This is a genomic window from Asticcacaulis sp. AC460 (genome assembly GCF_000495795.1).
Taxonomy (GTDB): domain Bacteria; phylum Pseudomonadota; class Alphaproteobacteria; order Caulobacterales; family Caulobacteraceae; genus Asticcacaulis.
On sequence record NZ_AWGD01000016.1, the window covers coordinates 1 to 56,507 of the forward strand.

General features: G+C 60.5%; 54 protein-coding genes and 1 pseudogene. 17 read left to right on the top strand and 38 right to left on the bottom strand.

Annotated elements, in window-relative coordinates; translation table 11 throughout:
- From ABAC460_RS48940 to ABAC460_RS33595, 19 genes and pseudogenes are all read right to left on the bottom strand, one after another.
- Positions 1-695 (bottom strand): translation initiation factor IF-2 associated domain-containing protein (locus tag ABAC460_RS48940; protein WP_200863670.1); only part of this gene is annotated, 695 nt, incomplete at its 3' end.
- Positions 696-826: 131 nt separating this feature from the next.
- Positions 827-1,540 (bottom strand): RNA-binding protein, encoded by a 714-nt coding sequence (locus ABAC460_RS33510; protein WP_023453036.1) that lies wholly within the window; start codon positions 1,538-1,540, stop codon positions 827-829.
- Complete coding sequence (gene nusA / locus ABAC460_RS33515) at positions 1,518-3,200, bottom strand: transcription termination factor NusA (RefSeq protein WP_023453037.1); 1,683 nt, start codon at positions 3,198-3,200, stop codon at positions 1,518-1,520. The genes ABAC460_RS33510 and nusA overlap by 23 nt, the downstream gene beginning before the upstream one ends.
- Positions 3,201-3,215: 15 nt before the next feature.
- Positions 3,216-3,836, bottom strand: a pseudogene (gene rimP, locus ABAC460_RS33520) (ribosome maturation factor RimP); the annotation flags it as partial.
- A 176-nt stretch (positions 3,837-4,012) separates the two neighbouring features.
- Positions 4,013-4,624: a hypothetical protein gene (locus ABAC460_RS33525; RefSeq protein WP_023453039.1), complete on the bottom strand. Its 612-nt coding sequence runs from the start codon at positions 4,622-4,624 to the stop codon at positions 4,013-4,015.
- 250 nt (positions 4,625-4,874) lie between these two features.
- Positions 4,875-5,252 carry a GxxExxY protein gene (locus tag ABAC460_RS33530; RefSeq protein WP_023453040.1) on the bottom strand — a complete coding sequence of 126 codons (378 nt, stop codon included), beginning with the start codon at positions 5,250-5,252 and terminating at the stop codon, positions 4,875-4,877.
- Between the two features lie 88 nt (positions 5,253-5,340).
- The gene (gene trmB / locus ABAC460_RS33535; RefSeq protein ID WP_023453041.1) at positions 5,341-6,021 is read right to left on the bottom strand and encodes a tRNA (guanosine(46)-N7)-methyltransferase TrmB; all 681 of its coding nucleotides are present in this window, start codon (positions 6,019-6,021) and stop codon (positions 5,341-5,343) included.
- Between the two features lie 9 nt (positions 6,022-6,030).
- A complete protein-coding gene (gene metK / locus ABAC460_RS33540) occupies positions 6,031-7,203 on the bottom strand; it encodes a methionine adenosyltransferase (protein ID WP_023453042.1) in 1,173 nt (390 codons plus the stop codon).
- Positions 7,204-7,354: 151 nt separating this feature from the next.
- Positions 7,355-7,774, bottom strand: coding sequence for a helix-turn-helix domain-containing protein (locus tag ABAC460_RS33545; protein ID WP_023453043.1), 420 nt, complete (start codon positions 7,772-7,774; stop codon positions 7,355-7,357).
- 119 nt (positions 7,775-7,893) lie between these two features.
- Entirely contained in the window at positions 7,894-9,540 is a 1,647-nt protein-coding gene (lnt, locus tag ABAC460_RS33550; protein WP_023453044.1) for an apolipoprotein N-acyltransferase, read from the bottom strand.
- Entirely contained in the window at positions 9,533-10,408 is an 876-nt protein-coding gene (locus ABAC460_RS33555) for a hemolysin family protein (protein WP_031236655.1), read from the bottom strand. Before ABAC460_RS33555 ends, lnt begins: the two co-directional genes overlap by 8 nt.
- Positions 10,401-10,883: an rRNA maturation RNase YbeY gene (ybeY, locus tag ABAC460_RS33560; protein ID WP_023453046.1), complete on the bottom strand. Its 483-nt coding sequence runs from the start codon at positions 10,881-10,883 to the stop codon at positions 10,401-10,403. Before ybeY ends, ABAC460_RS33555 begins: the two co-directional genes overlap by 8 nt.
- A 1-nt stretch (position 10,884) precedes the next feature.
- Complete coding sequence (locus ABAC460_RS33565) at positions 10,885-11,859, bottom strand: PhoH family protein (RefSeq protein WP_023453047.1); 975 nt, start codon at positions 11,857-11,859, stop codon at positions 10,885-10,887.
- Positions 11,856-13,214, bottom strand: coding sequence for a tRNA (N6-isopentenyl adenosine(37)-C2)-methylthiotransferase MiaB (gene miaB, locus ABAC460_RS33570; protein WP_023453048.1), 1,359 nt, complete (start codon positions 13,212-13,214; stop codon positions 11,856-11,858). Before miaB ends, ABAC460_RS33565 begins: the two co-directional genes overlap by 4 nt.
- Positions 13,215-13,407: 193 nt before the next feature.
- Complete coding sequence (locus ABAC460_RS33575; RefSeq protein WP_023453049.1) at positions 13,408-13,821, bottom strand: Fur family transcriptional regulator; 414 nt, start codon at positions 13,819-13,821, stop codon at positions 13,408-13,410.
- 70 nt (positions 13,822-13,891) lie between these two features.
- Positions 13,892-14,338, bottom strand: coding sequence for a ribosomal protein S18-alanine N-acetyltransferase (rimI, locus tag ABAC460_RS33580; RefSeq protein WP_023453050.1), 447 nt, complete (start codon positions 14,336-14,338; stop codon positions 13,892-13,894).
- Positions 14,335-15,021, bottom strand: coding sequence for a tRNA (adenosine(37)-N6)-threonylcarbamoyltransferase complex dimerization subunit type 1 TsaB (gene tsaB / locus ABAC460_RS33585; protein ID WP_369794092.1), 687 nt, complete (start codon positions 15,019-15,021; stop codon positions 14,335-14,337). The genes rimI and tsaB overlap by 4 nt, the downstream gene beginning before the upstream one ends.
- Entirely contained in the window at positions 14,967-15,533 is a 567-nt protein-coding gene (locus ABAC460_RS33590; RefSeq protein WP_023453052.1) for a NifU family protein, read from the bottom strand. The genes tsaB and ABAC460_RS33590 overlap by 55 nt, the downstream gene beginning before the upstream one ends.
- Positions 15,534-16,037: 504 nt before the next feature.
- Positions 16,038-20,957 carry an NAD-glutamate dehydrogenase gene (locus tag ABAC460_RS33595; protein WP_023453053.1) on the bottom strand — a complete coding sequence of 1,640 codons (4,920 nt, stop codon included), beginning with the start codon at positions 20,955-20,957 and terminating at the stop codon, positions 16,038-16,040.
- Between the two features lie 445 nt (positions 20,958-21,402).
- On the opposite strand from ABAC460_RS33595, the gene ABAC460_RS33600 reads away from it, so the two are divergent.
- Positions 21,403-21,816: an MAPEG family protein gene (locus tag ABAC460_RS33600; protein ID WP_031236657.1), complete on the top strand. Its 414-nt coding sequence runs from the start codon at positions 21,403-21,405 to the stop codon at positions 21,814-21,816.
- A 99-nt stretch (positions 21,817-21,915) separates the two neighbouring features.
- Here ABAC460_RS33600 and ABAC460_RS33605 read toward each other — a convergent pair whose 3' ends face one another.
- From ABAC460_RS33605 to ABAC460_RS33615, 3 genes are all read right to left on the bottom strand, one after another.
- Positions 21,916-22,293, bottom strand: a complete 378-nt coding sequence (locus ABAC460_RS33605) for a GxxExxY protein (RefSeq protein WP_023453055.1) — start codon at positions 22,291-22,293, stop codon at positions 21,916-21,918.
- An 82-nt stretch (positions 22,294-22,375) separates the two neighbouring features.
- Complete coding sequence (locus tag ABAC460_RS33610) at positions 22,376-23,536, bottom strand: MltA domain-containing protein (RefSeq protein ID WP_023453056.1); 1,161 nt, start codon at positions 23,534-23,536, stop codon at positions 22,376-22,378.
- Positions 23,537-23,588: 52 nt separating this feature from the next.
- Positions 23,589-24,233 (bottom strand): Tim44/TimA family putative adaptor protein, encoded by a 645-nt coding sequence (locus ABAC460_RS33615; protein WP_031236659.1) that lies wholly within the window; start codon positions 24,231-24,233, stop codon positions 23,589-23,591.
- 178 nt (positions 24,234-24,411) lie between these two features.
- On the opposite strand from ABAC460_RS33615, the gene secB reads away from it, so the two are divergent.
- Entirely contained in the window at positions 24,412-24,891 is a 480-nt protein-coding gene (gene secB, locus ABAC460_RS33620; protein ID WP_023453058.1) for a protein-export chaperone SecB, read from the top strand.
- 142 nt (positions 24,892-25,033) lie between these two features.
- On the opposite strand, the gene dnaQ is transcribed toward secB, so the two are convergent.
- The 5 genes from dnaQ to ABAC460_RS33645 all read right to left on the bottom strand — a co-directional run bounded on the left by dnaQ (position 25,034) and on the right by ABAC460_RS33645 (position 28,887).
- Positions 25,034-25,723 carry a DNA polymerase III subunit epsilon gene (dnaQ, locus tag ABAC460_RS33625; protein ID WP_023453059.1) on the bottom strand — a complete coding sequence of 230 codons (690 nt, stop codon included), beginning with the start codon at positions 25,721-25,723 and terminating at the stop codon, positions 25,034-25,036.
- A gap of 31 nt (positions 25,724-25,754) precedes the next feature.
- Positions 25,755-26,333: a dephospho-CoA kinase gene (coaE, locus tag ABAC460_RS33630; RefSeq protein WP_023453060.1), complete on the bottom strand. Its 579-nt coding sequence runs from the start codon at positions 26,331-26,333 to the stop codon at positions 25,755-25,757.
- Entirely contained in the window at positions 26,330-27,184 is an 855-nt protein-coding gene (locus ABAC460_RS33635; protein ID WP_023453061.1) for a shikimate dehydrogenase family protein, read from the bottom strand. The genes coaE and ABAC460_RS33635 overlap by 4 nt, the downstream gene beginning before the upstream one ends.
- On the bottom strand, positions 27,181-27,777 hold the full coding sequence (locus tag ABAC460_RS33640; RefSeq protein ID WP_023453062.1) for a Maf family protein: 597 nt from the start codon (positions 27,775-27,777) through the stop codon (positions 27,181-27,183). Before ABAC460_RS33640 ends, ABAC460_RS33635 begins: the two co-directional genes overlap by 4 nt.
- A gap of 258 nt (positions 27,778-28,035) precedes the next feature.
- Positions 28,036-28,887: a pyruvate, water dikinase regulatory protein gene (locus ABAC460_RS33645; RefSeq protein ID WP_023453063.1), complete on the bottom strand. Its 852-nt coding sequence runs from the start codon at positions 28,885-28,887 to the stop codon at positions 28,036-28,038.
- A gap of 527 nt (positions 28,888-29,414) precedes the next feature.
- Here ABAC460_RS33645 and hemE point away from each other — a divergent pair.
- From hemE to ABAC460_RS33695, 10 genes are all read left to right on the top strand, one after another.
- A complete protein-coding gene (gene hemE, locus ABAC460_RS33650) occupies positions 29,415-30,443 on the top strand; it encodes a uroporphyrinogen decarboxylase (protein WP_023453064.1) in 1,029 nt (342 codons plus the stop codon).
- Positions 30,443-31,471 carry a ferrochelatase gene (gene hemH / locus ABAC460_RS33655; RefSeq protein ID WP_023453065.1) on the top strand — a complete coding sequence of 343 codons (1,029 nt, stop codon included), beginning with the start codon at positions 30,443-30,445 and terminating at the stop codon, positions 31,469-31,471. Before hemE ends, hemH begins: the two co-directional genes overlap by 1 nt.
- Positions 31,468-31,917, top strand: a complete 450-nt coding sequence (locus ABAC460_RS33660) for a CopD family protein (RefSeq protein WP_023453066.1) — start codon at positions 31,468-31,470, stop codon at positions 31,915-31,917. The genes hemH and ABAC460_RS33660 overlap by 4 nt, the downstream gene beginning before the upstream one ends.
- Positions 31,918-32,241: 324 nt before the next feature.
- Positions 32,242-33,624, top strand: a complete 1,383-nt coding sequence (gene rho, locus ABAC460_RS33665) for a transcription termination factor Rho (RefSeq protein ID WP_023453067.1) — start codon at positions 32,242-32,244, stop codon at positions 33,622-33,624.
- A gap of 153 nt (positions 33,625-33,777) precedes the next feature.
- A complete protein-coding gene (locus tag ABAC460_RS33670; protein ID WP_023453068.1) occupies positions 33,778-34,038 on the top strand; it encodes a DUF6489 family protein in 261 nt (86 codons plus the stop codon).
- 3 nt (positions 34,039-34,041) lie between these two features.
- Complete coding sequence (gene mnmE / locus ABAC460_RS33675) at positions 34,042-35,382, top strand: tRNA uridine-5-carboxymethylaminomethyl(34) synthesis GTPase MnmE (RefSeq protein ID WP_052012735.1); 1,341 nt, start codon at positions 34,042-34,044, stop codon at positions 35,380-35,382.
- Between the two features lie 83 nt (positions 35,383-35,465).
- Positions 35,466-37,334 (top strand): tRNA uridine-5-carboxymethylaminomethyl(34) synthesis enzyme MnmG, encoded by a 1,869-nt coding sequence (mnmG, locus tag ABAC460_RS33680; RefSeq protein ID WP_023453070.1) that lies wholly within the window; start codon positions 35,466-35,468, stop codon positions 37,332-37,334.
- An 8-nt stretch (positions 37,335-37,342) separates the two neighbouring features.
- Positions 37,343-37,972, top strand: coding sequence for a 16S rRNA (guanine(527)-N(7))-methyltransferase RsmG (gene rsmG / locus ABAC460_RS33685; protein ID WP_052012738.1), 630 nt, complete (start codon positions 37,343-37,345; stop codon positions 37,970-37,972).
- A gap of 7 nt (positions 37,973-37,979) precedes the next feature.
- The gene (locus tag ABAC460_RS33690) at positions 37,980-38,768 is read left to right on the top strand and encodes a ParA family protein (protein ID WP_031236662.1); all 789 of its coding nucleotides are present in this window, start codon (positions 37,980-37,982) and stop codon (positions 38,766-38,768) included.
- Between the two features lie 22 nt (positions 38,769-38,790).
- Positions 38,791-39,675: a ParB/RepB/Spo0J family partition protein gene (locus ABAC460_RS33695; RefSeq protein WP_031236663.1), complete on the top strand. Its 885-nt coding sequence runs from the start codon at positions 38,791-38,793 to the stop codon at positions 39,673-39,675.
- Positions 39,676-39,856: 181 nt separating this feature from the next.
- Here the strand turns inward: ABAC460_RS33695 and holA are convergent, their stop codons facing one another.
- The 4 genes from holA to ABAC460_RS33715 form a co-directional block, all read right to left on the bottom strand.
- Positions 39,857-40,906, bottom strand: coding sequence for a DNA polymerase III subunit delta (gene holA / locus ABAC460_RS33700; protein ID WP_023453074.1), 1,050 nt, complete (start codon positions 40,904-40,906; stop codon positions 39,857-39,859).
- 157 nt (positions 40,907-41,063) lie between these two features.
- Positions 41,064-41,561 carry a hypothetical protein gene (locus ABAC460_RS33705; protein ID WP_023453075.1) on the bottom strand — a complete coding sequence of 166 codons (498 nt, stop codon included), beginning with the start codon at positions 41,559-41,561 and terminating at the stop codon, positions 41,064-41,066.
- Position 41,562: 1 nt separating this feature from the next.
- Positions 41,563-44,133 (bottom strand): leucine--tRNA ligase, encoded by a 2,571-nt coding sequence (gene leuS / locus ABAC460_RS33710; RefSeq protein ID WP_023453076.1) that lies wholly within the window; start codon positions 44,131-44,133, stop codon positions 41,563-41,565.
- Between the two features lie 303 nt (positions 44,134-44,436).
- Positions 44,437-44,943 carry a DUF3576 domain-containing protein gene (locus ABAC460_RS33715; RefSeq protein ID WP_031236664.1) on the bottom strand — a complete coding sequence of 169 codons (507 nt, stop codon included), beginning with the start codon at positions 44,941-44,943 and terminating at the stop codon, positions 44,437-44,439.
- A gap of 481 nt (positions 44,944-45,424) precedes the next feature.
- Between ABAC460_RS33715 and ABAC460_RS33720 the strand changes: the two genes are divergently transcribed.
- Positions 45,425-45,841, top strand: a complete 417-nt coding sequence (locus ABAC460_RS33720) for an NtrZ family periplasmic regulatory protein (protein ID WP_023453078.1) — start codon at positions 45,425-45,427, stop codon at positions 45,839-45,841.
- Between the two features lie 35 nt (positions 45,842-45,876).
- Here the strand turns inward: ABAC460_RS33720 and ABAC460_RS33725 are convergent, their stop codons facing one another.
- Positions 45,877-46,524, bottom strand: a complete 648-nt coding sequence (locus ABAC460_RS33725; RefSeq protein WP_023453079.1) for a thiamine phosphate synthase — start codon at positions 46,522-46,524, stop codon at positions 45,877-45,879.
- Here ABAC460_RS33725 and ABAC460_RS33730 point away from each other — a divergent pair.
- Positions 46,518-47,198 (top strand): YggS family pyridoxal phosphate-dependent enzyme, encoded by a 681-nt coding sequence (locus tag ABAC460_RS33730; protein WP_023453080.1) that lies wholly within the window; start codon positions 46,518-46,520, stop codon positions 47,196-47,198. The genes ABAC460_RS33725 and ABAC460_RS33730 overlap by 7 nt on opposite strands.
- Positions 47,199-47,628: 430 nt before the next feature.
- On the opposite strand, the gene ABAC460_RS33735 is transcribed toward ABAC460_RS33730, so the two are convergent.
- The 3 genes from ABAC460_RS33735 to ABAC460_RS33745 all read right to left on the bottom strand — a co-directional run bounded on the left by ABAC460_RS33735 (position 47,629) and on the right by ABAC460_RS33745 (position 49,223).
- Positions 47,629-48,024 carry a DUF1398 family protein gene (locus ABAC460_RS33735; RefSeq protein WP_023453081.1) on the bottom strand — a complete coding sequence of 132 codons (396 nt, stop codon included), beginning with the start codon at positions 48,022-48,024 and terminating at the stop codon, positions 47,629-47,631.
- 3 nt (positions 48,025-48,027) lie between these two features.
- The gene (locus tag ABAC460_RS33740; RefSeq protein WP_023453082.1) at positions 48,028-48,489 is read right to left on the bottom strand and encodes a MarR family winged helix-turn-helix transcriptional regulator; all 462 of its coding nucleotides are present in this window, start codon (positions 48,487-48,489) and stop codon (positions 48,028-48,030) included.
- A 209-nt stretch (positions 48,490-48,698) separates the two neighbouring features.
- Positions 48,699-49,223, bottom strand: coding sequence for a L,D-transpeptidase family protein (locus tag ABAC460_RS33745; RefSeq protein ID WP_031236666.1), 525 nt, complete (start codon positions 49,221-49,223; stop codon positions 48,699-48,701).
- A 48-nt stretch (positions 49,224-49,271) separates the two neighbouring features.
- Here ABAC460_RS33745 and ABAC460_RS33750 point away from each other — a divergent pair, with 48 nt between their 5' ends.
- Complete coding sequence (locus ABAC460_RS33750; RefSeq protein ID WP_006271203.1) at positions 49,272-49,958, top strand: response regulator transcription factor; 687 nt, start codon at positions 49,272-49,274, stop codon at positions 49,956-49,958.
- Positions 49,959-50,204: 246 nt separating this feature from the next.
- The gene (locus ABAC460_RS33755) at positions 50,205-50,726 is read left to right on the top strand and encodes a lipocalin family protein (RefSeq protein ID WP_235075791.1); all 522 of its coding nucleotides are present in this window, start codon (positions 50,205-50,207) and stop codon (positions 50,724-50,726) included.
- Here the strand turns inward: ABAC460_RS33755 and xth are convergent.
- A complete protein-coding gene (xth, locus tag ABAC460_RS33760; protein WP_023453085.1) occupies positions 50,723-51,520 on the bottom strand; it encodes an exodeoxyribonuclease III in 798 nt (265 codons plus the stop codon). The genes ABAC460_RS33755 and xth overlap by 4 nt on opposite strands.
- Positions 51,521-51,722: 202 nt before the next feature.
- The gene (locus ABAC460_RS33765; RefSeq protein ID WP_023453086.1) at positions 51,723-52,394 is read right to left on the bottom strand and encodes a LolA family protein; all 672 of its coding nucleotides are present in this window, start codon (positions 52,392-52,394) and stop codon (positions 51,723-51,725) included.
- A gap of 447 nt (positions 52,395-52,841) precedes the next feature.
- On the opposite strand from ABAC460_RS33765, the gene ABAC460_RS33770 reads away from it, so the two are divergent.
- Positions 52,842-54,203 carry a cytochrome P450 gene (locus ABAC460_RS33770; RefSeq protein ID WP_023453087.1) on the top strand — a complete coding sequence of 454 codons (1,362 nt, stop codon included), beginning with the start codon at positions 52,842-52,844 and terminating at the stop codon, positions 54,201-54,203.
- Here ABAC460_RS33770 and ABAC460_RS33775 read toward each other — a convergent pair.
- Entirely contained in the window at positions 54,191-56,410 is a 2,220-nt protein-coding gene (locus ABAC460_RS33775) for a glycoside hydrolase (protein ID WP_023453088.1), read from the bottom strand. The genes ABAC460_RS33770 and ABAC460_RS33775 overlap by 13 nt on opposite strands.
- Between the last annotated feature and the right edge of the window lie 97 nt (positions 56,411-56,507).

Genomic DNA, 56,507 nt, shown 5'->3' on the forward strand with positions numbered 1-56,507 from the left:
TCACCCTGGGGTCGGTCACCCTGAGGGCGATCACCACGCGGCGCGTCATGACGTGGCGCGCGTTCGTTACGGAAAACCGGACGCTCGGGTTGAGCGGGGGCCGGCCGAGGGGCCGGGCGCGGCGCTTCGGGAGCACGGGCCTCAACCGGTTGCGGCGCAGGTGCAGGTGCAGGTGCGGCCTGAGACTGCGGCGCCGTTTCGGGCGCGCGGGCTTGTTGCGGTTCAGGCGCCGACGCAGGGGCCGGCTTGGCCTCGACGACGGGCTGGGCGGCCCTGGCGGCCGCAGCACGTTCGGCCGCTGCGCGGGATTCTGCCGCACGGGCATCGGCGTCACGGCGCTGCTGTTCCTGCAGGGCGGTGGCAATGGCGCGCTGACGGGCGTCCTGCTCTTCCTGACGCAGACCGCCGCCGCCGCTTTGCGGACGCGGAGCGCTGGGCTGTTGCTGGCGCTGGGGCTGCGGATTGGGGCGGGCCAGGTTGGTGTCTGCGGTCGGACGCGGCGCATGGGGTGCGCCCGCTGGCGGCGGCGTGCCTATACGGCGCTTAGTTTCCACCACCACCGTCTTGGAGCGGCCATGGCTGAAGCTCTGCTTGACCGTGCCGGTCGAAACATTGCCACCGACGCGCGGCTTCAAGGAGAGCGGCGCGCGCTCACGGTTCTGGTCGTTGGTCTTGTCGTCTTTGGGGTCGCTCATGCGGCTTGCTTTACTTAACCCTTGGTGGCTGCGCAACCTTGCGCGGCCCGTGTTGTAACAAATATTGTCTGGTCTTCGACGATTCCGCCCGTGCGGAGCCATAAAAGCGGGCGCTTAAGCGCATCATGACCTCAAGGCGACGTATCTCCAGAACCCCTACCACGCGCCCAGTCAGGCGATGTCAGTGGCTCAAAACCCGATAACCGGGCCATTTCGGCGGCCCAGCGTTGCACCCGGCGGCCACCCAGAAGGGCGGCGTGAATGGCATTTTCCTGACCCATGGCGAGGCTCAATTCGTCATTGCTAAACGCGCCCGCCACCGGAATATTGACCGCCCTGGCCGCCGCCAAAAGCTTGTTGCGGCCGTCCTCGGCGCCGTCCGACGCCTCGATCAGCCAGGCAGCCTTACCCGACTTGACCGAGCTCAGGACCTTTTCAAAGCCGTTGATCACACCGCCTTCGCGCCGGGCCAGACCCAAAAGGTCGAGACAACGGCGGCGCAGGAGGTCGTGCACCAAAGGAATGAGATCGGGAGTGGCCTTGACCTGACGCTTGGCCGCTTTCGAGAATATGTTGCGTTTGACCGCAATTTCAAGAGCGGCGCGCTCCGAAGCCACCCACAGGCCGCGCCCGGGCAGTTTCTGCAACAGGTCCGGCGTCAAAATGCCGTCCGGCGACACCACAAAGCGGATCAGGCGCGCGGTATCGAAGCTCTGCCCGGACGCGATGTCACGGCGCAGCTTTCCTGGCGTCTCCTCGCACAGGATCGCGACCTCCGGCTCACCACCGGAGGCGCTGTCAGTATGGGTTAGCTCAGCCGGCTCATTGTTCGAGGCTGGCGACATTCGCGCCCTCCTCTTCTTCGGCTTGTTCAGCCGCTTCGACCTCTTCGGTCTCTTCGATGTATTCCGGCTCTTCCTCGGCCAGCTCTTCCTCGACGACCGGAGCCTCGATCCAACCGGCCGCGATGCGGGCGTTCAGGATCAGGGCTTCGGCGTCGGGCACCGACAGGGTGAAGCTCTCCAGGGCGCCCGGAACGCGAACGCGCTCGCCGCCCTTTTGTTCGAAGCCGCCACGCAGTTCGTCGGTGGCCAGGTCGGCCAGGTCTTCCAGCGTCTTGACGCCGGCCTCACCCAGGGCAACCGCCATGGGCAGGGTCAGGCCCTGAACGTCCAGCACGCTGTCCTCGACGCCCAGCTCCTTGCGCTTGGCGTCCTGCTCGGCGGTTTCGCGCTCCAGGAAGTCGCGGGCGCGGGCCTGCAGTTCCTGGGCCGTGTCCTCGTCGAAGCCTTCGATGGTGGCGATTTCGTTCTCGTCGACATAGGCCAGGTCTTCCACCGAGGTGAAACCTTCGGTGACCAGCAGCTGGGCGATGACCTCGTCCACGTCCAGGGCTTCCTGGAACAGGGCGGTGCGCTCGGCGAATTCCTTCTGGCGGCGTTCCGAATCCTGCGACTCGGTGATGATGTCGACCTGCCAGCCGGTCAGTTGCGAGCCGAGGCGGACGTTCTGGCCGCGGCGGCCGATGGCCAGCGACAGTTGTTCGTCGGGCACGACCACTTCGACGCGGTCTTCTTCTTCGTCCAGAACCACCTTGGTGACTTCGGCCGGAGCCAGGGCGTTGACGATGAAAGTCGCTTCATCGGGCGACCACTGGATGATGTCGATCTTTTCGCCCTGCAGTTCGGCGACGACCGCCTGGACGCGCGAACCGCGCATACCGACGCAGGCGCCGACCGGATCGATCGAGTTGTCGTTGGACAGCACGGCCATCTTGGCGCGCGAACCCGGGTCGCGGGCGACCGACTTGATTTCGATGACGCCGTCGTAAATTTCCGGCACTTCCTGGGCGAAGAGCTTGGCCATGAAGCCGCCATGGGCGCGCGACAGCATGATCTGCGGGCCCTTGGTTTCGCGGCGGACGTCGTAGATATAGGCCCGGATGCGGTCATTGACCTGGAAGGCTTCGCGCGGGATCGACTGGTCGCGGCGCATGATGCCTTCGCCACGGCCCAGGTCGACGATGACATTGCCGTATTCAACGCGGCGGACGGTGCCGTTGACGATCTCGCCGACGCGGTCCTTGAACTCGTCGTACTGGCGCTCACGCTCGGCTTCGCGGACCTTATGGGTCACGACCTGGCGGGCCATCTGGGTCTGAACGCGGCCCAGCTCGAACGGCGGCAGGGTCTCGACATACTCCTTGCCGACAAAGGCTTCCTTGTCCTCGCGCAGGGCGTCGGAAAGGCTCTTCTGGGCATATTCGTTCTCGACTTCCTCATCGCCGACCACCGTAACGTGACGGGTGATGGTCATTTCGCCCCACTTGGGGTCGATATGGACGCGAATGTCGTGGTCGGCGCCGTAGCGCGAACGCGCGGCCTTCTGGATCGCCTCTTCGATCGAGGCGATGACGACGCTCTTGTCGATCTGCTTTTCGCGCGCCACGGCGTCGGCGATTTGCAGAAGTTCCTGACGGTTGGCGCTGATCCCGGTGAAGCTCATCTCTGGGTCCTTGGTCTATTTGTCGTCGTTGGCAGGTTCGTCGTCATCGAGGTCGTCTGCGTCCTCGAAGTCGTCGTCGAAATCTTCGTCTTCGTCCTCATCGTCGTCGCCACGAGCGGCGCGGGCCTCGGCGCCGCGCTTCATCAGCTCGTCAGTGAGGACCAGTTTGGCGTCGATGACCCACGAAAAGGGCATCAGCGCCGTTTCGGCCTCGCCCTCCAGGTCGATGGCGATGTGTTCGCCCTCGATCCCGGCCAGCGTGCCGCGGAACCGCTTACGGCCTTCGGCCAGGCGGTCCAGCTCGATGCGGGCCTCGTAACCTTCGTAGGTCTCGAAGTCCTTCAGGCGGGTCAGCGGCCGGTCGATGCCGGGCGAGGACACTTCCAGGACGTAGTCGCCCGAGATCGGGTCGGCTTCGTCGAGAAACGCCGACAGGGCGCGCGACAGGCGGGCGCACTGGTTGACATTGATCTCGCCGTCGGACTGGCGCTCGGCCATGATCTGAAGACGGCGGGCGCCACCGGGCTTGTTCGAACCCATCAGGCGCACGCGCACGATATCCAGCCCCAGTTCCTGGGCGATGGGGTCGAAAATCTCGATCAGCTTGCGGTCTTCGCTGGTCTTGGCGCGCATTTGGCTCTTTCGGACGTCACTTCATTCGTCCGATTTTTTTAGTGCGCTAACGCTTCGCTCCTTGAGCGCGTAAAGCAATAAAAAAGGCGGCGGGCCTTGGTGGCCGCCGCCGTGCCCTTCGGCATCGGACGATTGTTGGCGCTATATAGGCTCAGAGCGCCGGTTTGCCAAGCGGAATCTCAGGCCTTGCCGAACAGACGGGCATAGTCGGCCGGAATCTCGACCGGATACAGGCCACCGGAATAGATTTGCAGCAGCGTCCAGGTGACATAGGCACCCAGCGCGGAGACGAGCAACAGGCAGATCCAGGCGGCCGGCTTGTTGGCCTTCTTGAAGATATCGTAGGCGATACAGCCGAAATGCAGGAACAGCGAGAAGACCCCGGCGCCGTAATAACCTAGGAAGACCGGCTTCCATTGCGACGACATCAGCCCGGCAGCGGCAAAATGGAAGTTGGTGTCCAGATGCAGGACATGACGCCCGACCAGGACCGCGCCGACATGGGTCAGGATGAACAGGGTCATCACAGCGCCCGAGGCGGCCTGGAACTGGTGGATGACGTCCTTCTTCTGCGTCCAGATTTCCCAGATCAGTGGCAGGCCCGTCAGGATCTGAATGGCGAACGCCGCCAACACGGCATATTCGACCACCGGCACATAATAGAGGGTGCGCAGGGTCTGCATGAATTCGATATGGAATTCAACGCCCAGCAGGCCGGCAAAATGGTTGGCGAAGTGCAGGCACAGAAAGGCGAAGACAAATGCCGCCGACAGTTTGTGAATGCGTTCCATGCCAGGTCCCCGAAGCTACCGGTGTTAACCTTGGCGCAAACTCAGGTGATTGGCTACAGGCCTGATCACGCGGACGTGAAGGTGTGGCTTTTGAGTTGGATAGGTCAGTGGAATTTTACCACGGAAGGCATTGAAACGCCGCTGCGCGGCGGTGCGGGAAAGCAATGAAATGCGGTGCTGATCGGCGCGAAACGCCTTCCTGTCGTGCTCGAATAAAAGGCGCTTCGCGTGGGAAATTATTCAACCGGAATCAGACAATCAATCTTTCGATCTGTGCCTTGGGATAGGTCCCGAAATTAATCAGTAGTGCCAACTTGAGGCCGGAGGCCCTTAAATAATTGAGGACCTGGGCTCGATGTTGCTCAACCAGGCATTCAACCGACTTCAATTCGACAATGATTTGCCCGTAGCAAAGAAAATCGGGTGCGTAGGTCCTCGGCAATAACTGACCTTTATAGGTGAGGCTTAGCGATGGCTGCATCACGAAGGGTATGTTCCTCGAAAGAAACTCCCGCTCCAAACAATCCTGGTAAACCGCTTCCAAAAACCCACAACCCATTTCGCGGTAAACATCGAATACCGCTCCGCGGATGGCGTAAGCCTCGTTTTCAAACAAAAGCCCAGTCACATCATGAATTCCGTGTCTTTCGTGCCGTCGCGCAGCGGCGTTTCAGTGCCTTCCGTGGTTTAATTCCACCAGCCCGAGAGGATAAATCTCAACCCCGACGAACGAAATCGAAAAACACCGGTTTGCAATCGCCCAACCCCTTGGTCTCATACCGCGTCGTGATGTGATCCTCCGGCGGCACCGTCCAGTCGACAGGGCGTTCCGCCGTCCAGTCCAGATCCGGATTGGCCGTAAACCGATCCAGCGCCCAGTCACCATAGTTGGCCCAGTCGGTGGCAAAACGCACACGTCCGCCCGGCTTCAACACACGGGCAAAGACCGCCACGGTTTCCGCCTGGATAAAACGGCGCTTGTTATGGCGCGCCTTGGGCCAAGGATCGGCAAACAGGATGAATATCCGGCTCAACGCTCCATCCGGCAGCTTATCCAGCAAAGGCCGGGCGTCATCGGCCAGGATAAGGACATTGCTCAAACCCGCATCATCGATGTGGCGCAGAGCTGAACCGACACCGTTCAGAAACGGTTCGCAGCCGATCAAGGTCACGTCCGGATTACGGGCGGCCTGCTGGGCCAGATGCTCACCACCGCCGAAGCCGATTTCCAGCCAAACCTCACGGCCGGACGCCACCGCCGCAGCGACGCGTTCATCCGTCGCCTCAATGCCGGGTAACAGGGTATCGAACAGGTTGGCCTGGCGCGGTTTCAGGGTGCGCGACTTGATGCGCCCGAACGAGCGCAACGGGCCGTGGGATTTTTCTTCGGAAGACATGCCCGCGCTTTAGAAGGCGCGCTTGAGCTCGTCAACCAGATCGATCTTTTCCCACGAGAAACCACCGTCCGCATCCGGCGTGCGGCCGAAGTGGCCATAGGCCGTCGTGCGCTCATAGATCGGCTTGTTCAGCCCCAGGTGCGTCCGGATCGACCGTGGCGCCAGACCGCCGATCAGTTGCGGCAAAATTTCTTCCAGCTTCTCCTCCGAGACTTGGCCGGTGCCGTGAGTATCGACATAGAAGCTCAGCGGGCTCGACACGCCGATGGCGTACGACACCTGAAGCGTACACTTCTTCGCCAGACCCGCGGCAACCACATTCTTGGCGAGATAACGCAGGGCATAGGCGGCCGAGCGGTCGACCTTGGTCGGATCCTTGCCCGAGAAGGCCCCGCCGCCATGGGGCGCCGCACCACCGTAGGTGTCGACGATAATCTTGCGGCCGGTCAGGCCGGCATCACCATCCGGACCACCGATGACGAAATTGCCGGTCGGATTGACCAGCCACTCGGTCTCATCCGTCACCATACCGGCCGGCAGAACCTCCAGGGCGAACGGCTTGATAATGGCTTCAACCTCCTTGGGCGACAGGCCATCATGGTGTTGGTGCGACACCAGGACCTTCAGGATGCGCGACGGGCGGCCGTTTTCGTACTGGACCGTCACCTGGCTCTTGGCGTCCGGCTCCAGGCGGTGCTCGCCGCCATGGCGGGCCTCGGCCAGGCGGCGCAGGATGTTGTGCGACCACTGCAGCGGCGCCGGCGTCAGTTCCGCGGTTTCGTCCGTCGCGTAACCGAACATGATGCCCTGGTCACCGGCGCCCTCGTCCTTGTTGCCCGCGGCATCGACGCCCATGGCGATGTCGGCCGACTGCGCATGAAGGTGGCAGGCATAGTCCGCCATGGCCCAGTGGAAGCCCTTTTGGGCATAGCCAATATCCTTGACGGCGTAGCGGACCTTGTCTTCCAGACCGTTGATGATTTCCTGGATCTGGTCATCGCCGGCGCGGCATTCCCCGGCCAGGACGATGCGGTTGGTGGTCACCAGGGTTTCACACGCCACGCGCGCTTCCGGGTCACGCGCCAGGAAGGCATCGACCACAACGTCCGAAATACGGTCGGCGACCTTGTCGGGGTGACCTTCGGAGACGCTTTCGGACGTGAAGATATAGGAAGGGCGCATGGAATACGGGCTCTCTGAATAAATTTCCCCATACACATATAAACATATCTTTATATGATCAAGTCCGAACAGACGCAGGTATAAAAAAACCCCGTTCACAGAACGGGGTTAAAAACTAGATTCTCAATCGATTGCACGACGGGAATATTTTTTAAGCGTCTTCGCTTTCGCCCAGCACGCGGACCAGTTCCAGCACCTTGCGGCGCAGTTTGGCGCTGCGGATGCGCGGAAACGCCTCGGCCAGTTCGATGCCTTCGGTGGTCATCAGGAAGCCGTGGACGAACTGTTCGGATTCGGATTCCGAGAAACCTTCTACGGCTTCGGTCTCACCATAGCCTTCGAAGAAGTAGGCCACCGGCGCCTTGAGCGCGCGGGAAATCTCGTACAGCTTGGAAGCGCTGATGCGGTTGGAACCGCGCTCGTACTTTTGAACCTGCTGGAATGTCAGATCGATAACCTCGGCCAGACCTTCCTGGCTCATGCCGAGAAACTTACGGCGCATACGCACACGCGCGCCAACGTGCAAATCAACCGGGTTGGGACCCCGGTCCGTCTTGGTGATCTCGTCCAACTTTGCCTCTACAATTTCATCAGGCCCGTGTGGGCTGAATGGGTTACACGTTTAATACCGGACGATTCCGTTGGATTTGTGGCAGACGTTTCAAATGAAATCTTGCCGCACAATCCCTATCAGCGGTTGTCCGGGGTTCTAATGACCACCCTCGAAAGTATTCCGACTGTCACAAAAATCAAGACCAGGCAACTGACCAGAGCGGGTATCCAGAATCGAGTCTCGCTATACGGCGTTAACCCTATGGGGTTGGGTACGGTAATATCGCGCATGCCGCGATCCCGCGATCCGAGTCGTGTTTCGGGTATTATTCTACCCACAGGATCGATCAGGCCCGACACGCCGGTGGGCGTCGACCGTACCATGGGCAAGCCCTCCTCTATGGCGCGGAAACTGGCTAAATTCATATGTTGTTGAGGGCCCGTGGTCGGCCCGAACCAGGCATCGTTGCTGATATTGACGATCCACTTAGGACGCAATCTGTCATCAGAAGATGTGTATTTGGTCATGTCCAAAGACGGGAAGATTCCCTCGTAACAAATCAGGGGTAGAAAGCGTGGTATGCTACCGTAGGTTACGGGATTCGTTCGCTTGCCAGGCGTAAAGCCGTCACCAATATGCACCAGTTCGGTAAAGCCTATGCGTTCCAGCACATCCTCATAGGGGAGAAACTCGCCGAAGGGGACCAACTTATACTTGTTATAATATCCCTGAATTTCGAACACATTTTCGTGTTGTTGCACTGCAATAAGCGAATTACGCCACACGTTTCCGAGTTTTGGATCGTTATCAGACCTGTAGGCGCCAAAGATCAGGGACTGGTTCTCACGCAACATCGTCACCATGACCGGCGCGGTCCAGGAATCGTTTGCGAAGAGGTCGTCCGACGACACCGGAAGCGCCCCTTCCGGCCAGATGACCAGGTCCGGCCATTTGTGACCCGGCGCGGGCGGCGCCTTGGTCATGGCGACATAGTCGCGGAACACATGCCTGAACCCGTCTTTCGACCATTTGGCCGCCTGACCGATATTGGGCTGGACCACGCGGACGACATAGTCGCTATAGGTGATCCGGGTCGTTTGCAGACGATATTCCCCCAGGACGAACAGTCCACACAAGGTCAGGACCATGGCGATCGGCGCGGTGTAACCTTGTAAATCCCGGCCGGTGTGACGCCGGATTACGCCGACGCTGGAAAAGATCAGAACCGTCAGAAAGCCCAGCCCGTACACGCCGACAAAGGCGGCGATCTGCGACATGGCAGACCCGGCCCGCCAGGTGGCGCCCGACGGGTTCCACGGAAAGCCCGAAAAGATCATGCCGCGCGTCATTTCCAGGAACGAAAAGGCGGCAGCAAAATACAGGAAGCGGATGGAACCTTTGGGCGCAAACCTGCGATACAGAACCCCAAACAGGCCCCAGAACAGCCCCATGCCTAACCCTAAGGCCAGATCCGCCGGAATGCCCATCTTCAATCCGAAGGTTTCCCGGTCGACCAGAAAGGCTTCGACAATCCAGAAGCAGCTGATCAGGAAATAGGCCGATCCGGCCAGCCAACCCATAACAAAGGCCTGGCGCAGCGGGCGTGTGCCAACATGTTTGTCCAGCGCCCACAACATGTAGGCATAGCCCAGTAAACCCGGCAGGAAACCGAACGGCGGCTGGGCCAGGCCGATCAGGAGGCCCGCCACCGGCATCAGCAGCAGGCGCCATTCACGGCGGACCCACGGCTCCATCCGGTCCCGCAACGCCGCCAGTTTATTCATCGGCCGGCGTCAGGTCAGCGTCGGCGAAGCTGCGGCGATGCAGGCGCAGCTTCTTGATGCGGCGAGCGTCAGCATCGAGCACCTCGATATCGAAGCCGGCCTTCTTATACGGGATGATCTCGCCCCGCTGCGGCACCCGGCCGGCCAGTACGGCGACCAGGCCCGCCATGGTGTCGATCTCTTCCTCGGTATCCTCGGGGAACAGTTCCAGGCCCAGCTTGTCCTGCAAGGTGGTGACCTCGACACGGCCATCGACCTCGATCTGGCCCGACGGCAGTTCGCGAATCTCGTCCTCGCCGGCCTCGTCGTATTCGTCGTCGATATTGCCGACCACGGCCTCGACCAGGTCCTCCAGGGTCACCAGGCCGTCGGTTCCACCGAATTCGTCGATCACCAGGGCCATGTGAATCCGCTGGGCCTGCATACGCAGCATCAGCTCCGCCGTCGTCATCGACAGTGGCACATACAGCAGTTCACGGCGCAGGCGGTGCAAAATGGGTTCGGCCCAATTGGGACCGGTTTTGCCGATATCCGGCCCCAGCAGCTTCAGCACGTCCTTGATATGGACCACACCCACCGGATCATCCAGCGTCTCGCGATAGATGGGCAGGCGCGAATGCTCGCTCTCGATGCAGGTACGAACCACATCGGCCAGGGTCGAGGACAGCTCGATGGCGATGATATCGACCCGCGGCGTCATCACATCGGCAACGCTGAGGTTTTGGAATTCGCGCGCGTGATCCACCAATTCCGAAGCGACATGGTCTTCGCCGCTGGCGATTTCGGCTTCAGCGCGGGTTTGCGGCCGGGTCAGGCCGAAAAACGAAAAGAGGGAGGACTTTTTTTTCTGCGGGTCTGGGTCAGGCATGGCCGTCTGCGTAAGGGTCAGCAACGCCCAGGCCGTTCAGAATCCTGCGTTCCAGGTCTTCCATGGTCTCAGCTTGTGCGTCGTCGATGTGATCATAACCCAATAAATGCAAAGTTCCATGCACAGACAGGTGCAGAACGTGATTTTTGAGCGTCTTGCCCTGGTCCTTCGCCTCACGAACGCAGGTTTGCAGCCCCAAAGCCATGTCACCGAGGTGGTCCAGCACGCCCTTGATCTGCATCGATTTGGGCGCCGGGAAGCTCAGGACGTTGGTCGCCTTGTCCTTGTTGCGGTATTCGGCATTCAGCCGCTTCATCTCGGCGTCGTCGCACAGCAGGACGACGATATCGGCCTGGTCCTTGAAATTCACAGCCTTCAGCGCGGCGACGACGCCGGTTTCGACCACAGCTATGGCGTCGGGCAAGGCATCGAGCCAGCCGTCTTCCTCGATTTCGATATCGATCAGGGGGTCCATTTTACGAAAAGCTGTTCTTGTGTTCGTTGTCATAGGCGCGGGCGATACGCGCCACCAGTTCGTGCCGGACGATGTCGTCGGCCGTCAGCTCGGCGACGCCAACACCCTTCACCGTCCCCAGCAACCCGACCGCATGGGCCAGGCCGCTTTCATTCTTGTTGGGCAGGTCGACCTGGGACGGGTCGCCGGTCACCACCATCTTCGAACCTTCGCCCAGGCGCGTCAGGAACATCTTCATCTGCATGCGCGTGGTGTTCTGTGCCTCGTCGATGATGACATAGGCATAGTTCAGCGTCCGGCCGCGCATATAGGCCAGCGGCGCGACCTCGATCTCCTTGGTTTCGCGCTTCTTGGCCAGCACCTGGGCGCCCAGGATATCGTCCAGCGCGCCCCAGATCGGCGTCAGATACGGATCGATCTTCTCGTTCAGATCCCCCGGCAGAAAGCCCAGGCGCTCACCGGCCTCGACGGCCGGACGGGTTATGATCAGCTTGTCCACGCGCCGCGACAGCAGCAGCGACACGCCATGCGCCACGGCCAGGAAGGTCTTGCCCGAACCCGCGGGGCCCATGGCAAAGACAAGGTCCTTCTCGCCCAGTTCCTTGAGATAGGCGGCCTGGCCCGCGGTCTTGGCGGCAATGGCGCCCCGCCGGCCCATAATGACCGTGTTGCGCTGGTCCACCGGCGGCGCCGAGCTCGTATCGGAGGGCGTCGAAGCCGGCTGTTCGATCAGGCGGCGGACGTCGGTTTCGCTGATATCGATGCCGCGATCATACAGATCGCTCATGGCGACGATGACACTGCGGGCCTTCTGGCGCGCGCGGGCATCGCCGGAGACGATCAGGCCGCCGCCTGGCATTTCGACCAGCACCTTGAACGCGCCTTCGACCATGGCCAGGTAACGTTCCGACGGTCCGGCCACGGCCAGGACGCAGGCGTCGGTCAATGGGATAAAGTCGTCTTTGACGGCAGTCATACAGATACGGTTTCCAGCAGAGCGCCCTGCAGCGAATTGTTACCGACGGCGACGATGCGCACCGGTACGATCTGGCCGATCAGATGGTGGGCATCCTCGACATAGACCGATTGCAGGTAAGGCGAACGACCGATCGCCTGGTTGTCGCGGCGGCCGGGCTTTTCGAACAGAATATCCAGCGTCTTGCCGACCAGGGTCGCCTTGAAGGCCTGTTGTTGTTCGATGATCAGGGCATTCAAAGTCTGCAGCCGTGCGTCCATCACCGCTTCGGGCACCTGGTTCGGCATGGAGGCGGCCGGGGTACCGGGGCGGGGCGAATATTTGAACGTGAAGGCCGAGGCGTAGCCAACCTGACGGACCAGATCGAGCGTATCCTCGAAATCCTTGTCGGTCTCTCCGGGGAAGCCAACGATGAAGTCGCCGGACAGGGCCAGGTCGGGCCGGGCGGCCTTGATGCGCGCGACCAGGTCGAAATATGCCTGGCGGCCGTGCTTGCGGTTCATGGCGCGCAGGATCTTGTCGCTGCCCGACTGGACCGGCAGGTGCAGGTACGGCATGGCAGCGCTCAGGTCGCGGTGGGCGGCGATCAGGTCATCGCCCATGTCGTTGGGGTGAGAAGTTGTATAGCGCAGTCGATCGATTCCGGGGATATCGGCCAGGGCATACATAAGCTTCGCCAGGCTCGAGGGTTGGCCGTCGCTGCCGACACCGTTGAAAGCATTGACGTTTTGCCCCAGCAGGGTCAGTTCGCGCACACCCTTGACGGCCAGGGCACGGGCTTCGTCGAGGATGGCGGCGACCGGGCGCGACCATTCGGCGCCCCGGGTATAGGGCACGACGCAGAAGGTGCAGAACTTGTCGCAGCCTTCCTGGACGGTCAGGAATGCGGTCGGGCCGGTCACCGTGCGGTCGCTGGTCAGGGCATCGAACTTGGCTTCCGGCGCGAAGTCGGCGGCCAGGCGTTCGCCCTTGGCGCGGTGGGTTCGGGCGATCAGCTCAGGCAGCTGGTGGTAGGCCTGGGGGCCGATGACCAGGTCAACGGCCGGCGCGCGGTGCATAATCTCGACGCCCTCGGCCTGGGCGACACAGCCGGCGACGGCGATGGTCATCCGGCCTTCCCCGCGGGCTTCCTTTTCGCCGCGCAACTCCTTCAGCCGGCCGATCTCCGAATAGACCTTCTCGGCTGCCTTTTCGCGGATATGGCAGGTGTTCAGCAGGACCAGGTCGGCACCATCGGCGACGTCGGAGACCTCATAGCCCAGCGGTCGCAGGATATCGATCATGCGCTCGCTGTCATAGACGTTCATCTGACAGCCGTAGGTCTTGATATGCAGCTTCTTCGAAGGGGCGTTCATGCCGGGCCTTATGGGGTTTTCTGTTGAAAAAAGCAATAAGAGGCAGGGGTCGCGGACCCCTGCACCCCGAAACGCGATAGCGTTTAGATGGATAGACGACAAAAAAGCGGGACCAAAGCGTCCCGCTTTTTTGTCGTCTAATCACTTAATCACCGTCGAGTTATGGGGTGCAGGGGCCCGAGGCCCCTGCCCTTTATTTCTCTTCTTCCAACGGAACGCCATAAAGCTCCAGCTTGTGCCCGACCAGCTTGTAGCCCAGCTTCTGCGCCAGAGCTTCCTTCATGGATTCGATTTCCTGGTCGAAGAACTCGACGACCTGGCCGGTCTTGATATTGATCAGGTGATCGTGGTGGTCATCCCCGGCCTGTTCATAGCGCGACCGACCGTCACCGAAGTCATGCCGCTCGACCACACCGGCCTCTTCGAACAGGCGAACCGTCCGGTACACGGTGGCCAGTGAGATGTTCGGATCGACCGCGGCGGCGCGATGATACAGCTCTTCCACATCCGGGTGATCATGGGCCTGAGACAGCACCCGCGCCACAACCCGACGCTGGTCGGTCATCCGCATGCCTTTTTCGATACACTGCTTCTCGATGGGGTCCATGAGACAACTCCCGCCCGGTCTTGATTTTGCAAAGCGTTCGCACGCAACGCCCGTAAATGTAAGGCGTTGCTTAGTGCAGCGCAAGCCTTAGAATGTGCGCGTCGACGGGCTTACCTTCCTTGCGGGAATAGTAGGCCTTGCGTCGCCCGGCACGCTTAAAACCACAGGATTCGTACAACCGCAAGGCAAAGGCGTTATCCGTGGCGCATTCCAGAAACAGACTGTCGGCGCCTTCGATCCGCAAGGCCGCAATCACCTGCTCCAGAAGCATCCGCGCCAGACCCTTGTTCTGATAGGACGGATCGGTGGCGATGGTCAAAATCTCGCCCTCGCCCTCCACCACAGCCATCACCACGAAACTGACGACATCGCCCTCGGCCTCGAAGACATAGGTGCGATGATGCGGCTTGATCAGCAAATCGGCGAACACCCCGGCGCTCCAGCCGTAGTCAAAGCAGCGTGAATGAATCTGCTCCAGTTGCGTACATGGCGCATTGAGCTGGCGAATGGCCGTCATGCCGGCACCAGCGTAATAATGCCCCGTGTCGACGCCACCGCATCGGCGCCGCGCATATAGAGCGGCGTCAGATCGTCATGGCCGGGCATCAGGGTCAAACCCGCCAGAGCCGGCAAGGACGGCCAGTCCTGGAGCACAACCTCGGCGTCGGGAAATTCAGACTTCACTTCGTTGACCGCCGGTCCGGTTAAAAGCCTGATATCGCTCAGTTTTGCCAAATCCGCAAACCCAATCGCCTGGGGGGCGTTTTGGCCGTGCTGAACATAGAAACTACCGCGGCCGCCATTGATCACGGCCAGGACTTCCCGGCCGGCCAAATCCGGATGCGCGGTCAACACCTCCAGCGTCCCAACACCCTTCAAAGCCAGGCCCAGACCCGAAGCCAAACCTTTGGCAAACGACAAACCGACCCGCAACCCGGTAAAGGACCCAGGCCCAAGCGTCACGCCAATATCCGTCACGTCGCGCGGCGCCAATCCGGCTTCGCGGAACAACTCGGCCACCATGACGGGCAGGCGCTCCTGATGGCCGCGCGGCATGGGATCGGTAGCGGAAATAATGACATCACCGCCCCGGAACAACCCGGCCTGGCAGGCGTTCAGAGCCGTGTCGATGACCAGGACGGTACTCAGAGGACCGCCTCGATGTGGAGGACTTCCGGCACATAGTGCTTCATCAGCGATTCAACGCCCTGACGCAGTGTGGCGGACGACGACGGACAGCCGGCGCAGGCGCCGCGCATATGCAGGTACAGGGTGCCGGAGTCCATATCGAAACTGTCGAACTCGATGTCACCACCGTCCTGGGCGACGGCCGGGCGGACGCGAGTATCGAGCAAATCCTTGATCTCGGCAACAATCTGGCCCAGCTCGCCCTCATAGACGGTCTCGGTCTTGACCTCGGTTTCGCGCAGAATCGGCTGGCCGGAGGTGTAGAAGTCCATAATGGCGGCCAGGATCGGCGGCTTGAGCTGGGCCCAGATGGTGGACGACTCGGGGCTGCGGCGCACGGTCAGGAAGTCCGACCCGAAGAACAGCGCCGACACGCCATCGATCTTGAAGAGCGCTTCGGCCAGCGGCGAGACCTTGGCCTCGTCCTCGGAGACGAACTGCTTCGTGCCCTGGGCCAATACGGCCTGTCCGGGCAGGAACTTGATGACGTCGGGATTGGGTGTGGCTTCGGTCTGGATGAACATGATGGCTACTCTTATAACTCAAGCGCTAAATGGGCGCAAAACAGCGCATTGGCAAGAGTTTGTGGATTGCACTAACTGCAGCCGGTAGAATCAAACGACGGAACACACGGACAGGAACGGAAAGAAGCGGAATTCCGGGTGGCCGATCTCCCGCGCGAAGCGCCTTCATTCCCAGAGGCCATGAGCTTTTGCGCTCTGGCTCCACGCCCTGAATTCCGTGTTTTCAGTGTCGCCGCGTAGCGGCTTCCGTGTGATCCGTGTTCGTCTTAAAAGCCTCAGACAAACCGGAGGCTTTTAAGACGAACACGGAAAACACTGAAGCGCCGCCGATGGCGGCGTACACGGAAGTCACGGAATTCAGGACTTCAACACGTCAAGCGCGACCTTGTCACACATTGTCATGAAAGCGCTTCGCGCGGGAGATCGGCCAACCGGAATTCCGCTTCTTTCCGTTCCTGTCCGTGTGTTCCGTCGTTTGATTCTACCGGCCCTTACCGGCCATAGCTACAACTTCCCGACCCATTCCCGCAGCACGGCGTTCACGATCGTCAGCTTGGCAAAACTCCAGCCGCCCGTCTGCATATCCGCGATCATCGACTGCAAAGACTGCACCATGGCGGCATTCTCGCCTTCCCAGGTTTCGATGATCTGCTGAGGCGTCTCCGACGGCGACATCCGCGACATCATCGCCTTGACCACCAACTTCTGTTCCGTAAGCACATCCTCGATCAAGCGCCGGGTGGCCATGCGGTCCCACGGATCGGCGCTGGTCAAGGACCCCGCCCCTTCCGTCAGCCGATCGAAGCCGAACCGGTCTCCGGTCAGGAAATACAGCTCCACCGTCTTGTCCAACGGCTTCTTCGGGCTCGAAGCCAGATCGATCACGTCCACCGCATGGTGGAAGACGCCCAACAAGGCAATACGGCGGGCCAGCTCCTCCGGCGCCCCCTGCCCGGTCAGCTCGGCGACCCGCGCTTCCAGCCGGGCCTTGACCACATCGCTCAAAACCGCAGCACCCTGGGCCAGAACCTGCGCCACGCCCTCGGCATAGGGCTTGACCCGCGTCTCCAGAGACCCCGGCGTCTGCGAGAACCGCCGCGCGATCCAGTAGGTCTGGCGCCGGACAAAGCCCGACAAATCACGATACAACCCCGTCTGAGCCGCCGCCGGCACCTTGGCGTCCAAGGCCGACACCTCCGCCCACAGGGCCGGAATCCCGAACAGCTTCCGCGCCGCCGCAAAGGCATAAACGAACGCCTCGGCATCGACACCGGCGCCCTTCATCACCCGCGTCGGGAAACTTGGCCCCGTCACATTGACGATGTCATTGGCCAGCACCGTCGCGATAATCTCACGATGCAGACGGTGCTTGCGGATATCCGCCGCATAGCCATGCAGCGCATCCGGGAAATAATCGATCAGCACCGGCTCCAGATCGGCATCATCCGGCGCACCAGACGCCACGATGTCGTCGAACAGCACCAACTTGCCATAGGCCATGACCACGGCCTGCTCCGGCCGGGTCAACCCCCTGCCCTGGCCGCGGCGAACCTCCAAAGCCGAATTCGACGGCAGGCCCTCGACCTTACGGTCCAGCCGTCCGCGCTTTTCCAGCGCCGACATGAAGGCCTGGGCATTGGCGTTATCATCCGCCGCCGTGGCTTCCTGTAACGTCAGGGCCAGGGTCTGGTCATAATTGTGCTTCAAGACATGCGACGCGACCTCATCGGTCATCTCGGCCAGCAGCTTGTTGCGCGCCTCGATCGTCATCCGACCTGTGGCGGTCAACTGGCCCAGCAAGATCTTGATATTGACCTCGTGGTCGGAACAGTCGACGCCGGCCGAATTGTCGATGGCGTCGGTGTTCAGCCGCACCCCGGCCTCGGCGCAGGCAATCCGCCCGGCCTGGGTCAGGGCCAGGTTGGCGCCCTCCCCGATCACCTTGGCGCGAACCTCGGTCCCGTCAATACGCAGGGCATCGTTGGCCTTATCGCCGACATCGACATGGCTCTGGGCCGGCGATTTCACATAGGTGCCGATGCCACCGAAATAGAGCAGCTCGACCCGCGCCTTCAGGATGGCGTTCATCAGCTCGAACGGCGTCACCGTATCCGCCGTCACGTCCAGCATTGCCTTGACCTCGGCCGACAACGGGATCGACTTCTGACCGCGCGAGAACACCCCGCCACCCTGCGAAATCAAGGCCTTGTCATAGTCCTGCCACGACGACCGCGGCAGGGCGAACATCCGTTGGCGCTCGGCAAACGATTTGGCCGTATCTGGATTGGGATCCAGGAAGATGTCGCGGTGGTCGAAGGCCGCCACCAGCTTGATATGCGGCGACAGCAGCATGCCGTTGCCGAAGACATCGCCCGACATGTCGCCGACGCCGGCGACCGTAAAGTCTTCTGCCTGGATATCCTTGCCCAGCTCACGGAAGTGGCGCTTGACCGCTTCCCAGGCGCCGCGCGCCGTAATCCCCATGGCCTTGTGGTCGTAGCCGACGCTGCCGCCCGAAGCGAAAGCATCGCCCAGCCAGAAGCCATAGTCGCCGGCAACACCGTTGGCGATGTCAGAAAAGGTCGCGGTACCCTTGTCGGCCGCCACGACCAGATACGGATCGGGATCGTCCCAGGCCACCACCTGCGACGGCGGCACGATCTTGCCCTTGGCGTCGAGATTGTCGGTCAGGTCCAGCAGGCCTGACAGGAAGACCTTATAGGCCTTGATGCCCTCATTGCGGATATTGTCCGGCGTGGCATTGGGCGAACCCGGCCGCGGCAGGAATTTCGGAAAGAAACCGCCCTTCGAACCGACCGGCACGATGACCGCGTTCTTGACCTGCTGCGCCTTGACCAGGCCCAGCACCTCGGTGCGGAAATCTTCCTTGCGGTCGGACCAGCGCAGGCCACCGCGCGCCACCGGCCCGAAGCGCAAATGCACCCCTTCAACCCGCGGCGACCAGACGAAGATTTCGCGATAGGGCTTGGGTTCGGGCAGGTCGGCCAGTTCGCGCGACGCCACCTTGAACGAGATATAGGTTTTCGACTGACCCTTGTCGTCGGTCTGGAAATAGTTGGTCCGGCGCGTGGCGTTCAGCAGCAGATAGAGCCGGCGCAAAACCCGGTCATGATCCAGGCTGGCCACTTTTTGCAACAGGGCTTCGATCTGGGCGCCGGCCTCGGTCACCAGCGGCTCACGCTGCTTGACCTCTTTCAGGTCGGGCGAGAATTTCAGATTGAACAGGTGCAGCAGGGCTTCGGCGACATCGGGGTTTTCCCGCAGCGCCGCCTGCTGAACTTCCGGCGACGGGTCCAGGCCCGACTGGACGCGATACCGGCACAGGGCGCGCAGCAGGGCAATCTCACGCCACGACGCGCCATTAATGGTCAGGGCGTTGAAACCGTCGCTTTCGGTCTTGCGATACCACAGGGCCAGGATGATCTGCTGGAACTCGCGGGCGAAATCACCGAACTCGGCGCGGTTGCCCGGCGCGAACTGGATGATGAACTCATGCACCCACAGGCAGCCCAGGGCCCAGGATTTGACGTTGAAGCCGTATTCTTCCAGCGTCTTCAGACCCATCTGGTCCAGAACCGGCAGGATATCGCTTAAGGGTATGGCACGGTCGGCGCGGGTATAGAGCTTGAAGCAGAAGATCGATTCGAGGTCTTCGAGACGCTGATAGGCGCGAACATTGACCGGCGCTTCCGGCGACAAACCTGCCAGATAAGCCGTGTCGATCACCGCCTCATTCAGGTCGAAGCGCTCCTGGTACCCCACCGGGAAGGCGGCCGCCCAGTCATCCCAGTTCAAACCGCTCCAGCTCAGACCCGCCGGCAGCGGAGTACGCTCGGTGACGCCGGACTCTTCGACCAGGGCGACCAGCTTCTGCGGCCATGACCGGGTGATGTTCTCGATATCGGCTTCCAGGTCGGCAATATCCGGGTCGAAGTGATCGCCCGGCGTAACGCCGATAATATAGTGGATGCACGACAGCAGCGAGTCGTTGATATAGGGGTAGGAAGCCGACACGCGCCCCAGATAGGCGGCGGCCAGGATTTCACCGGCCTTGATTTGCATCTGCGACTGATAGATTTCGCGCGGAATATACAGCATCACCGAGATAAAGCGATCGAACGGGTCCTTGCGCGTGAACAGCTTGACCCGCGGACGATCGCTAAGGTGCAGGATGCCCCGCGCCGTCCGCAGCAGCTCGTCTTCGGTCATCTGGAACAGTTCGTCGCGCGGATAGGTCTCGACGATGTTCTTCAGCCGCTTTTCGTTATAGCCGCCCTGCAGCCCCATGACCGAGGCTTCGTGCAGGACATGCTGGGCCTTGCGCCGGATCAGCGGCACTTCGAAGGCTGGGCGGTCATAGGCTTCGCTGGTGAACAGGCCGACAAAGCGGACCTCGCCCGACGGCTTGCCATCGGCGCCATACCGCTTGATGCCGACATAGTCCATATAGACGCGGCGATGGACGCGCGACTTGATATTGGCCTTGGCCACCGTCACCGGTTCGGAGTTTTCCAGCTGGTGCAGGATCTGGGCGCTGAGTACGGCCGGCTCGGAACTGCGGCGCAGGATCTGGCGGTTCGGATCGCGCAGGACGCCGAAGCCCTCCTGCAGCTGGTTCATCGGCTGTTCCTGGACATAGGCGCCGTCGTCGCTGCGCGGATAGGTGTAGCCGCGCGCGCCCAGGAAGACGAAATGGTTCTCGTCGACCCAATGCAGGAAGGCCAGGTTTTCAGCCAGGACGTCGGCATCGACCTTGATCGTCTTGTCGTCGCGCAGCTTTTCCAGGGTGGCGATTTCCTCGGCGAGCAGCTTCTGCATGCGCGGAAAATCGAGAACGGCCAGTTTCAGATCGTGCAGGCTGGCATCGATGCCGCCGAGGATGGCCTTGTGGCGGTCGGCCGACTGGCGCTCGATGACGATTAGCATCATCGATTCCTTGTGCGCTGTACCATTCGCCGCCCGCCGGCCGTTACCGTCACGGGTGGCGGTCACCACCGGATGGAACATGGAGCGGATCGAAACCCCCTGATCGATCAGTTCGCCCATGACGGTTTCGACGATGAACGGCGAGTCGCTCTGGACAATCTCGACCAGGTCGTAAGCTGTCCCCTCCCCGGCCGCGGTCGTCACCGGACGAATGCGGCGCAGGGTCTCGGTGCCGTGGGCGCGGGTTTCGCCGAACAACCAGAAACCGGCGATGATCGCGTTCAGCGCCGCCGTATCCAGGCCGGGCAGCTCTTCCGGATCGAAATCCTCCAGGACCTGGGTCAGGAACGCCTTTTCCCCGTCGGGTAACCTTAAGAAGTCGCGGTGACCGGTGGCGGAGACAAAGCCCCGGGTCAGGGCGTCCTTGACGGTGTGGAGGGCATCGCCGGATATGCCGGCCGTGGTGAGTTCGTCCATGACTATTCCCTTCGCCCGACGGTAGCGGATTAATCACCCGTTTTTTATGATCGGTCGGGCCGTATTGTGGCGCGGATTGTTTAACAAAAGCCGATTTGCGAGTCACCATATAGTTTCTGTAGAAACGAAAGGCCGCCAACCTGTTCAGGGTTGGCGGCCTTGGAAGCTGAACCGTCTTCTATGGGGAAAAACACGGCCTCAGCTTGTTTCGTGTCGCTCCACCGGCTTCGGTCTGGGATCGCCCGGATTCCGGCGTATGAGCCGTGAGAGAGGCACGTCTCAATGGGCGATTTTTACCATTTCGCCGGGTGAGTCACCAGTGCAGGGCGTATCACAGTTATGTGAGTTTCTTTAACCATCCGGCAAGGTTTTGTTGAGGAAAAATTCATTATTTTCAGTAGCTTGAGCAACAGTATTTTCACCATTCCCGTTTAGCATGAACGGCATGATACAGCCTGTTCTCGCCCTTATTGCCTGGTCGATGGTCATGCTTGTCTGGCTTTACGTCAGGCGGCTGCCGGCTTTGTGGCGTTATGCGGTGACCGAGCCCGACCTGCGGGCCCGCGATGCAGCGCGCAGCCTGCCTCCTCAGGCGCAATGGCCGGCGGACAATTACAACAACCTGCTGGAACAGCCGACCCTGTTCTATGCCCTGTGCCTGGGCATCTATATCTACGGCCTGAACAGCCCGGACCTGGAATATCTGGCGTGGCTGTATGTGGCCTTGCGGGTGATCCACTCTATCGTCCAGGCGACGTGGAACGAAGCGGTGGTGCGGTTCTGCATGTTTATCGCCAGCTCGGGCGTCCTGGGCCTGCTGTGCCTGCAAACCATCCGGCTGGTGTTCAATATATTCTGACTTTGCTGTGGAATTTTACCACGGAAGGCACTGAAACGCCGCTGCGCGGCGACACAGAAAGACACTGAAATTTCGCGTAGCAGACTCAGCCACCTTAATTCAGACAACCAATCTTTCGATCTGCGCCTTAGGATAGGTTCCGAAATTAACCAGCAGTGCCAACTTAAGGCCGGAGGCCCTTAAATAATTGAGGACCTGGGCTCGATGTTGCTCAACCAGGCATTCAACCGACTTCAATTCGACAATGATTTGCCCGTAGCAAAGAAAATCGGGTGCGTAGGTCCTCGGCAATAACTGACCTTTATAGGTGAGGCTTAGCGATGGCTGCATCACGAAGGGTATGTTCCTCGAAAGAAACTCCCGCTCCAAACAATCCTGGTAAACCGCTTCCAAAAACCCACAACCCATTTCGCGGTAAACATCGAATACCGCTCCGCGGATGGCGTAAGCCTCGTTTTCAAACAAAAGCCCAGTCACATCATGAATTCCGTGTCTTTCGTGCCGTCGCGCAGCGGCGTTTCAGTGCCTTCCGTGGTTTAATTCCACCAGCCCAAGCCAATTAATTCTCAAACGGCACGATCCGCCACATCTTCAGCTTATGCTTGATCCGCCCGGCTTCCGTGCCTGCCTTGGCGCCATGGCCGACATACAGATCCGCCCGTATCTGACCCTTGATCGCCCCGCCCGTATCCAAAGCCGACACCATCCGCTGATAGACCGGAAACGCATCCACCAGAGTCCCGGCATTGGCATCGATCCAGAACAGGTCCCCCAGCGGATTCAGACTCGGATCGACCGCGACAGCCGAACCCGGCGGCAGCGACAACCCCGACGCGCCCACAGGCGACGTCCGGTCTGGCTGGATCACGAAAAACCCGTAACGCGGATTGAGGTTCATCACCTCGGTCGCCTCCGGACCGCGATGCTCGGCCAGCCATTTGTGGATATTGTCGCCCGAGGTCTGGTTCGGCGCCAGGTAGCCGCGCTCCTGCATCGGCTTGGCGATGCCGACGAACGGCCGGCCATTATCGGCGGCATAGGCCGAATAGACCGTCTTGCCATCCGGCGTCGTCAGAAACGCCGAGCCCTGCAACTGCATGAAGAAATAGTCTTCCGGCCGCATATAATAGCTGGTCGTCGCCGGCATCAGCTCGATTTCAGCCCGGCTGTAGTAGGGGACGTACTTGTCGCCGACCTTGCGCGCCGCGATCTTGACCGCCGTCGATGGCGGAGTCAGTTGCGACCCAGGAATGACCACCAGGTCATCGGGTTTGGGCCGCACCGGTTGGGAAAATTCGGTCGTCGGCACATATTCGGCTTGGTAATCCGGCACATAATAGCCGGTCAGCATACCTTCGCCCGGAACTGCCTCGACCTGGAAGCGGGTGATCAGGAAAGCCTTGATATCGGCCGGAGAATTGAACTCTTCATCGGCCAAGTCGGCACAGATCGCGGCATATTGCCGGCCCGCCTTGTAAAGACAGGTGGCGCGCAACGCTTCCAGCGCGATAAAGGCGTCGCTGCCGGCCCAGCCGGGCAGGGTGTCCAGGCGCTTGTCGGCCAGTACCGGATTTTCCACAGGCGTCACAGGCGGCTTGACCGGCGGAACCGGCTCAACAACGGGTGGGGTCACCACGGGCGGCGTTTTGGGTGTTTCAACGCAGGCAGAGACGAGCAGGGCAGAGGCAAGTCCCAGGCCGATACCGATTTTCCTGAACATTCAACCCTCCGTCATCAAAACGCGGGCACATTGGGCTGATCGCCCAATAGGGTCAAGCCTTTGCGGCTTCGACCTTGGTCAGCAGCCACGGGCTGTTGGGCACCTTCATGCCCTTCTGGAAGGTCCAGAATTCCGCGGTCCGCTTATGGGTGCGGTGAACCTTGGGCTTGTCCTTGGTCGCCGGCACAGCTGTCTCATCGCTTTCCACCACCGCATCGGTCTTTTCATAGACCAGCTCCGACAGGAAGCGGACGCGGATCTGGGCGACCTCGTCCTTGAAATCGATATGATCGATATCGGCCTTGGGCTGATCGACAAAGCTCAGGGTCTCTTCCGGCGCCGCGCGGTCAACCAGGGCCTTGGCGAAGACGCCATAAACCGCATCCGACAGCTTGTCCTTGACGGTGTTCAGCTCGCCCTTGTGGAAGGCGATGACGACCTGTTCATAGGATTCGCGCGCCTTCTCCAGGAAATTCAACTCATTGAAATTGGCGTCGCGGGTCTTCAACATCTCAAGATTGGGCATGCGTGAGGTTTCCGGTGGTTTATCGGCCTTCGCACTGAGATCGCCGAAGTCGTCACCCTTGACGGTCACCGGTTTGTCTTCGGCGCGGAACCCCACCTTACGGCCCAGCACGTTATAGAGCTGAAACAAAATCACTACGGCGACGATACCGAAAATGATGAGGGCGACCATGTTGTCCACGACGGAATCTCTTTTGCAATCGACTGAGAAGCGATCAATTACCTCATATATAGGATAAGAATGGTGAATGGGAACTGTTCGTTTCGTTGCCTAAGACAATCTTATCTGATAGGGGCGTGTCCACCTTTGCGCCAAAGTCATCCGGCGCAACCTCCGGAGTCCACTTTTAATGACCGAAACCCCTGTCACGCCCGGTACGCCGCCGGTCCCCAACATGCAGATCATTGCGCAGTTCATTCGCGATTTTTCGTTTGAAAACCCGCGCGCGCCCAATTCCCTGCGCATGGAATCGCGGCCCGAGATCGACCTGGGTGTCGAGATGAGCGCGCGCGGCCGCGAAGACGGTTTGTTCGAAGTCGACCTCAAGCTGAACGTCAAGGCGACCACGCCGGACGGTCCGATGTTCAACATCGAGCTGGTTTATGGCGGCCTGTTCCAGCTGGCTGGCATCCCGGCCGAGCTGATGGAGCCGACCCTGCTGGTCGAATGCCCGCGCTACCTGTTCCCGTTCGCCCGCCGCGTCATCGCTGACGTCACGGCCGACGGTGGTTTCGTCCCGCCGTTCTTCCTGGAGCCGATCGATTTCGGCGCCCTCTACGCCCAGCAACGTGCCCAGCTGCAGAACCAGGCCGCAGCCGGTCAGGCCTGATACTAGAGCGGAATGGGTTTAGCTTTCTTCTCCCGCCCCGTTTACGGGGAGGGGGGACCGCGAAGCGGTGGGAGGGGCTTTACCGTCAGTAGAAAAGCCCCTCCCATAATGTTCTAAAGCCCGGTGTTTCCACCGGGCTTTTTCATTTCCACAAAGACTTGTCTTTCAGGTACTTGGCAACGAAGGCCTCATGCGCCGCAGCCTCACCGGTTGTTATCCGTGAGGCAAGGGGTCGCGGCCGGGCGCCATAGGTGATCGGATTGGCGACCTGAACCGCCTCGATCCGCGCTGACGCCATTTCCAGGTCCAGGCCGCGTTCCTTGCCGCCCAGTAGTTCCAGATAGACACTGGCCAGAAGCCGGGCGTCGATCAGGGCGCCGTGCAGGTCACGTTCTGCCAGCGAAATATTGAACCGCCGGCACAGGGCATCCAGCGAATTGGCCATGCCGGGAAACTTGTGCCGCGCCAGCTCCAGCGTATCGATCCACTGGTCGTCCGGATGACAGACCCGGCTCAGCCGCGTCATCTCCATATTGATAAAGCCGCGGTCGAAAGCCGCATTGTGAGCGATGATACGCTTGTCGCCGATAAAGTCGCACAGCTCGTCGGCGATCTGGCCGAACTTGGGTTTGCCGCGGACCTTCTCATTGCTGATACCGTGGACGCGGATGGCGTCGGGCTCGATCTCGCGTTCCGGATCGACATAGTGATGGAAGGTCCGGCCCGTCGGCAGCAGGTCTTCGATCTCGATGCAGCCGACTTCGATCAGACGGTGACCCTTACGGTGGTCAATGCCGGTGGTTTCGGTGTCGAGGACGATTTCTAAAGCCATGGCCGAATATGCGGTTGATTGCCGCCGGAATTCAAGAGTCGCCGCTCAGGCGAGCGATGATTTTTCGCACCTCTTCGCGGCAGACGTCCAAACTTTGCGAGGTGTCGATAACGAAGTCGGCGCGGCGGCGTTTTTCGGCGTCCGGCATCTGACGCGCCAGGATGGCGGCGAACTTTTCCGCCGTCATGCCCGGGCGTTTCAAGACGCGCTGGGCCTGGATTTCGGCCGGGGCGCTGACGACCAGAACCTTGTCGAGCGTGGTTTCGGCGCCGGTTTCATACAGCAGGGGGATATCGGCCACGACCAGGGCGGTGCCGGCGTGTCTTGCCAGGAAAGCTTCACGATCGGCCACCGTCGCCGGGTGGACCAGGGCGTTCAGTTCATCGAACCGGCCTTTCAACGCCGCCGACAATTTGGCGCGGTCGACGGCCTTATCGGTCAGGACGTCGCCGAAAGCCTGGGTGAGGGCGGCTTTCAGCGGTTCGGACTCGGCATAAAGCCGGTGGACGGCTTCATCGGCATCCCAGACGGTCACGCCTTCGGCTTCGAACATGTCGGCTATGGTCGACTTGCCCATGCCGATCGAGCCGGTCAAGCCAAGTTTTATCATGCCTCACCCAGATAGGTCAGGGCCAGGCTGCGGATATCGAAAACCGGGTTGGGTACAACGCCGTAGAAGGCTTCGAACGACGGCCGCGCCTGCTCGATCAGCATGTTCAAGCCATCGACCGTCGTCAGGCCGCGTTCAGCGGCGGCCGCCAGCCAGTTCGTGCGTAGTGGCCGGTAGGTCATGTCCATAATGGTCGCGGCTGTATCCAGGGCGTCGAACAGGGGCAGGGGACCGCCCGAAGCCGCGTTGATCACGGCCACCGCGCCGGAAAAGGCGCGATCGACCTGGGTCAGGTCGAAGGCGGTGACCTTGTCGCCCGGGAAGGCGAAGACCAGTTCTTCGGCGCGCGCCAGGGTGCGGTTGACGATGCGCACTTCCGGCACGCCGGCATCGAGAAGGGCAGCTATGGCGGCGCGCGAGGCCCCGCCGGCGCCCATGATGACCACCGGTCCGGCGCTGAGGTCACAATTCGGTGCCTGCAGTTCGAAAGCGCGGACCAGGCCGTGGCCGTCGGTGCTCTGGGCATGGACCTGGCCGTCGTCATCAAAGGTCAGCAGATTAGCCGAACCGCAGGCCCGCGCCGATTCGGCGACGGTGTCGGAGAGCGCGAGCGCCTGTTCCTTGAAGGGGGCGGTGACGTTCAAACCCTTGATGCCATTGCTGCGGCACGACAGGATCAGCCGGTCGAAGCCGCGCTCGTCCTTGGGCCCGAAAGCGGCATAAATGCCGTTCAGCTTCAGGTCGCGCAGCCAGGCATTGTGCAGGAACGGACTCAGCGAATGGTGGATGGGCTGGCCGACCACGGCGGCGATACGGGCCGCACCGGTGGGCAGGGACTGGATATCGATCATGCCGGCACGATCCTCATATGGCGAAGCTGGGCGAGGAGAGGGAAGAGGGATAGGCCCAGGACGGTGAAATAGTCACCGCGGATGGCTTCGAACAGGTGCACGCCTTCGCCTTCCAGCTGGTAGCAACCGACGCTGCTCAGGATCTTGTCTCCGGCGCGTTCGAGATAGCCGTCAATATAGTCGTCGGAAAGGCGGCGGACATGCATTTCGGCCGATTCGACCGTCGACCAGACGATATGGCCGCCTTCCGCCAGGGCCAGGCCGCCGTGGAGATAGTGGGTTTTACCACTCATCCGTTTCAGCAGGTCGCGGGCGTCATCCATCGTATGCGACTTGCTGATCAGGTCTTTTTCGAGCTGCAGCACCTGATCGCCGCCCAGGACCAGGCCGGGATTTCGCGCCGAAACGTGCAGCGCCTTGGCTTCGGCCAGTTTCAGAGCAATCGCCTTGGGGCTCATGCCGCGCGCCAGGCCGTCGTCCTTGATGGCATCTTCGTCAAGGTCGGCCGGAATTTTGGTGAAGGAAATGCCCGCGCCGGTAAGCAGGGCGGCACGGGAGGCGGAACCAGAAGCAAGGATCAGGGAAGGGGGCATTGAAAGGTCTTTCGCAGGGGGTGAGAAGCGCCGATTTGCCGCATGGCGGGCAAATCGGATGAAATCGAGCCAGTGGCTCGATTTCCGCGCCGAACGCCTGGAGCCATGCGACAGGCGACCCCTGCACTCCATTACTCGATTGCACTTACCTATATCCACCTGAAAATCCAGGACAACTGTGTCCTGGATTTTCAGGTGGATATCGATAAACGCTGTCTGGTTATGGGGTGCAGGGGTCTGCGACCCCCGCAAAAACCCTTAAATCCCGCCTAACCTGCCTGTCCGCTTTTCGTTCAACAGGCTGATGATCGTCGCAGAAGTTTCTTCGATCGACCGCCGGGTCACATCGATCACCGGCCATTCCTTACGCTCGAACAGCCGGCGGGCGCGAATGATTTCCTCGCGGACGGCATCGGTATCGGTATAGGTCGAGGGCCGGTCGTCGTTCAGGGTCAGCAGCCGGTTCTTGCGGATCGACACCAGCCGTTCCGGCGAAGCGATCAGGCCGACAATCAGCGGGATATCCAGTTCATCCAGTTCATTCGGCGGATCTCTACCCGGCACCAGAGGGATATTGGCCGCCTTGATGCCCCGGTGCGCCAGGTAGATGCAGGTGGGGGTCTTTGACGTCCGCGACACGCCAACCAGAACGACATCGGCCTGCCTCAGCTTGTCCGCCATGGCGCCGTCATCATGGGCGATGGCGTAGTTCAGCGCCTCGATGCGTTCGAAATATTCGTTGTCGAGATTATGCTGGGCGCCGACACGTTTCGACACCGCGGCGCCCAGATGGCGTGAAAACGCCACCACCAGCGGATCCAGCACGCCGATCGACGGAATATCCAGCTCGCGGCAACGCATTTCCAACATGTTGCGCAGTTCCGGATCGATAATGGTGTGCAACACAATGCCCGGAAAGCTTTCGATCTCCAGCAGCGATCGCGCCATCTGCTTTTCCGACCGGATCAGCACATACAGATGCTCGATCGGCAAAATACCTTCGAAACGTGCCGCGGCGGCCTTGGCCAGGGCATTCAAAGTCTCACCCGTCGAGTCCGAAATCAGATGGACGTGGAAATAGGTGCCGATTTTTTGCGGAGTCAGGGACATGGCGATTCCTTAAGCGCATTCGCGACGGCCTGTCTTCGGAAAACTTTGTTCTTCCGTTTCACATAGCTGTCACAGTGATGCGATAAATATAACTGTGAACGGAATCCGTGGACAGATGTGTGCGGATTGTTGGTGATTCCCGTTATGCCGGCTTTCTCGCAGGTGCGTTGGGGATGGGGGTGCAAAACCACCTGTTTCGTCCCGATTCCGTCCAATGTGTTAAAAATGTATTAATCATAATCCGCAGGGTGTGGATGTCTTAACCAATCATTAACCATTCAGACTCAATTCGACGATGGGGTTAAGGATTTCTTAATCAGTATAAAGATTTGGTAAATTATCCGCACTTCCCACAGGCTGTGGGAATCGAATCATCCCGACGTGCACCGCCTGTGAAAGACTCGTGAATCAGGCGAAATCTGCGACACTTTTTCACCCTGTCCACGGCACAATAAACCTCTTCAATCTCTTTTCTTTTTATAAGGTTTAAGTCATGAGGACGGATGATACGTCCGAGGATTGACTCCATGCAGGCAGGTAAGCCATCCATCATCCGGGTTCTGGACGGCGAGACGGTAACGCCGCCGCCGGTATGGTTCATGCGTCAGGCCGGGCGCTACCTGCCGGAATACCGCGAACTGCGGGCGACGACCTCGGGCTTTGTCGATTTCTGTCTCAATCCGGAAAAGGCCGCCGAGGCGACGCTTCAGCCGATTCGGCGGTTCGGCTTCGATGCCGCCATCCTGTTTTCCGATATTCTGATGATCCCCCTGGCCCTGGGTCAGGATCTCACCTTTGCCGCCGGCGAAGGCCCCGTGCTGGGCGAATTGCCATCGTTAGAAGCGATGCGCGACAAGGCCCCATTTGCCGGTGAAGCTTTGAAGAATGTCGGTGAGACCGTCGCCCGCGTGAAGGCCGGACTGACTGAAGCGACGACCCTGATCGGATTTTGCGGCGGGCCGTGGACGGTCATGACCTATATGCTGAACGGGCGAAAGGCCCATGACCGCAGTCTGATCCGGGCGTTCGTCTATGACGATCCAGCGACCGTGCTTAGCCTGATCGATATCGTGATCGAAGCTTCGGCCCAGTATCTGAAGGTCCAGGCCGACCAGGGCGCGCAGGTGCTCAAGATTTTCGAAAGCTGGGCGGAAGGGTTTCCCGATCCGTATTTCGACCTGTTGGTGACACAGCCGCATATTCGCCTGATCCATCGGGTGCGGGAGTTGGGTGTAACCCTGCCGATCATCGGTTTTCCCCGCGGCGCCGAAGCCCGGTGCCTGGACTATGCCCAGGCCGTGACGATCGAGGCCATGGCTCTGGGGACGGCGACGCCGCTGGCTCTGGGGGCTGAACTGCAGAAGATCCGGCCGATCCAGGGAGCTCTGGACCCTGTAGTGTTGCGATCGGGCGGTGCGGCTTTGGATGCAGCGATCGATCGGATTCTCGAAGCCTGGGGGCAGGGGCCCTTGATCTTCAATCTGGGTCACGGCATCTTCCCAGACACGCCGATCGCCCATGTCGAGCAGGCGTTAAAACGTATCCGGGGTTTGTAATGACGGCTAAACGCGTTGCGGTGTTGGTGTTCAACCTGGGTGGCCCGGAAAAACAGGCCGATGTTCAGGGCTTTCTGTACAATCTGTTCGCCGATCGTCGCATCATCGATCTGCCTTGGGGGATACGGCAGGGACTGGCGTCGGTGATTTCCAGCCGGCGCGCGCCGATGGCGAAGAAGAATTACGCCTTGATGGGTGGCGGGTCGCCGATCCTGTCCGAGACGCGCGACCAGGCCGTTGCGTTGGAAAAGCACCTGAACAAGGGCGCCGGCATCGAGGCCAAGGTGTTTATCGGCATGCGCTACTGGCATCCGTTCATCGAAAACTCGGTCAAGGAGATCGAGCATTGGAAACCGGACGAGGTGGTGGTTTTGCCGCTGTATCCGCAGTTTTCGTCGACGACCACCCTGTCGGGGTTTGAAGCCTTCAAGAAGGCCTGGCGCGGCAAGGCACCGGTCAAATATGTCTGTTGCTATTCGGACAACGACCACTTCGTCGAAGCCCATGTCCTGCTGATCCGGGAATGGCTGAAGAGCAAGGTCGGGGATACATCGAATGTCCGGCTGTTGTTTTCGGCGCATGGCTTGCCGGAAAAGATCATCAAGAACGGTGATCCTTACCAGGAGCAGGTCGAGTCATCAGTGGCCAGGATTATGGCCCAGCTTGGGGATATCGACCACGTCATCTGTTATCAGAGCCGTGTCGGACCGTTGAAGTGGATCGGGCCGTCGACGGATGATACCATTCAGGCAGCCGGCCGAGATGGCAAGGCGGTCATGCTGATCCCGATCGCTTTCGTGTCCGAGCATATCGAGACCCTGGTTGAACTGGACATCGAATATGCCGAGCTGGCGGAAAAGGCGGGTGTGCACGTCTACCGCCGCGTACCGGCACTGCGGACGAATAAGGGGCTGATCCAGGCACTGGGTGCCGAGGTCATGAAGGCACTGGGGGCGGTTGGTCCTGTGATTGGCGATCATGACTGTGCCAAGTGTCACAAATTCTGCCCGAAGAAGAGGGCGGCATGAAATGGTTTGAACTGGCCCGTGGGCTGCACATTGTTGCCGTGATCGCCTGGATGGCCGGACTGTTGTACCTGCCGCGGCTGTTTATCTATCACATCAAGCACGGTGCTGAGCCGACCGTAACCAGCGTGTTCTCCGTTATGGAACGCAACCTGCTGCGGATCATCATGAATCCGGCCATGATCCTGGCGTGGATATTTGGCTGCTGGATGCTGTATTTTCATTATACGTGGCATGGATGGGGCCTGTTTGCCCAACCTTGGCTGGATGTTAAATTGATCGGGGTTGTGATCCTCACCGGCTATCACCATTTCCTCGCCGCGCGCTTCAAGAAGCTTCAGGCCGGCCAGGACATCGGCACCGAAAAGTTCTGGCGCATGATCAATGAACTGCCGATCCTGCTGGCGCTGGTGATGGTGATTTCGGTCACGATGGAGTGGACCTTCTAAGGATATGTTTCGGGGTCTGGGGCCCTCGGCCCCAGCCTTCCTAATATCTTTCTGCTGTATGGCCCCAGAGGGCCGATCAGCAGAAAGATTTTAAGAAAAGATGTGGGGTCGCAGACCCCACGCCCCGAAACATTATTCTTGACGAGCGCCGCTTCAACGCGCACAAAACGCTCCATCAGGCACCACGTTCTGTGGACTCGCCTTCTCAACTCAAATTTATCAGCCTTTTCCATACGTTACGTCAAAAAGGGCTAGGGGACTCGTCAAACGCCAACGGCAGAACCGCCGTGGGCCGTTCTACGCGTCCATCGTAAGAGAGACCTCATGTCACAAGACAACGAAAATGAACTGCCCGAACTGGACCTCACAACTGAGGACCAGGACACCGAAAACGACAACGATTCCGACGATCAGGACGAAGACGGCCCCGGTCCGTTGAGCGGACAGAAAATGTCGCTCCAGACCCTTAAGGACAAATCCCCCACCGACCTGGTCACCTTCGCTGAAGGCCTCGGCATCGAAAACGCCTCCAACCTGCGCAAGCAGGACCTGATGTTCGCCGTCCTCAAGGCCCTGGCCGAAGATGGCGTCGAAATCACCGGCTCCGGCGTCATCGAAGTCCTCCAGGACGGCTTCGGCTTCCTGCGCTCCCCCGAAGCCAACTACCTGCCCGGCCCCGACGACATCTACGTTTCGCCCCTGCAAATCCGCCGTCATGGCCTGCGCACCGGCGACACCGTCGAAGGACCCATCCGCTCGCCGCGTGAAGGCGAACGTTACTTCGCTCTTCTCAAGATTCAGACCATCAACTTCGAAGACCCGGAAAACATCCGTCACAAGGTCCACTTCGACAACCTGACGCCGCTCTATCCGGAGCAGCGTCTGTGGATGGAAATCGAAGACCCTACCCTCAAAGACCGCTCCGGCCGCATCATCGACATCGTCGCCCCGCTCGGCAAAGGCCAGCGCTGCCTCATCGTCGCCCCGCCGCGCGTCGGCAAGACCGTGATGCTGCAAAACATCGCCAAGTCCGTCGCCGCCAACCACCCAGACTGCTACTTGATCGTTCTCCTCATCGACGAACGTCCGGAAGAAGTCACCGACATGCAGCGCACCGTCCGCGGCGAAGTCATCTCCTCGACCTTCGATGAGCCGGCCACCCGCCACGTCCAGGTCGCCGAAATGGTCATCGAAAAGGCCAAGCGCCTGGTTGAACACAAACGCGACGTCGTCATCCTGCTCGACTCCATCACCCGCCTGGGCCGCGCCTACAACACCGTCGTGCCGTCATCGGGCAAGGTCCTGACCGGCGGTGTCGACGCCAACGCCCTGCAACGCCCCAAGCGCTTCTTCGGCGCCGCGCGTAACATCGAAGAAGGCGGTTCGCTGACCATCATCGCCACCGCCCTGATCGACACCGGCTCGCGTATGGACGAAGTCATCTTCGAAGAGTTCAAGGGCACCGGCAACTCGGAAATCGTGCTGGACCGCAAGGTCGCCGACAAGCGTGTCTTCCCGGCCATGGACGTGCTCAAGTCGGGGACCCGCAAGGAAGATCTGCTCACCGACAAGTCGAACCTTCAGAAGACCTATGTCCTGCGCCGCATCCTGAACCCGATGGGCGCCCAGGACGCGATCGAGTTCCTGATCGACAAGCTGCGCCAGACCAAGAGCAATGCGGAATTCTTCCAGTCGATGAATACCTAAGGAAAGTTACCCCTCCGTCGGCTTCGCCGACACCTCCCCACTTCGTGGTGAGGAGGGCGCTTAAAGCCCGACAAAATCTCAAACCCCTTGCCAACCCGGTATGACAGGCTCATATCGGGTTGATGCTTTTATGAACCTGCTTCGGAGTCCAGCATGAAGGTCACGGTCAATGTCGAATGCTCCCCTCAGGAAGCCCGCGCTTTTCTCGGCCTGCCCGACGTTGAACCGCTGAACGACTACATGATCTCGGCCATGAAGCAGCGCATGGAACAGAATATCCACTCCATGAAGCCTGAAGAGATGATCAAGAACTGGTCGAGCCTGGGGGTCACCGCCCAGGACCAGTTCTTCAAACTGATGCAGTCGGCGGCTCAGGCATCCATGAATTCCTTCGGCGCCAAGGACACCAAGTAGGCCGTGTTTCACGTGAATCAAACCATCTTCGCCTTGGCCAGCGCCCAGGGTCGCGCCGGCGTGTCGATTATCCGCCTGTCCGGCCCCGAAGCGGTGCCGGCGCTGAAGCGCCTGACCGGCAAATCCGTGCCACCGCGCCGAGCTGTCTTTACGCCGCTGATCCACGACGGCGAACTGATCGACGAAGCGGTGGTAGTCTATTTCCAAGGCCCCAACAGTTTCACCGGCGAGGACTGTGTCGAACTGCACGTCCATGGTTCACGCGCTATTCTCGATAGGCTCTACGCAATCCTCACCGATTTCGGTTTGCGCCTCGCGCAGCCAGGTGAGTTCTCCCGCCGCGCCCTGGAAAACGGCAAGCTTGACCTGACCCAGGCCGAAGCGATCACCGACCTGGTCGACGCCGAATCCGAAGCCCAAAGGCGCCAGGCCCTGACCCAGATGGGGGGAGGGCTCAAGGTCCAGTACGAAGCGTGGCACGCGGCCCTGGTCGAAATCCTGGCGCGGATTGAAGTCTATATCGACTTCCCCGACGAAGACCTGCCTGGGGAGTTGGTCGACTCCATCCTGGATCGCATCGCCGCGATTCAAGCCTCGCTCGAGGCCGCCATTGCCGATGCCAAACGCGGACGCCAGATTCGTGAAGGCTTTCGCATCGTCATTCTGGGCGAACCGAATGCTGGTAAGTCGAGCCTGTTCAATGCGCTGCTGAAAGCCGAAACCGCCATCGTTACACCGATCGCCGGCACGACACGCGATGTCATCGAGGCACAACTGCGCATCGGGCCTTATTCTGTCCTGCTGTACGATACGGCTGGCCTGCGCGAAACCGACGAGGTGGTCGAACAAGAAGGTATCCGCCGCGCCCGCGCCAAGGGGGACGAAGCCGACCTGCGCCTGTGGGTGATCGATTCGTCCGCGTCCGGACTCGAGGGGGTTGAACCGAGGGCAAGGGACCTGATCGCCTTTAACAAGATTGATCAGGGTTCTGACAATCTATACGAGTCTTTCTCGAACCTCTCTGTTTCACGTGAAACACAGTTGTTTAAGGTCAGCGTCGAGACAGGGCAGGGCGTCGCCGACCTCGTCGCGGCGATCGAAAACATCGTCACCGAACGTCTATCGGTCCAGACCTTCCCGGCGGCGACCCGGGCGCGTCACACCGAACGTCTACAAGAGGCCGTCGATCATCTCGACCAGGCACGTCTGACCCGAATGCGCGTTCCCGAACTGACAGCGGAACATGTCCGCGCCGGTATCAACAGCTTCGAAGCCCTGTTCGGCCGCTACGATGTTGAAGATGTGCTCGATGTCGTCTTCTCGACCTTCTGTATCGGCAAATGATTCACGTGAAACATCGCAAATAGCGATTCGACCCGGCGGCCCTTATCTGCTATAGGGCGCATCCTGAATTTCCGGATATCGATATGACTGAACAAACCCTGTGGGACGTGATCGTCGTGGGCGGCGGACATGCCGGCTGTGAAGCCGCGACCGCTTCCGCGCGAATGGGCGCCAAGACGCTTCTGCTGACCCACCGCTTCGACACGCTGGGCGAAATGTCATGCAATCCGGCCATCGGTGGCCTGGGCAAGGGCCATCTGGTACGTGAAATTGACGCCTTGGATGGCATTATGGGCCGCATGGCCGACCAGGCCGGCATGCAGTTCAAGGTGCTGAACCGCTCGAAAGGCCCGGCCGTGCGCGGTCCCCGCGCCCAGATCGACCGTAAGCTTTACCGCCAAGCCGTCCAGGCCGAACTGTCAGCAACCGAAAACCTGACCATTATAGAAGCCGCCGTCGAAGACCTGATCCTGGATAATGGCGTCGTCTGTGGAGCCATCGACGGCGCCGGTCAGCGCTATCTCGCCAAGGCCATCGTTCTCACGACCGGAACGTTTTTACGTGGACTCATCCATATCGGTGACAAACGCACCCCGGCCGGTCGGTGGGGCGATCAGCCGGCCAACGGCCTGGGGCAACGTCTGTATGATCTGCAACTCGACATGGGCCGGCTGAAAACCGGAACGCCGGCGCGTCTCGACGGCAAGACCATTCACTGGGACCGGCTGGAACAACAGCTGGGTGACAACCCGATCACCCCATTTTCCTACCTGACGCCGTCGATCGAACGCGAGCAGATCGCCTGCGGCATCACCTATACCAACGCCGAAACCCACCGCATTATTGCTGATCGCCTGCAGGAATCGGCTGTTTATGGTGGCCACATCGCCGGCCGTGGCCCGCGTTATTGTCCGTCGATCGAAGACAAGGTCGTCAAGTTCGCGGACAAGACCTCACACCAGATTTTCCTGGAACCGGAGGGTTATGACGATGACACCGTCTATCCGAACGGTATTTCGACCAGCGTCTCCGAAGCGACGCAAGAAGCCTTTCTGCGCACCATCGTCGGGCTGGAAGACGTGGTCGTCAAACGTTACGCCTATGCTATCGAATACGACTATGTCGATCCACGTGAACTGACCCCGACCCTGGAGCTCAAGCGTCTGCCGGGTCTGTTCCTGGCCGGCCAAATCAATGGCACGACTGGCTATGAAGAGGCTGGCGCTCAAGGGCTGATGGCCGGCCTGAACGCCGCCGCCCGTGCGGGCGGACAGATGCCGGTGATCCTCGGCCGCGACGAAGCCTATATTGGTGTCATGATCGACGACCTGATTACACGTGGCGTCACCGAACCCTATCGTATGTTCACCAGCCGGGCCGAGTTCCGCCTCAGCCTGCGGGCGGACAATGCCGATCAGCGCCTGACCGATAAGGGTGTCGCTATCGGAGTTGTGGGTGCCCGCCGTCAGGCTGCCTGGGGCGATAAGCGCGATGCTTTGGCGGCTATTCGGCAACGGTCCGCTGAACTGAATGCCGGACCGAAGGATGCTCTGGCTCAGGGCATCCAGGTTAATGGCGACGGGCAGCGCCGCAATGTGACGCAGCTTATGGCCTATGATAGCTGTTCACGTGAAAAACTCGAAGCCCTGTGGCCCGAGATTTCGGCATGGCCCGAGGCCTTGTACGAGCAGGTCGAAATCGACGCCCTCTATGCCGGCTATATGGGGCGTCAGAAGGCCGAGATCGAAACCTTCCGCAAGGACGAGAACCTGGCTCTGCCGACGGATTTGGATTACATGGCGATCGTTGGCTTGTCGAATGAGGCACGGGAAAAATTGAACCGTATTCGGCCGCAGACGCTGGGTCAGGCGGGACGCATTGAGGGCATCACCCAGGGCGCTTTGACGACCCTGCTGTTCTACGTCCGCAACCACACCAAGCGCACGGCATGAGCGCGCCGATGACGCCCGCCGAGATGGCGGCCCGACTCGTGTTTCACGTGAAACAGGGGGCCCTGGACGACCTCGCGGCCTTCGGCCAGATGGTGGCTGACAAGAATGAGGTGATGAACCTCGTTGGCCCTTTGACCATCCCGCACTATTGGTCGCGCCATGTTTTGGACAGCGCGCAATTGCTGAATCATAGGCCGCAGGCGCGAAGCTGGGCCGACCTGGGGGCAGGGGCAGGGTTCCCTGGTGTGGTGCTGGCGATCCTGCTGAAACACTTCGCGGAAACTGCGACTGTGTATCTGGTGGACTCCCTGGCCAAGCGCTGCCGTTTTCTGGAGGAGGTCGTCAGCGACCTGGCCTTGCCGGCGGTCGTGATCAATGACCGCGCCGAGAACCTGGACCTGAAGGTCGAGGTGGTGACGGCCAGGGCCTGTGCCCCGATGACCAAACTGCTGGGCTTTGCTGAGCGCTTTATCCACAACGGCGCCGATGCTTGGTTTTTAAAGGGGGAAAACGTGGGGGAAGAACTGCGCGAAGCTGGCAAGGCTTGGCGTTTTCAGGTAGAACAGAGTGAGTCCCTGTCCGATCCACGCGGACGAGTCGTCCATATACAAGGGTTACAACGTGTCCGAACAAGATGAGAAGACCATGCGTGTCCTCGCCATCGCCAACCAGAAGGGTGGCGTAGGCAAGACGACGACGGCCATCAATCTCGGCACGGCCCTGGCCGCGATCGGCATGCGGGTTTTGCTGGTCGACCTGGACCCGCAGGGCAATGCTTCGACCGGTCTGGGTGTACCCAAGGTCGATCGCGAAAGCTCGCTGTACGACGTCATCGTCGACCAGCGTCCGATCGGCGAGGCGGCGGTGAAAACCTCCGTACCCGGATTATCTCTTTTGCCGTCCGACCCGGACCTGTCGGGTGTCGAAATCGAACTGGGCCATGCCGAGCGCCGTTCCTATCGTTTGCGCGACGCATTGCAGGGGTTGGGCGACAAGCCGGTCTATGACTATGTCCTGATCGACTGCCCGCCGTCGCTGAACCTGCTGACGGTCAACGCCATGAGCGCGGCCGATGCTGTGCTGGTGCCGCTGCAGTGCGAGTTCTTCGCCCTGGAAGGTCTGAGCCAGCTGATGCGGACCATCGACCTGGTGCGCGGGTCGCTCAATCCGCGTCTGAACTTGCAGGGCATCGTCCTGACCATGTTCGACAAGCGCAACGCGTTGAGTGGCCATGTCGAAAAGGACGTGCGGCAGCACTTCGGTCATCTCGTGTATGACACGGTCATACCGCGTAATGTCCGTGTCTCGGAAGCGCCGTCTTTCGGCAAGCCGGCCCTGATTTATGACGTCCGCTGCTCGGGTAGCCAAGCCTATATCAAGCTGGCCAAGGAGCTGGTGACGCGCGAAAAGACGCGCAAGCCCCAGGCCGCATAAAGACGGCCTAAAAGGAAGCTAAATGTCTGAAAAGAATAGAGGTTTGGGTCGCGGACTGTCCGCCTTGCTGGGCGATCCGGTGGTGGTGGCGACAGCGGAAGCACCGGCCGAAAAGGCTGCTGAAGGTGGTCGCAACAGTCTCGAACAGCCGATCGAACTGCTGGTTCGTAACCCGGATCAGCCGCGCCGCGTGTTCGGTGAATCTGAGATCGAGGAGCTGTCGAACTCGATCCGCGAGAAGGGTGTGTTGCAGCCGATCCTGGTCCGGTCGGCCCCGGGTCAGCCCGGGAAGTACCAGATCATCGCCGGGGAGCGCCGCTGGCGGGCGGCCCAGAAGGCTGGCTTGCATACTGTGCCGGTCATCATCCGTGAACTGAACGACCTGGAAGTGCTGGAAGTCGGCATTATCGAAAACGTCCAACGCGCTGATTTGAACCCGATGGAAGAGTCGCGGGCGTACAAGGTTCTGATGGAGCGTTTTGGGCGGACCCAGGATGCCCTGGCTCAGGTGGTTGGCAAGTCGCGGTCGCACATTGCCAATACGTTGCGGTTACTGACCTTGCCGCCGTTGATCCAGGACCATGTGTTGGAGGGCCGGATGAGTGCCGGTCATGCCCGGACCTTGATCACGGCGCAGAACCCGGAAGTGCTGGCGCGGGCGATCATCGAGAAGGGTCTGTCGGTTCGGCAGGCCGAGGCTTTGGTGCGGGATGAGGATAAGGTTGAGGACAAATCGGTCAGGATGCGGCCTGTGGTCAATGCCGACATTCTGTCGCTTGAGCAGGATCTTCAGGAGGCTCTGGGTCTTCAGGTCAAGTTGAGTGACGCCGGTGGCAAGGGAGAGCTGCGTTTGAGTTATAAAACGCTCGAACAGCTGGACGAGATTTGTCGTAAGTTGATGAAATAATTCAGAATTTTTAAAGAACGGTGTTTGTGGCGAATTTGGTTGTGATGGTCGGGTGAGAGGCCGTCAGATTCGTTAGAGAGAGCCTCGTTTTTTGACAGGAAGATACCCCTCCGCCGGCTTCGCCGGCACCTCCCCACTGTGTGGAGAGGAGGGAGTTTGTAATACCAAATGCTGTTGATTTTTACAGACCGGCGCGGTTGGCTTTGCCGGCGATTTGTAGGTAGAGGCGCTCGGCGATCAGAAGGTCGGGCATGCCGGTCGACTTGCATTGCTTGTCGCCTTCGATCAGGTCGGCGGCTAACGGGTCCAACAGGTCGAAGCTCCAGGCCTGGGCCTGGCGCAGCATGTCGGCTTCGTCCTTCCAGAAGACGCCAGCGGCTTTTGCGGCTTCCTTGCTGCCCATCCTGCCCATATGGCTTTTGAGCAGCTTGACCTTGTTATAGTGGCCGGAGAGGGCGCGCATGGCGTCGGGTCCGGTTTCGCCCTCCGCAAAGGCGCGGCGAAGACCGGCCTGGGCAGCTTTCATGCGGCCACCGAAAGCGTCCTGGGCGGCCTTGAACAGGGAGGCTTCGGGTTCGACACCGAGGAAGTCCTGAAGTTCACGTTCCTCCAGGGTCTTGTGCGAATTGGGACCGATAAACAGGATCAGGCGTTCGATTTCCTGATGGGCGATGCCGCGTTCCTTGGGCAGGCGCTGGGCGAAGATGTCCATGGCGCCGGTGGTGAGGGACACGCCATTGGCGGCAAAGGCTTCGCGGGCCATGCGGATGATGTCGCCGGTTTCGTCTTCGTAGCAGGCAATGCTGACGAGGGCCTTGTCGGCGTCGGCCAGCCGGCGCAGGGCCGAGTCACCGCCGAGGCCGCCGGCCTCGATAATGAGGAAGGCTTCCTTGTTGTAGTCGCCGGCAGCGTGTTGCTTGACCGTGGCGGCGACGGCCTTGTCGAGCGCCGCCTTTTCGGTAAAGAATTTAAGCCTGACGAGCCGGCGGCCGCCCATCATGGACAGGGCCTGGAGTTCGCCTTCGAGCTTGGCGGGATCGCCGTCGACGTCCGTGTCGGTCAGGAGCGAGACGTTGAACGGATCGTTGATGTCGGGAACGATCTTTTTGGCGAGATTTGTCGACCGCTCGATGACCTGGCTTCGGTCTTTGCCATAGATGACCACGCCCAGCACATGACTCGGCGGGTTCTTGAAGAAGGCATCGATCTCGGGTTTTTTGACGAGTTTCATGGCTTATATCAATGACCGTTGATCTTGCCTCTTATGCAAGGGCCCCGCCCGGCGCTTCGCGCCACCCTCCCCGTAAACGGGGTGGGCAAAGAAAGGTAAAGCCAGATTAGGGATTATATGGGTGCAGGGTGCTTCGCACCCTGCCTGCCGGAGGCCCTTACTTTCCGTGGAAGTAGAGGGCGAGATCAGCCTGGATTCTGTCCGATATCGCATTGGCAATGCGTTCCTGAGCATCCTGCTGTGAGACGACGCCGACGAAGGGCGACTGGCTGGTGTTGAACGTCACAGTCTCGCTGAAGTTGCCGCGGGTCAGGCGCTTGTTGTTGCGGGTATCCGTCAGGACGTAGCTGACGCTGCTGGTGATTTCCGACCGGGTCGAGGTCTCATCGATGCGGTAGCCGATCGAATAGTGCCGCTCGGTCATGGTGACTGTCAGCTTGTAGAGCTTGGGCGAGACGTCGTCGGCGCCGAAGCCGTTGCGCAGGTCCTGCTCCAGGAAGTAGCCGGTCCGGGTTTGCGGGACTTCGAGGCCGATCTGCGCCATGTTGACGGTGACCCGCTCGGCATAGAGCGGGGTGTAGCCGGCGCAGCCCGTTAATACTATGGGCGCGATCGCCACAGCGCAGAGGCACAACAGTTTCAGGGCAGTTCGCATCTTATCCCACCACGAAGTTGAGGATCCGGTTCGGCACGATGATGATCTTGCGAATGGTCGCGCCGTCAAGATGCCGTTTAACATCGGCATCCGCAAGCGCTGTCTCGCGGATTTCGTCTTCGCTGGCGCCGTTCTGGATCAGGATTTCACCGCGGCGCTTGCCGTTGACCTGGACGGGCATGACATAGGCGTCGTCCTGGGCCAGGGCCGGGTCGAAATGTGGCCAGGCGGCTTCGGCGATCAGGCCGTCGCGGCCCAGGCGCGTCCAGCATTCTTCGGCCAGGTGTGGGGTGACGGGCGCGATCAGTCCGGCCAGCAGGGTCAGGGCCTCGATGCGAGCCTCGGAGCCGGTCCTGGCGATGTCGGCCGTGCGGATGGTGGTGACCAGTTCGTACAGCTTGGCGATGGCGGCGTTGAAGCGGAAGCCTTCGAAGCCGTCGGTGACCAGCTTGACAGCCTTATGGGCGGCCTTGCGCAGGGCGGTCGCAGCGGCTTCATCCGTACACGGAATCGCTTCGTCCGGCAGGTTGTCGAACAGATCCCAGATGCGGTGGGTCAGGCGCCACGAGCCTTCGACGCCGGAGGTCGACCATTGCACGTCACGCTCAGGTGGTGAATCGGACAGGACGAAAAGACGTGCCGAATCAACGCCATAGGTGTCGAAGATGTCGCCGGGAGCGACGGTGTTTTTCTTCGACTTGGACATCTTTTCGATATCGCCGATGGTCAGGTTGGCGCCGGTCGACAGACGGGTGGCGACGCGCTTGCCATCGACCGTGTCGACCTGGACATCGGCCGGTTCGATCCAGTTGGGCTTGCCGAACTCGTCGGCGCCATCGGTATAGGTCTCATGGGTCAGCATGCCCTGGGTGAACAGGCCGGCGAAGGGCTCCTTGACGTCCAGATAGCCGCAATGGTTCAGCGCCCGGGTAATGAAGCGGGCGTAGAGCAGGTGCAGGACGGCGTGTTCGATGCCGCCGATATATTGATCGACCGGCAGCCAGTGATCGGCGGCCGCCTTGTTGATCGGCTGGGGGTGCTTCGGATCGGTGAAGCGGGCGAAGTACCACGACGAGTCGACGAAGGTGTCCAGCGTGTCGGTTTCGCGCCGTGCCTTGGCGCCGCAGGACGGACAGTTGACATGCTTCCAGGTCGGATGGCGTTCGAGCGGGTTGCCGGGGATGTCGAAGGTGACGTCTTCGGGCAGGACCACAGGCAGTTGGTCTTCCGGCACCGGTACGACGCCGCAGGCCTCGCAGTGGATGACAGGGATCGGGCAGCCCCAATAGCGCTGACGGGACACGCCCCAGTCACGCAGGCGGAACACGGTGGCGCCGGTGCCCAGGCCCAGAGATTCGATGCGCTCGATGGCGGCATCCTTGGCGGCTTCGATCTCCAGGCCGTCCAGGAACTCCGAATGGAAGATGGTGCCGGGGCCGGTATAGGCTTCATTACCGACATACCAGCTGCCGGCATCGGCGCCGTTGGGCAGGACGACCTCGGTGACCGGCAGATTGTATTTACGGGCGAAGTCGAGGTCGCGCTGGTCGTGGGCCGGGCAGCCGAAGATGGCGCCGGTGCCGTAGTCCATGAGCACGAAGTTGGCGACCCAGACGGGCAGGGTGGTGCCCGGCTTGAACGGATGGTCGACCTTAATGCCGGTGTCGAAGCCCAGCTTTTCAGCCGTATCGATATCGGCCTGGGAAACGCCGCCCTTCTGGATCGACTTGATGAAGTCGGCCAGTTTCGGATTCTCGGTGGCCACGCCCTGGGCCAGCGGATGGTCGGCGGCAATAGCAATGAACGCCGCGCCGAACAGGGTGTCCGGGCGGGTGGTATAGATCTCGACGCTGTCTTCGCTCTTGTGAATGGGGAAGCGCATCTGCAGGCCACGGGACTTGCCAATCCAGTTGGCCTGCATGGTGCGGACCTTGTCCGGCCAGCGTTCCAGGGTCGACAGGCCTTCCAGCAGATCGTCGGCAAAGCGCGTGATGCGCATGAACCACTGGGTCAGTTTTTTCTTTTCGACCAGGGCACCGGAGCGCCAGCCACGGCCTTCGATGACCTGTTCATTGGCCAGGACGGTCATGTCCACCGGATCCCAGTTGACCTGGCTTTCGCGGCGATAGACCAGGTCGTTCTTCAGCAGGTTCAGGAACCAGCTCTGCTGCTGACCGTAATATTCCGGGGCGCAGGTGGCGAATTCGCGGGTCCAGTCGATCGACAAGCCCAGGCGCTTCAGCTCGCTGCGCATATTGGCGATGTTGTCGTAGGTCCAGCCCTTAGGGTGGACATTGCGCTCCATGGCGGCGTTTTCGGCCGGCATGCCGAAGGCGTCCCAGCCCATGGGGTGCAGGACGTCGAAACCGCGCGCGCGTTTGAACCGCGCCACGAGGTCGCCCATGGCGTAGTTGCGAACGTGGCCCATATGGATGCGCCCGGACGGGTAGGGGAACATCTCCAGCACGTAGTATTTCGGCTTCGACGGGTCATTGCGCGTCAGGAAGGTCTGCGCGTCGTCCCAGCGCTGGCGCTGTTTGGGTTCGGTCTCTTTGGGATTGTAACGGGCCATGATGCAGTCGGGAAGGAACGGGAATGCCGTGCTTATAAGGTGACGCGGCAGGGGGCGCCACTGAAATATGACGCAGCAGAAGTAAAGCTCCTACGGGTGTAGATGGCGGAAACACCTGCGGGCCCAATCCCCCACCGTCTCATTTGCTTCCAGCAAATGATCCACCTCCCCGTATAACGGGGAGGGATTAAGTTATTTATATTACTCGCTTTTTTCAGACATAGACTCGTCAGAGCGCCAGACGGCCGCAAAAAAGCCGCCGGGTTTCCCGCGGCGGCTTTTTCGGAGTCCGAGGACTGAAGCTTAGTTCTTGACGTCGGAGAGACGAAGCTCACGGGCGCGGGTCAGGATGGCGTTTTCGATGTCGAGCTGGGTCTGCTGCGAGACGTCGGCGTCGATCCATTGGCCGCCCTGCTGGACCTGCTTATAGACCGACACGTTGAGGGCGTCGGCGCGCAGGCGCGAGTCTAGGATGTAGATGGTGGCCTTGAAACGCTCATCCGGCTTTTGCGGATTGGCGTACCAGTCCGAAATGATCACGCCGCCCCAAGGGTCGGCCGAGTTCAGCGGCATGAAGGAGATGGTGTCCAGCGAGGCGCGCCACAGATAGGCGTTCACGCCGATGCCGGCCTGCTCGTTATAGGCTGCCTGCTTGGCGTCCTTGTTGCCGCCGCCGAAGATGCCGAGGATCTTGCCGTCGCTTTGCTGGCTGGTGTAGGCCGTGTCCTTTTTGCCCATGCTGGCGCAGGCGCTCAGGGAAAGGGCGAGGCCCAAGGCTGCAAAAGCTGCCACGTACCGCTTAGTCGTCATCGAGTTGATCACTCCGCAAATGATCGGATCCGCGGTCGGCTTGAAAAATACGCCCCCAAGGCCGGGATTCCTAAGTTTTATTCTTTACCACCGTATGGTCCCGCGCTTCTATAGCACGCCGCCCGTAGGGTATGACAAGAGGTGCTTCCTTAAGTTTATCAACAGAACGGCAAATTCAAGGCATCCGGCGGTGTCGTAACTGAAATATAAGGGATCAATGTCGGTCGGGGAGCGGTTTGAACAGGTAACTGTGTTATAGTGGGACACGAACCGTTGCCGATTCAACACATCAATTACGGGAATGTAATCCGACACCGTTTTGGGCGCGATTCAAAATTGACCCCGGTGGCAATTCGCCTTAATCCAAATTTGACATATCTATGCCAAATTAGATGTGTAGAACGCAATTTGCGTCCGGGGCTGGACGGAAAAGATTCACTTTTCCGCTGGATTTGGACCAGGGGCTTGAAGAGCTGAGTTGATGAAACCCGTCGTAACCATGGCTGTGTCCGTGATCGTGTTGGCAATCGCCAGCGCATCGCCGTTCGCCCATGCCGCGGGCCAGTCCAAGCCGAATTCGGGTTTCGCGACCTTGGGTCAGACCAAGGGTGGCCTGATCGACCCGCCTGCCGCGACCTTCCCGAAACCTCAGTCGAAGATTTATTCGTTCGATCTGAAGGGCAAGTGGGGCGTCAAGTTCGACGTCAATCAGCCCGAAACCGCGCCGTCCGGCCTCAATGACGTCGACGCCGGCGCCTTCTACAAGCTGACCCCGTCGCTGCGCGTCGGTGGTACTGTCGGTTTCGGTGAAAAGTCCGATCCGCTGAAGCCCGAACCCAAGACGGTCAAGGACAAGCAACAACCGCGCGTCCGTTTGGAAACGACGTTTAAGTTCTAAGAGTTGGTAAGTTCTAAGAACTGGCAAGTTCCAAGCTAATCCACGATATGAAATGCGTCGACAGCGCCGATACCGGCCAGTCCGCAATCGCGTAATCCCCCAATAGTGTCACAGGTAATCCCGCCCAGCCCGTAAACCGGCAATCCGGTTGCGGCGGTATAGTCGTGCACCCCCTTCGCGCCCAGAGCGGCCGCATTTTGCGCCGAGGCGCTGCGGCTGGCGAAGACGGGGGAAACAAACACGGCCTGTAACGGCGTGTCGTCCGCCATGTGCATCAGCGTGTCCAGGTCGTGGCAGGCGGCGCTCAGTTTCAGATGTGGATGTTTGCGGTGCAATTCCGCGATCCGTGGCAGGCTTTTCTGCGCCAGGTGGACGCCATCGGCGCCGACTTCGATCGCCAGGGCGTCGTCCTCCCCGATCAGCAGGATCAGGTCGTGGTCGTTGGCAATCTTGCGCAGCAGGCGGGCGCGCTGCAGGGCGTGGGGCTCGCCGAAGTGACGGTAGATGATGCCCGTGCCGGCGGGCAGAAGCGCGGCTATATCCTCCGGATGCGGCGTGCGAGCCGGATCGGTGACGAAAAAAAGCGGCGGCAGCCGGCGATCCGAGGGTAGGAAAGCCCGGGCCTCCTGGGTTATGTCAGTGGCCTTGTCGAGCAGATATTGAAAGCGAGTCCGGTATGTCATCGATGGAAACCCTGAACGACTCGGGTGCCGCCTATCTTAGGCTTGTCCAGCAGATGCACAAGGGGCTGGCTGCTGCGGGCCGGTCGGCGGATTCGGCGTTTCTGACGGCGGTGTCCAAGACCCAGCCCTGGGAGGTTGTTGAACCCGTTTTGCGGGCGGGTCACCGTCGTTTCGGGGAGAATCGGGTTCAGGAGGCCCGGGAGCGCTGGGAGCCGGTTCGGGATGATTGGGCTGGGCTGGAGTTGCGGCTGATCGGGCCTTTGCAGAGCAACAAGGCGGGGGAAGCGGTGGCGTTTTTCGATGTCATCGAGACGGTGGACCGCGACAAGATCGCGCGGGCTTTGGCAGATGAGATCCAGAGGCAGGGCCGGCGGCCGGTGACCTATGTCCAGGTCAATATTGGTGAGGAAGAGCAGAAGGCGGGGATTTTGCCGGCGGAGGCGGATGGGTTTATCCGTGAATGCCGGGATGTGTTCGGGCTGGAGGTCGAGGGGTTGATGTGTATCCCGCCGGTTGAGGGTCCGCGGGGGCCGTATTTTGGACTGTTGCGCAAGATCGCCGAGCGGAACGGCGTCGGGCATTTGAGTATGGGGATGAGCGATGACTTCGAGGCGGCTTTGGCGTTCGGGGCGAATGAGATTCGGGTTGGAACGGCCATCTTCGGCGTGCGTTGATGGACCTCAGAGACTTTGAATATGAAAGTCGAGGCCGGTGTAATTTTACCACTGAAGGCACGGACAGGAACGGAATTCCGTGCGGGCCTCCCGCGCGAAGCGCCTCGGTGAATTTATCGTTCCGGTGACACGCGGGGGCATCTTCATCCTGAATTCCGTGCCTTCCGTGTACGTCGCCGCAGGCGACGCTTCAGTGTTTTCTGTGTTCCTCTTAAAAACCTCGGGTTTGTCTGAGACTTTTAAGAGGAACACGGACCACACGGAAGCCGCTGCGCGGCGACACTGAAAACACGGAATTCAGGATGTGAGGCCAAAGTGTGAGAGTTTGCAGTCAGTACAAAGGAGGGCGCTTCGCGCGAGGGGTCGGCCAAGGGAATTCTGTTTGTTTCCGGTCCTATCTGTTCGTGTGGTTCGTGGTCGAATCCTTACTTCACTGGGGAAACAGTTCGACGTGGGTTTCGCCCGTGCGCCCGTAATAGACCGCCCGGCGCCCGGCCAGGGACACGATATAGGCGACGCAACCCGCCTTCAGGATGCGGACGCAGAATTCCTTATATTTTATAGTTCCGGACTGGCTGGCGCGGACCGCGGCTTCGATACCGGCGGCATCGAATGCGGTTGCAGCAGGTTCGGCGATGGGTTGGGTTGTGACGATTTCTGACGTGCCGTCGGCCAGGTAATAGGTCTTCTCCGCCCGCTGCAGGTCGGCGTGATAGCGCTCGACCCCAACCGCGGCGAGTTTTCCGAGGACGTCGGGGAAGGTCAGGCGCTCTTCGTCGGAGCCTTTGGTGCAGTCTTCGGCGATGGCGCGAAAGGCGGTGGTCATGGTCTACTCCGTCGGGATGGTTTTGAGATTGTGATGACGGACGAGGTCGCGCAGCGTACGGCCCAGGATCCGGCGTTCGTCGTCCGTCATATGGCCGAAGAACTCGGCTTCGTTGCGGTCGGCCAGGGCCGCCAGTTGCGGCACCAGGTCGCGGCCTTTTTGATGAATTTCAAGGGTTTGATAGCGGCGGTCGTCGATGCGAAAGGCGCGGCCGATCATCCCTTTGGCGATCAGGCGGTCCGCCAATTTGGTAACCGCGCCGCGGGTCAGGCCTAGGTGGTTGGCCAGGGCAGAGGGTGACATCGGGCCGCTTTCCAGCAATTCGCGCAAGACTACCCACTCGGCCACCGTCACGCCGACGGCTTCGACCTTCTTTGCGAAGGCGTGCGAAACATGGTTCGAGACAAAGCGCAGCCAGTACCCCAGATGGGCGGTCAAAGGGCTGATTTCGGAACGATCGGACATAAAAGACTCATTAGTTGTCTAGGCAACTATATAATAATAGTTTCCTAGTCAATATCCGGCTGTTAAGCCAGATGGTGGTGTAAGAAAGCAAGTCGCCCCACCACCACATCTCACGCGCTGCGCCTTCGGCGGGGCGCGTTCGTGCGGTCCCCCTCCCCACGCAAAGAGGCGAGGGGAGGTATCAGAAAGAGTATGCCCGCGATTCTGGTTTATCGGATTTCGATCTCGTCGCCGGGTTGGGCCTCGCGCAGGAATTCCAGCATGTCGCTGATGGCCACCGCCACACAGCCTTCGGTACCGGAATAGTCCGGCCGGGCCAGGTGGAAAAAGATCGCCGAGCCCATACCCGGCACCGGCGGGTCATCATTATGACCCAATACCACGATCACATCGTAGACATGATCGTCCCGCCACAGCTTCTCATGGCTGGGCCCGTACGGGAGTTTGACATGGGTATTGTAGTCGGGCGCCGCCGGATCGTCGCTCCAGCCATCATCGGGCGACAGCGGTACCAGCTTCAGCGCTGTCTGCGGCGGGGCGACACGATCCGGGCGATAAAAGACGTAGCGGATGGGCCAGCGGCCGGCGGGCGACTTGCCGTCGCCCTCCCTTTTGTCGGCGGCGGCGATCACGCCCCCTTTCCCCAGGGCGCAAGGCACACTATGTACATCAAGGGAAAGTGAAGGGATTCCACCGTCCGTGTCCGCCGCAACTGCGGTAAAAACCTTGACCATAGGGTGAAGTTCCCCTCAAACTGAAAAGAAAACACAAGATACAGGATCATGGTGCAACAAAAAACCCTCCTAATAGTCGACGATGACGACGAGCTGCGCGAAGCCCTGGCCGAACAGCTGGAACTCCATGAAGAATTCAAGGTCACACAGGCCGCGAACGGCGCCGAAGGCGTACGTCTGGCCAAGACCATCAATGCCGATCTCATCCTGCTGGATGTCGATCTGCCCGACATGGACGGACGCGAAGCCTGCCGCATCCTGCGCAAGGGTGGGCTGACCACGCCGGTGATCATGCTGACCGGACAGACCTCGGATTCCGATACTATCCTGGGGCTGGACGCCGGCGCCAACGACTATGTCACCAAGCCGTTCCGCTTCGCGGTGCTGTTGGCGCGGATTCGTGCCCAGGTGCGTTCGCATGAGACCTCAGAAGATGCCACCTTCCGCATCGGGCCTTATGAGTTCAAGCCGGCTTTGAAGGTCCTGGTCGACCAGACGCAGAAGAAGACGCGCCTGACCGAGAAGGAAACCAACATCCTGAAGTATCTCTATCGCGCCGGCGGCAAGCCGATCTCCCGCGAGGAGCTGCTGACCGAGGTGTGGGGCTACAATGCCGGGGTGACGACGCATACGCTCGAAACCCACGTTTATCGCCTGCGCCAGAAGATCGAGCCCGATCCAGCCAATGCCCGTTTGTTGATGACGGATGCCGGCGGGTATCGACTGCAGTTTTAAGACCTATACTAACGGCTAAAGGGACCCCTCCGTCTCGACGCGTTTCGCCCCATAGGGGGGCTCACTTGCTCGCCACCTCCCCATTGAAGAAATGGGGGAGGAGAAGGAAGTCAGATTGTCAAAAAACATTTGAGGCAAGTCCAAAGGCCGTTGAGATTAGACCGGAGCCGAAAGGCTCCGGTTTTGTTTTTGGGTGATCCGGTTGCCGGTCTGGACGTATGCGTTCGGGGGCGTGAAGGAGAGACCATGTTCGCCCGAGTTCCGTTGTTTGCCGCCGCCGCTCTGATATTATCCGCCTGCACCACCGTGCCTGAGGGTGGCGGCCCCGCCACGGCCCAAGTGCCTATGAGCCACTATTCCGGCACGTGGCTGGAAATTGCGCGGCGGCCGATGTGGCTGACCGATGGCTGTGTCGCGGGGTACAGCACCTATACCTCTGGTGCCGGCGGTGCCGTTGCGGTCGAAGACGGCTGCCGCAAAGGCACCCCCGACGGCAAGTTGAAGACCATCCGCGGCAAGGGTAAGATCGAAGACTTCGGCGGCGGCAATGCCAAGATGAAGGTCGAGTATCCGCTCTTCATCACCTGGCGTTACTGGGTGCTGTATGAGGCGCCCGACAACAGCTGGTTTATCAGCGCCGATCCCAAGATGAAGAACCTGTGGATCTACGCCCGCAAGGTGCCGTCGTCGGAACAGCGCGCCGTTATGGTCAGCAAGGCGCAAGAGCTCGGTTACGACACGAGCAAGCTTGAATTCCCCGAGTTTTAGATTTCGAACGTCACCTGGGCCGGGACGTGGTCGCTGGGCTGGGTCCACCCGCGGACATCGTCATGGATTTTGGCCGTCAGGTCCGACACCCGCGCCATTAGCGCCGGGTTGAGCAGGATGTGGTCCAGGCGCAGGCCGCGATTGCTGGCGCGGTAGTCGATGGCGCGATAGCTCCACCAGGTGAAAATCTTCTGCGGGTCGGGATAGGTGACGCGGAAGGGGTCATGGAAATCGCCGCAAGCGATGAACTTGCCGAAGGTTTCGATCTCGATCGGCGTATGGCTGACCACGCGCAGCATCTGGCGGTGGCTCCACACGTCGAACTCGCCCGGCGCGATGTTGAGGTCGCCGCAGATCAGCAACGGATGGTCACGATTGCGTTGCTGCAGGTGGGTGCACAGGCGTTCGTAGAATTCGAGCTTGTGGTCGAACTTGTCGTTCGTGGTGCGATCGGGGACGTCGCCGCCGGCCGGGATATAGAAGTTCCATATGTCGACGTCGTTCACGCGGATCGCCTGGACGCGGGCTTCGCCGCGGCGGCAGAAGGGCAGAAGGTCGCCGGCTTCGAAAGGCACCTTCGAGACGATGGCCACGCCGTGCCAGCCCTTCTGGCCGGCGACATGGATATGGTCGAAGCCCAGAGTCCGGAAGGCGTCATAGGGAAATTCGTGCGTCTGGCATTTGATCTCCTGCAAACAAAGGATGTCGACCTCCGTTTGCGCGAGAAAGGCCTCGATTTGCGGCATGCGCAGGCGAACGGAATTGACATTCCAGGTGGCAAGAGAAAGGCGCATATTGTCCGGAGGATGGGCGGGTTAAACCGCTGTAAAGATACAAAAAACCCGATCCGTTGTGACGGACCGGGCAAGATTTTGGCACATAACACGAAGAGAAAAAAGGGAAAAACGCACGCTCGGAAATCGACCGCCGTCCAATCTCCATGTGTGAAAAATAACACGCCTGAGAAAATTCTCAAGAGAAAAGTTTAAAAAGGCATTATTTTTTCAGCTGCGACTTGTTGAGCACGAATAAGTCGCTCCTGAAACCGCCGCCGCGATTGAAGCTGGTCAGGTGAACCTTGGTCGCCTTGCCCTGGGCATCGGTCACCGTCCATTCGCGCAGCGAGAGCTGGCCGTTGCCGGCCTGATCGAAGACGAGGGCGATATTGCCCTCGACCTGCTTGCGGCGATCGCGCGCCTTGAGGGTAAAGCCGGCGCCGTTGGAGGTCACCTGAGTGACGATAACGTTCTGGTCGAGGCGGATCTGGCGCGACAGGAACAGCGACAGCGGGGTTTCGCCCAGCGGATATTCGTCGAAAGATTTCAGGCGCGGATCCCACATCTTGACCTTCTGGCCGTCGGCGACGATCAGCAGCGAATACGGGGCGTCGTACTCGAAGCGGATCTTGCCTGGGCGCGACAGGAACCAGTTGCCCTGGGTCTTGCGGCCGCGATAGTCGGTTTGTTCGAAACGGCCCTGGCCCGTGGTCAGGGCTTGCAGATATTGGGTCGCCTTGTCGATGCGCGCCTTGTCGGCGGCGTTGAAAGTCGGCGGCGTGATCAGGCCGCCGAAGCTGTTCTTGCCGCTTTGGGCCAGGGCCGGCATGGCCGAGGCCACAGCGGCGGCGGTCAGGCCCGACAGAAGGAAGCGGCGGTGGAGGTCGGTCATGGGTTTTCCCTTTGCGATCGTGTTGTGTCTTAGATCAGAATGTTATTCTGATCTAAGTTTTTCTGACGCCTCATGTTAATCCAAAAAGTGGCAATCCACTTTTTGGCATGAGGCTGGACCGTAAAGGTGGGTAACGGCAATTCAAGGGCGCGAAAAAGACGTATCGACGCCGCTTTGTGGCCATGGAATGAAGGCGGGATGAACCGGGTGTTCAAGGATTCGCCTGTGTGGCAAATTTTCGTGAAATGACTCGCGGGACGCGAAAGATCGTCAAGGGTTGATAAAAAATTAATAACAAAAACAGTTAACGAAGCTATAACCGTTAATTATTGAGTATTACGCTCAACCCTTTATAAAAGAGATGATTCGGTTGTTTCGTCAAGTGGTGGTGCAGGTGCGGCATTTCCCCGCCTTGAAGTGGTGGGAAAACCGGCAGACTATACCGCCATGGCACTGATCCACCCGCCGGCCCACAAGGTCCATGCCCGCCCGCTGCCGAAATGGCGGTGGCTGCCGCAGTTTTTCATCAATCCGCTGTCCATCTATTCCGACTCGGCGTTCGAGACCCTTTACGCCCGGTCGGAGGCGTTTGGGGTTCGCACCCTGTCGATCAACGATCCGGCCGGGATCAAGCATGTCCTGCTCGACAACATGGCCAATTATGAGCGACCGGTGGTGCTGGCGCGGCTGTTCCGGCCGGCCATGGGTCAGGGTGTGTTTTTGGCCGAAGGGACGGAGTGGCGGCGGCAAAGACGGATGCTGGCGCCGCTGTTCAGCCCGGCGGCGATCAACGACCTTATTCCGCATTTCCAGACCGCCGGCGAGCAGATGTTGTCGCGGCTGGGGCAGGGTGGTGACGTGAGGTTATCGGAGGTGTTTCATCGCGCCGCGCTGGATGCCGTGCTCAAGGCGCTGTTTTCGCTGAAGGCCGAGGGTCATCACGCTGATATACCCGTCATGGTGCGGGACTATCTGGGTGGTGCCGGCCGGCCCAATCCGATGGACGGCATGGCGCGGACCGAAGACGATTTCGGCTGGGCGATGGAGTCGCGCAAAAGCTTCAGCCGCAAATGGACGGCCATGGTCGATAGCGTGATTACTGAACGCCGCGCCGCCGGTCCGGACCAGGCCCATGCCCGTGGCGATCTTCTGGATCTGTTGCTGGCGGCACGCGACCCGCAGACCGGTGAAGGCCTGAGCGACGCCGAAATCCGCGACCAGTGTTCGACCATGCTGGCGGCCGGGTTCGAAACCACGTCGCGCATGCTGTTCTGGGCCAGCTATCTGCTGTCGCTCGACCCGGCGGAGCAAGGCCGGTTGCGTGAGGAGGTGGTGGCATTCGCGCCCGGCCGGGTAACGAAGATGGACGACCTGGCGCACTGGCCGCGCCTGCGCAATGTGTTGCTGGAGGCGCTGCGGTTCTATCCGCCGGCGGCCTATATTACCCGGCGGGCCATGGGTGAGGACGAGATCGGCGGCCATCGCATCTCGGCGGGCACCGAGGTTTGGATCAGCCCCTTTGTCCTGCACCGGCACCGCAAGTTCTGGGACCATCCGACGGCCTTCATGCCGGATCGCTTTGCCGGGGTGAATGCGCCGTGGGCGACGATTCCCGCCTATCTACCGTTTGGCGCCGGGCCGCGCATCTGTATCGGCGCCAGCTTCGCCTTGGTGGAGGGCCAGATTCTGCTGGCGCATCTGTTGTCGCGGTTCACCATCGCCGCCGTGGACGATCAGCCGGTGCTGCCCGTCTTCCGGGTTACCACCGTGCCCGGGCGTGATCCGATGTTTCGTCTTCAGGCGACGTAGGTCGTCGGTGCCTGGCCAGTCATTAGGGCCGTGATGCTGACGGCTGGCAGGTTCAGGCCGGCCACGGTTCGCGGTTCGGCAAAGAAGTTGGCGATCAGCCGGCTGCCGTCGCTGAAGCGGGTTTCCTGAACCAGACGATCGTCGCTCAGCCATGCAAAACCGTCGAGGCTCAAGGTGCCGAGAGTTTCGTGCAACGGCCGGAAGAAGGCATCCTGGCGGACGATGGCGGGGAGACGGGTTTTCAGGGTGCCGGAACTGAGATTGTACAGCGGGGGCGCGTTGTAGAGCAGTTGCGCCAGCTCGTTTTCGGTGCGGACATTGCTGAGCTTGAAGTTGTCCAGGCTCCAATGGTGGGTGGTGATCACCGAGCCGTGGAAGACGGCCTGGTACAGGGGTAGGCGAGTCTGTGGTTTGAAGTAGACGGTCCGGTAGGGCTCCTTCATCGGCACGGGCTTGAAGAAGGCGCCGGGCTGTTCGGAGGGGAACCAGTTGCCGAGATAGTAGGGCGAGGTCTTGTCCTTCATCAGGTCGGGATCGCCCCAGCCGATGACCGGGGTCAGCAGGCCGTGGCCGAAAAAGACGCCGCGTGCCGTGGTGGCGTTGCCGCATTCCGACCCGGCCGGGAGTCCCAGCTTCTGCGAGATCCAGCGCGAGGCGTCCTCGTTTTCGGCGGCCTGGCGCGCCATGGTCATTTCAAAGCCCGGGCGATAGTCGTCGAAGACCATGCCGGTGGCATAGGCATCGAGGAACCAGCTGTTGAAGCCGGTCGCCTTGGCCAGGGCGGCAACGCGGGTTTCGATTTTCGGCCGCATGCAGATGGTGTTGGTGTAGTGGCCGGTCTTCTGGAAGCCGGACTTGGTGCTGCCGTCCTTCATGACGATGCCGCAGCTCTCATAGGCATGGCGGCCGAGCTGAGCGGTCGCCCAGTCGGGACGTTCGCCCGGCGGAATAGCGGTTTCGTAGGAGTCGTAGGGTGCGACCAGGTAACCCGCCTCGACGAAAGCACCAACGGCTTCGGGGTGCCACAGGCCGCCTTCCCAGCCATCAGCCATGCCGACCCACAGTTTCTTCAGACCGGCCTGGGTCAGGGCATTGGCGGTCGCCTGGGACAGGCCGCGTCCCCATGTGGCGGCATCGGGGGTCAGGGCGGCGCCGAAGGTGGTCTGGACCTCCTGGCGCAGGGCCGGGTAGGCGGCGATCAGTTTGTCGGTGTCGGCCTCGTCGGTTTGCCAGGTTTGTCGAGCGAGGGTGTCCAGTCCGGCATTGACCGCGTTGATCAGGGCCGACTGTTCATAGACAATGGGTTTGACGACTTTGGCCAGCATGGCGGTGGCATCGCTTTCGAAGGTGGCGCGCAGACGGGTGGGCAGGCTGGAGGGGCCGCGAAGGGTTTTCAGGAACAGCGGCCAGTCGCGGACGTCGCGTTCGGCCAGCAGGCCATTGCCCCAGAGGTAGATATGGGCGGCGCCGAGCAGTTTGCGGGCTTCGGGTGAGCCTGCGAATTTTGACTCGAGGGTTTCGTAGGTGTTGGTGTCGATCAGGTGCTTGCGGTAGCGCAGGGCGCCGGCGATGGGATTACCTTCGCCCAGATGCAGGGTCATCTGCATCGGTGTTGTCGGCGCCAGGGAGATGAAGCTGTGGCTGAGTTTGACGGCCAGGCCGTCGCCGTCCTTTCGGAACAGCAGCCGGTTGTTGAACGGATTGAGCAGCAGCCAGGTCAGGGTGAAGTCATCGTGATCCTGGCTCCACAGGGGCAGGCTCAGGTCCTGGGAGCTGTTCACGTCGTCCATGCGGCTGATCATGAAATCGCGCCAGACGGGATCGCCGGCCGGGACGTAATAGCCCTCGGCCAGGGGCAGGATCAGGCCCCTGCCGAAGGCTGTGGCCGGTTGATCGATCAGGTCGAGATCGGCGGTTTCGGTTGCCGTGACGGTGATGTTGAGATCGCGGTCGATCAGTTGGCAGGTCAGTTTGAACCGGTCGTCCCAGGTCCATTCGGCGGTGGTGGTTGTCTGGGTGAGGTGGCTGACCGTGTGGGGTGTCACGCCTTGGGAGACGGGAATGTCTTTGGTGGTTATGGCTAGATTGGCGGGATTGATGTCGATCCGCCAGGTCGGGTTTTCGAGTGTAATGGTTTGGGTTTGGGCGCGTGCGGTCAGGGGGAGGGCGGCGGCGATGCCGGCGGCAAGAAAGTGACGGCGTTTCATGTGGGCCTCCCCGGCTTTTTTGTTGTCCGGATTGGAGGGTGAAATGTCGGCAAGATGATGGCGAGTGAACTTTGCGCCTTAAGTAAGATACCCCTCC

Bases quoted from the DNA above. Each gene is read 5' to 3' on its own strand.
- ABAC460_RS33565 (WP_023453047.1), bottom strand. From the start codon at position 11,859: ATGACTGCCGTCAAAGACGACTTTATCCCATTGACCGACGCCTGCGTC.
- mnmG (WP_023453070.1), top strand. From the start codon at position 35,466: ATGACTGAACAAACCCTGTGGGACGTGATCGTCGTGGGCGGCGGACAT.
- ybeY (WP_023453046.1), bottom strand. From the start codon at position 10,883: ATGGACCCCCTGATCGATATCGAAATCGAGGAAGACGGCTGGCTCGAT.
- metK (WP_023453042.1), bottom strand. From the start codon at position 7,203: ATGCGCCCTTCCTATATCTTCACGTCCGAAAGCGTCTCCGAAGGTCAC.
- ABAC460_RS33615 (WP_031236659.1), bottom strand. From the start codon at position 24,233: ATGGTCGCCCTCATCATTTTCGGTATCGTCGCCGTAGTGATTTTGTTT.
- ABAC460_RS33715 (WP_031236664.1), bottom strand. From the start codon at position 44,943: ATGACGACTAAGCGGTACGTGGCAGCTTTTGCAGCCTTGGGCCTCGCC.
- ABAC460_RS33600 (WP_031236657.1), top strand. From the start codon at position 21,403: ATGATACAGCCTGTTCTCGCCCTTATTGCCTGGTCGATGGTCATGCTT.
- ABAC460_RS33575 (WP_023453049.1), bottom strand. From the start codon at position 13,821: ATGGACCCCATCGAGAAGCAGTGTATCGAAAAAGGCATGCGGATGACC.
- ABAC460_RS33745 (WP_031236666.1), bottom strand. From the start codon at position 49,223: ATGGTCAAGGTTTTTACCGCAGTTGCGGCGGACACGGACGGTGGAATC.
- miaB (WP_023453048.1), bottom strand. From the start codon at position 13,214: ATGAACGCCCCTTCGAAGAAGCTGCATATCAAGACCTACGGCTGTCAG.
- ABAC460_RS33720 (WP_023453078.1), top strand. From the start codon at position 45,425: ATGAAACCCGTCGTAACCATGGCTGTGTCCGTGATCGTGTTGGCAATC.
- ABAC460_RS33750 (WP_006271203.1), top strand. From the start codon at position 49,272: ATGGTGCAACAAAAAACCCTCCTAATAGTCGACGATGACGACGAGCTG.
- hemE (WP_023453064.1), top strand. From the start codon at position 29,415: ATGCAGGCAGGTAAGCCATCCATCATCCGGGTTCTGGACGGCGAGACG.
- trmB (WP_023453041.1), bottom strand. From the start codon at position 6,021: ATGTCTTCCGAAGAAAAATCCCACGGCCCGTTGCGCTCGTTCGGGCGC.
- ABAC460_RS33555 (WP_031236655.1), bottom strand. From the start codon at position 10,408: ATGCCTGACCCAGACCCGCAGAAAAAAAAGTCCTCCCTCTTTTCGTTT.
- ABAC460_RS33510 (WP_023453036.1), bottom strand. From the start codon at position 1,540: ATGTCGCCAGCCTCGAACAATGAGCCGGCTGAGCTAACCCATACTGAC.
- dnaQ (WP_023453059.1), bottom strand. From the start codon at position 25,723: ATGGCTTTAGAAATCGTCCTCGACACCGAAACCACCGGCATTGACCAC.
- ABAC460_RS33735 (WP_023453081.1), bottom strand. From the start codon at position 48,024: ATGACCACCGCCTTTCGCGCCATCGCCGAAGACTGCACCAAAGGCTCC.
- lnt (WP_023453044.1), bottom strand. From the start codon at position 9,540: ATGAATAAACTGGCGGCGTTGCGGGACCGGATGGAGCCGTGGGTCCGC.
- ABAC460_RS33725 (WP_023453079.1), bottom strand. From the start codon at position 46,524: ATGACATACCGGACTCGCTTTCAATATCTGCTCGACAAGGCCACTGAC.
- ABAC460_RS33705 (WP_023453075.1), bottom strand. From the start codon at position 41,561: ATGCGAACTGCCCTGAAACTGTTGTGCCTCTGCGCTGTGGCGATCGCG.
- hemH (WP_023453065.1), top strand. From the start codon at position 30,443: ATGACGGCTAAACGCGTTGCGGTGTTGGTGTTCAACCTGGGTGGCCCG.
- holA (WP_023453074.1), bottom strand. From the start codon at position 40,906: ATGAAACTCGTCAAAAAACCCGAGATCGATGCCTTCTTCAAGAACCCG.
- coaE (WP_023453060.1), bottom strand. From the start codon at position 26,333: ATGATAAAACTTGGCTTGACCGGCTCGATCGGCATGGGCAAGTCGACC.
- ABAC460_RS33670 (WP_023453068.1), top strand. From the start codon at position 33,778: ATGAAGGTCACGGTCAATGTCGAATGCTCCCCTCAGGAAGCCCGCGCT.
- ABAC460_RS33595 (WP_023453053.1), bottom strand. From the start codon at position 20,957: ATGGACGAACTCACCACGGCCGGCATATCCGGCGATGCCCTCCACACC.
- rimI (WP_023453050.1), bottom strand. From the start codon at position 14,338: ATGACGGCCATTCGCCAGCTCAATGCGCCATGTACGCAACTGGAGCAG.
- ABAC460_RS33640 (WP_023453062.1), bottom strand. From the start codon at position 27,777: ATGCCCCCTTCCCTGATCCTTGCTTCTGGTTCCGCCTCCCGTGCCGCC.
- ABAC460_RS33695 (WP_031236663.1), top strand. From the start codon at position 38,791: ATGTCTGAAAAGAATAGAGGTTTGGGTCGCGGACTGTCCGCCTTGCTG.
- nusA (WP_023453037.1), bottom strand. From the start codon at position 3,200: ATGAGCTTCACCGGGATCAGCGCCAACCGTCAGGAACTTCTGCAAATC.
- ABAC460_RS33755 (WP_235075791.1), top strand. From the start codon at position 50,205: ATGTTCGCCCGAGTTCCGTTGTTTGCCGCCGCCGCTCTGATATTATCC.
- ABAC460_RS33765 (WP_023453086.1), bottom strand. From the start codon at position 52,394: ATGACCGACCTCCACCGCCGCTTCCTTCTGTCGGGCCTGACCGCCGCC.
- ABAC460_RS33645 (WP_023453063.1), bottom strand. From the start codon at position 28,887: ATGTCCCTGACTCCGCAAAAAATCGGCACCTATTTCCACGTCCATCTG.
- rsmG (WP_052012738.1), top strand. From the start codon at position 37,343: ATGACGCCCGCCGAGATGGCGGCCCGACTCGTGTTTCACGTGAAACAG.
- ABAC460_RS33770 (WP_023453087.1), top strand. From the start codon at position 52,842: ATGGCACTGATCCACCCGCCGGCCCACAAGGTCCATGCCCGCCCGCTG.
- ABAC460_RS33690 (WP_031236662.1), top strand. From the start codon at position 37,980: ATGCGTGTCCTCGCCATCGCCAACCAGAAGGGTGGCGTAGGCAAGACG.
- ABAC460_RS33525 (WP_023453039.1), bottom strand. From the start codon at position 4,624: ATGGAACGCATTCACAAACTGTCGGCGGCATTTGTCTTCGCCTTTCTG.
- secB (WP_023453058.1), top strand. From the start codon at position 24,412: ATGACCGAAACCCCTGTCACGCCCGGTACGCCGCCGGTCCCCAACATG.
- ABAC460_RS33635 (WP_023453061.1), bottom strand. From the start codon at position 27,184: ATGATCGATATCCAGTCCCTGCCCACCGGTGCGGCCCGTATCGCCGCC.
- rho (WP_023453067.1), top strand. From the start codon at position 32,242: ATGTCACAAGACAACGAAAATGAACTGCCCGAACTGGACCTCACAACT.
- ABAC460_RS33740 (WP_023453082.1), bottom strand. From the start codon at position 48,489: ATGTCCGATCGTTCCGAAATCAGCCCTTTGACCGCCCATCTGGGGTAC.
- leuS (WP_023453076.1), bottom strand. From the start codon at position 44,133: ATGGCCCGTTACAATCCCAAAGAGACCGAACCCAAACAGCGCCAGCGC.
- ABAC460_RS33775 (WP_023453088.1), bottom strand. From the start codon at position 56,410: ATGAAACGCCGTCACTTTCTTGCCGCCGGCATCGCCGCCGCCCTCCCC.
- xth (WP_023453085.1), bottom strand. From the start codon at position 51,520: ATGCGCCTTTCTCTTGCCACCTGGAATGTCAATTCCGTTCGCCTGCGC.
- ABAC460_RS33610 (WP_023453056.1), bottom strand. From the start codon at position 23,536: ATGTTCAGGAAAATCGGTATCGGCCTGGGACTTGCCTCTGCCCTGCTC.
- ABAC460_RS33660 (WP_023453066.1), top strand. From the start codon at position 31,468: ATGAAATGGTTTGAACTGGCCCGTGGGCTGCACATTGTTGCCGTGATC.
- ABAC460_RS33590 (WP_023453052.1), bottom strand. From the start codon at position 15,533: ATGTTCATCCAGACCGAAGCCACACCCAATCCCGACGTCATCAAGTTC.
- ABAC460_RS33730 (WP_023453080.1), top strand. From the start codon at position 46,518: ATGTCATCGATGGAAACCCTGAACGACTCGGGTGCCGCCTATCTTAGG.